At 52.1% G+C, this 57671-nt stretch carries 36 protein-coding genes and 1 pseudogene (1 of these 37 only partly in view); 3 read left to right on the top strand and 34 right to left on the bottom strand.

The features are described from left to right. From BLR08_RS10805 to BLR08_RS10790, 4 genes are all read right to left on the bottom strand, one after another. On the bottom strand, positions 1-248 hold the start of the coding sequence (locus BLR08_RS10805; RefSeq protein ID WP_072329189.1) for a stalk domain-containing protein. Its footprint begins 478 nt before the window's first position; 248 of the gene's 726 nt are visible here — the first part of the coding sequence; its start codon is at positions 246-248; its stop codon lies beyond the left edge, outside the window. A 142-nt stretch (positions 249-390) separates the two neighbouring features. Next, positions 391-1518 carry an NADH:flavin oxidoreductase gene (locus BLR08_RS10800; protein WP_072329188.1) on the bottom strand — a complete coding sequence of 376 codons (1128 nt, stop codon included), beginning with the start codon at positions 1516-1518 and terminating at the stop codon, positions 391-393. A gap of 239 nt (positions 1519-1757) precedes the next feature. Next, the gene (locus BLR08_RS10795; protein ID WP_072329187.1) at positions 1758-2534 is read right to left on the bottom strand and encodes a YheC/YheD family protein; all 777 of its coding nucleotides are present in this window, start codon (positions 2532-2534) and stop codon (positions 1758-1760) included. A gap of 129 nt (positions 2535-2663) precedes the next feature. Then, complete coding sequence (locus BLR08_RS10790) at positions 2664-3662, bottom strand: glycosyltransferase family 4 protein (RefSeq protein ID WP_143014360.1); 999 nt, start codon at positions 3660-3662, stop codon at positions 2664-2666. Positions 3663-4164: 502 nt separating this feature from the next. Here BLR08_RS10790 and BLR08_RS31085 point away from each other — a divergent pair. Beyond that, entirely contained in the window at positions 4165-4536 is a 372-nt protein-coding gene (locus BLR08_RS31085) for a protein kinase family protein (protein WP_143151537.1), read from the top strand. Positions 4537-4737: 201 nt separating this feature from the next. Here the strand turns inward: BLR08_RS31085 and BLR08_RS10780 are convergent, their stop codons facing one another. The 3 genes from BLR08_RS10780 to BLR08_RS10770 form a co-directional block, all read right to left on the bottom strand. Beyond that, positions 4738-6123: a copper amine oxidase N-terminal domain-containing protein gene (locus BLR08_RS10780; RefSeq protein ID WP_256257505.1), complete on the bottom strand. Its 1386-nt coding sequence runs from the start codon at positions 6121-6123 to the stop codon at positions 4738-4740. Between the two features lie 245 nt (positions 6124-6368). Beyond that, complete coding sequence (locus BLR08_RS10775) at positions 6369-10196, bottom strand: fibronectin type III domain-containing protein (RefSeq protein WP_072329184.1); 3828 nt, start codon at positions 10194-10196, stop codon at positions 6369-6371. 114 nt (positions 10197-10310) lie between these two features. Next, on the bottom strand, positions 10311-16211 hold the full coding sequence (locus tag BLR08_RS10770; RefSeq protein ID WP_072329183.1) for a DUF4962 domain-containing protein: 5901 nt from the start codon (positions 16209-16211) through the stop codon (positions 10311-10313). A gap of 486 nt (positions 16212-16697) precedes the next feature. On the opposite strand from BLR08_RS10770, the gene BLR08_RS10765 reads away from it, so the two are divergent. Together BLR08_RS10765 and BLR08_RS10760 are read left to right on the top strand one after the other, a co-directional pair. Beyond that, complete coding sequence (locus BLR08_RS10765) at positions 16698-18077, top strand: extracellular solute-binding protein (protein WP_072329182.1); 1380 nt, start codon at positions 16698-16700, stop codon at positions 18075-18077. A gap of 192 nt (positions 18078-18269) precedes the next feature. Further along, entirely contained in the window at positions 18270-18896 is a 627-nt protein-coding gene (locus BLR08_RS10760) for a LysE family transporter (protein WP_072329181.1), read from the top strand. Positions 18897-18907: 11 nt separating this feature from the next. Here BLR08_RS10760 and BLR08_RS10755 read toward each other — a convergent pair whose 3' ends face one another. The 27 genes and pseudogenes from BLR08_RS10755 to BLR08_RS10635 all read right to left on the bottom strand — a co-directional run bounded on the left by BLR08_RS10755 (position 18908) and on the right by BLR08_RS10635 (position 57474). After that, on the bottom strand, positions 18908-20308 hold the full coding sequence (locus BLR08_RS10755; protein ID WP_072329180.1) for an amino acid permease: 1401 nt from the start codon (positions 20306-20308) through the stop codon (positions 18908-18910). 116 nt (positions 20309-20424) lie between these two features. Then, a complete protein-coding gene (locus tag BLR08_RS10750; protein ID WP_072329179.1) occupies positions 20425-20613 on the bottom strand; it encodes a hypothetical protein in 189 nt (62 codons plus the stop codon). A 301-nt stretch (positions 20614-20914) separates the two neighbouring features. Beyond that, positions 20915-21211: a hypothetical protein gene (locus BLR08_RS10745; protein ID WP_371117220.1), complete on the bottom strand. Its 297-nt coding sequence runs from the start codon at positions 21209-21211 to the stop codon at positions 20915-20917. A 21-nt stretch (positions 21212-21232) separates the two neighbouring features. Then, positions 21233-21622: an NAD(P)-dependent oxidoreductase gene (locus BLR08_RS31665; RefSeq protein WP_256257504.1), complete on the bottom strand. Its 390-nt coding sequence runs from the start codon at positions 21620-21622 to the stop codon at positions 21233-21235. Further along, a complete protein-coding gene (locus BLR08_RS31660; protein WP_256257514.1) occupies positions 21585-21881 on the bottom strand; it encodes an NAD(P)H-binding protein in 297 nt (98 codons plus the stop codon). The genes BLR08_RS31665 and BLR08_RS31660 overlap by 38 nt, the downstream gene beginning before the upstream one ends. A 107-nt stretch (positions 21882-21988) precedes the next feature. After that, positions 21989-22321 carry a winged helix-turn-helix transcriptional regulator gene (locus BLR08_RS10735; RefSeq protein WP_072329178.1) on the bottom strand — a complete coding sequence of 111 codons (333 nt, stop codon included), beginning with the start codon at positions 22319-22321 and terminating at the stop codon, positions 21989-21991. A gap of 75 nt (positions 22322-22396) precedes the next feature. Continuing rightward, a complete protein-coding gene (locus tag BLR08_RS10730) occupies positions 22397-23377 on the bottom strand; it encodes a glycerophosphodiester phosphodiesterase family protein (RefSeq protein WP_072329177.1) in 981 nt (326 codons plus the stop codon). Next, positions 23370-23690 (bottom strand): hypothetical protein, encoded by a 321-nt coding sequence (locus BLR08_RS31655; protein ID WP_256257503.1) that lies wholly within the window; start codon positions 23688-23690, stop codon positions 23370-23372. Before BLR08_RS31655 ends, BLR08_RS10730 begins: the two co-directional genes overlap by 8 nt. Positions 23691-23825: 135 nt before the next feature. Beyond that, a pseudogene (locus BLR08_RS32100) lies at positions 23826-23954 on the bottom strand (TetR/AcrR family transcriptional regulator); the annotation flags it as partial. A 96-nt stretch (positions 23955-24050) separates the two neighbouring features. Beyond that, positions 24051-25457, bottom strand: a complete 1407-nt coding sequence (locus tag BLR08_RS10720) for a serine hydrolase domain-containing protein (protein ID WP_256257501.1) — start codon at positions 25455-25457, stop codon at positions 24051-24053. A gap of 127 nt (positions 25458-25584) precedes the next feature. Beyond that, positions 25585-26679: a HAMP domain-containing sensor histidine kinase gene (locus tag BLR08_RS10715; RefSeq protein ID WP_072329175.1), complete on the bottom strand. Its 1095-nt coding sequence runs from the start codon at positions 26677-26679 to the stop codon at positions 25585-25587. After that, positions 26664-27338 carry a response regulator transcription factor gene (locus BLR08_RS10710; protein WP_072329174.1) on the bottom strand — a complete coding sequence of 225 codons (675 nt, stop codon included), beginning with the start codon at positions 27336-27338 and terminating at the stop codon, positions 26664-26666. Before BLR08_RS10710 ends, BLR08_RS10715 begins: the two co-directional genes overlap by 16 nt. Positions 27339-27497: 159 nt before the next feature. Continuing rightward, a complete protein-coding gene (locus BLR08_RS10705; RefSeq protein WP_083536862.1) occupies positions 27498-33260 on the bottom strand; it encodes a heparinase II/III domain-containing protein in 5763 nt (1920 codons plus the stop codon). A gap of 284 nt (positions 33261-33544) precedes the next feature. Next, positions 33545-36625, bottom strand: a complete 3081-nt coding sequence (locus BLR08_RS10700; RefSeq protein WP_072329172.1) for an efflux RND transporter permease subunit — start codon at positions 36623-36625, stop codon at positions 33545-33547. After that, on the bottom strand, positions 36622-37929 hold the full coding sequence (locus BLR08_RS10695) for an efflux RND transporter periplasmic adaptor subunit (RefSeq protein WP_072329171.1): 1308 nt from the start codon (positions 37927-37929) through the stop codon (positions 36622-36624). The genes BLR08_RS10700 and BLR08_RS10695 overlap by 4 nt, the downstream gene beginning before the upstream one ends. An 80-nt stretch (positions 37930-38009) precedes the next feature. Beyond that, a complete protein-coding gene (locus tag BLR08_RS10690; RefSeq protein ID WP_072329170.1) occupies positions 38010-38612 on the bottom strand; it encodes a TetR/AcrR family transcriptional regulator in 603 nt (200 codons plus the stop codon). A 243-nt stretch (positions 38613-38855) separates the two neighbouring features. Continuing rightward, entirely contained in the window at positions 38856-41471 is a 2616-nt protein-coding gene (gene ppsA / locus BLR08_RS10685) for a phosphoenolpyruvate synthase (RefSeq protein WP_072329169.1), read from the bottom strand. A 327-nt stretch (positions 41472-41798) separates the two neighbouring features. Beyond that, positions 41799-42395 carry a spore coat protein gene (locus BLR08_RS10680; protein ID WP_072329168.1) on the bottom strand — a complete coding sequence of 199 codons (597 nt, stop codon included), beginning with the start codon at positions 42393-42395 and terminating at the stop codon, positions 41799-41801. Between the two features lie 144 nt (positions 42396-42539). Continuing rightward, a complete protein-coding gene (locus BLR08_RS10675) occupies positions 42540-42905 on the bottom strand; it encodes a heme-copper oxidase family protein (RefSeq protein WP_090586023.1) in 366 nt (121 codons plus the stop codon). 219 nt (positions 42906-43124) lie between these two features. Then, positions 43125-45170 carry a LuxR family transcriptional regulator gene (locus tag BLR08_RS31995; RefSeq protein ID WP_305367646.1) on the bottom strand — a complete coding sequence of 682 codons (2046 nt, stop codon included), beginning with the start codon at positions 45168-45170 and terminating at the stop codon, positions 43125-43127. 240 nt (positions 45171-45410) lie between these two features. Continuing rightward, entirely contained in the window at positions 45411-46163 is a 753-nt protein-coding gene (locus BLR08_RS10665; RefSeq protein WP_072329166.1) for an SDR family NAD(P)-dependent oxidoreductase, read from the bottom strand. Positions 46164-46211: 48 nt separating this feature from the next. Continuing rightward, positions 46212-46661: a DUF2269 family protein gene (locus BLR08_RS10660; protein ID WP_072329246.1), complete on the bottom strand. Its 450-nt coding sequence runs from the start codon at positions 46659-46661 to the stop codon at positions 46212-46214. Positions 46662-46852: 191 nt separating this feature from the next. Then, positions 46853-51523, bottom strand: coding sequence for a CBM96 family carbohydrate-binding protein (locus BLR08_RS10655; RefSeq protein ID WP_072329165.1), 4671 nt, complete (start codon positions 51521-51523; stop codon positions 46853-46855). Positions 51524-51555: 32 nt separating this feature from the next. Next, entirely contained in the window at positions 51556-52425 is an 870-nt protein-coding gene (locus BLR08_RS10650) for a carbohydrate ABC transporter permease (protein WP_072329164.1), read from the bottom strand. A gap of 14 nt (positions 52426-52439) precedes the next feature. Beyond that, positions 52440-53339: an ABC transporter permease gene (locus BLR08_RS10645; RefSeq protein WP_072329163.1), complete on the bottom strand. Its 900-nt coding sequence runs from the start codon at positions 53337-53339 to the stop codon at positions 52440-52442. 78 nt (positions 53340-53417) lie between these two features. Further along, positions 53418-55025: an extracellular solute-binding protein gene (locus BLR08_RS10640; RefSeq protein WP_143014358.1), complete on the bottom strand. Its 1608-nt coding sequence runs from the start codon at positions 55023-55025 to the stop codon at positions 53418-53420. A gap of 184 nt (positions 55026-55209) precedes the next feature. Further along, entirely contained in the window at positions 55210-57474 is a 2265-nt protein-coding gene (locus BLR08_RS10635; protein WP_176835477.1) for a helix-turn-helix domain-containing protein, read from the bottom strand. Between the last annotated feature and the right edge of the window lie 197 nt (positions 57475-57671).

Raw genomic sequence — 57671 nt, 5'->3', positions numbered from 1 at the left:
GCAACCGCCCTCATAGGCAAATATGTCGTCCCTCTGTAAGTGATCGGCACAAGCTTTGTTCCGTCGTCCGGATCTACCGGTTCAAACGTTTTGCCATTCAGCATAATCTTGATTCCGGTGTTCAAATACACCCTAACCTCAGTCAGTGAGTCCGCTCCAAGCACATTCAAGGAAAGACTCAGTAACAACAGGATGACAAGTAAGGCAGTTACGACCCTGCTCCCTCTCCGCTTCAATAGCTCTCTCATTTCTTGTATCCTCCTTGGATTGTTTCCTCTTAGCCAGTGTAGCATCGCGGATTTCATTCAGATAGTATACGAACGTATACTCTTGCAAACAAAAAAAGGGGCTCCCCCACTAACTCGGAGTGCCCGATCATTTTCAGCAAAATCAAGATAGCGAACGCAGTGCTTCAGGGGTGAAAGGCTTCAGTTCGTCAAGCCGGTCATCTCGTAACTTAGCCGCCCATGCAGGGTCAACCAGCAGCGCACGGCCGACTGCAACCAGATCAAACTCTTGATTGCCCAGCTTGTCGGTCAAAATATCCACGTTCGCCGTACCTGCGGCTTCCCCTCTAAACGAAGATATAAACTCATTATCCAGACCTACGGAGCCTACAGTGATTGTAGGCTTACCGGTTAATTTTTTAACCCAGCCTGCGAGATTCAGATCGGAACCGGCAAACTCCGGTTCCCAGAAGCGGCGAGTCGAGCAATGAAATGCATCGACACCCGCTTCTACAAGCGGCGCAAGGAATTTGGCCAATTCATCCGGATTGGCTGCCAATTTGGCCTCGTAATCCGTTGATTTCCATTGCGATATCCGCAGTAAGATTGGGAAATCGGGTCCTACGGCGCGACGGCAAGCCGCTATAATTTCAGCCGCAAAACGGGTCCTTTTCACAAGGTCTCCGCCATAGCTATCCGTACGCCGGTTCGTTCTCTCCCAGAAAAATTGATCGATCAAATAACCGTGGGCACCATGAAGCTCAATCCCGTCAAAGCCGATCCGTTTGGCATCCGCTGCCGCTTGTGCGTAAGCAGCAATAACGGAATCGATCCTTTCCTGGCTCATCGGCTCATTGACTTTTTCCCCGGTAGCGATATCCAAGCCTGAAGGTCCGATCGGCAGCTCCTCGGGGTTCGGAGCGGCTCCTATCTTACGGTCCGTGCCGATATGCCACAGCTGCGGCATAATCAACCCGCCGGCTTCATGTACTTCTGCGACGACGCGAGCCCAACCCTTAAGCGCTTCCTCCCCATAAAAGTTCGGGATATTCGGATTATTGGTCGCAGCAGGATCGTTGATCAGGGTACCCTCCGTAATAATAAGACCTACCCCGTTCTCAGCACGGCGACGGTAATAAGCGGCCACATCGGGACCCGGTACTCCTCCGGGAGAGAAGGCTCTAGTCATGGGCGCCATGACGACCCGGTTCTTTAGATTTAAAGTTCCAAGCTTGAAGGACTCAAATAAAGGTCTTAACTTGCTGGAAGGCCGGATTTCTTGATTATTCATCCTTTCATTACCTCCATTGGTAATAAATTCTGATTTCATAAGCCACGTCACTTTAACTGTTATAATTATAATAACAGATTTAAATTTACTATACCATACTTTTTCCAAAAGTGATACTTTTAACTTATTTTTTTGTACGTTGTACTGAAGGAATTCCTCCCATTTTAAATAAAGGAACGCATGTTCCCATAACAACATGATTAAGGATGATCCTTTAGAGATCATCCTATAACAACTGCTTATTTTGCGCTTTTCCTGCCATAGCTGCGGGCGTAACGCATCATCCGGGCATATGCTGCTCGGTCGAACTTTTTGAATGGATGGAATTGAGGATGGTTGCTGTTCACTTCCAGCACCCACAGCCGTCCGTTTCGATCGTAGGCGAAATCGACGCCCATCTCGCGCATGCCTGATCGTTTGGCGCTTAACGTATGTGCGACTTCCAGCGCTTTGCGGGTTAACTGACGGATGCGCGCCTTGCCTTGTTCGGCCGTCAGTCTTTTTCGACTATGCAGCGACTCCATCGACATTAATTCTCCGCCCTGATAATAATTGGTTACGATCTTGCCCCTCTGTCCGACCTTGGCCGCCATCCCGGTACACGTCCAGCTTCCTTTCGGCTTACGCTGCACCATAACGCGAATGTCGTATGGTCTTCCTCTCGCCTGATCAAGCCGCACCGTCTTCTGAATAATCATTCGTTCCCGGCGTTTGGCCCGTATATACCGGTAAACGGAAGTCGCTGAATGGAACCGCCTGCTCCGTTTCCCCGGCTGCGAGGAACGCAGCTTAAACCCGCCTCGCGTCCTAGTCAGCTTGAAGATGCCGATTCCGAGCGAACCGACATCCGGCTTGATATAAAGCGAGGAATGGCTAACCGTCATCATTTTCATATTGGGGAGCGAAAACAGCCTTGTGTACGGGATGTTTTTTTTCAGCGAACGATTCGCGCGCAAAAATCGGCAGACTCGCAGCTTGCCTCTGAGAGTGCGGCTTCGATAGTTCTTTTTAAACACTACAAATCAACCTCCCCGATACTTAGCTATTCTCATACCTCAAGTAGATGCCTGAAAGCTTAGTGGCTGTTAATTCCCAAATGAATTTTCGCTTCACAGTCCGTCTGCCGTTAATCCAAAGCCTATTCCTCAATCGACTGTTTTTAGCCATTTTGTAATGTAGTAAGCAAACGAACTGTCGTTTGTATAGTTATTAACAAGATAGCCATTATCACCATGGGCGACGATTTCTTTGATTCCTCCAATATTCGATGCGATTACAGGAACGCCAGAGGCCATGGCTTCCACGTTGACAAGGCCAAACGCTTCGTGCTTCTGTGAGGGACATACGAAGCAATCGGCTAGACGGTAGATCTGATGAATTTTAGTGTGAGGAATACTCCCTAAAAACATCATGGGGACTCGCAGCTTATTTGCTTGCAATCTTAGTTTAGCGATGTAAGATTTTCTTCCTTTGCCGGCAATGATCAATTTCGTGTTACTTATTTTCTCCCCAACCTTCTTCGCTGCTTTAATTAGCAAAGGCACGCCTTTACGCGGGATAACTCTTCCCACAAATAAAATAACGAAGGAGCGGCCAAGTCTATAAACTTGTTTCGTATTCATTCGTTCTGTCATTGAAGCAGGTTCAAAACGGGATAAATTGACGCCAAGATGAACACAGCGGATTTTCTGCCGCGTATCCGGAAAGCTTTTACTTAAACATTGTTTTAAAGAACTGCTGTTTGCAATGATCAAATCAGCTTTGCGCAAGCAGGCAGCAACAGATTTCGTTCTCGGGATAATGGTTAAGGAATGTAAGAATAAACTTATCGGAGTATGAGGAAATGCCGCCTTTATACGAGCCATATAATAAGGTCGATTATCGACTTGGATCAAATCAAAATGACGTTTTTTCATAAATCGGAGTACGGAGGAGATGTAACGGGTACTGCTTCCGGAAGGTACACGGACAATGGTTAAATTTTTTCCAAGACGGCTTATCTTTTTCGAATGGGTTTTATTCCGGCTGATTAACGTGACTTGATGCTTCCTTGAAAGCTTTTTGGCAATCTCGAGCATACAAATTTCAACTGAACCCCCGCCTGGAACGGGAAACTGCTCGGGAGCAATCATTAATAAACGCATACCAGCACCTGCTTCTCCGTGTTGTCGCTATTTAACAATATACTTATCGTCTTTCCTTCCATACCTCCGGCTGTGAAATAACCCATACTTACTTTATTCACGTCTGCAATCAAGGCGCCGGTAATTTGCCTATACGAAAGTCTTTTATCGAATTTATGGCTAAGGAAACCTATTTCTCGTTTGCGCTTATATCTACCCATATCACAACTACAAGAGCAGCATATGCTTAAAAGAATGTCACGCTGGATCAATCGAATCAAACTTGTAGAAAGGCTGGTTATCGATATGGGAAGAAACCGTTCTACTCATGTTTGGACCTTGACCACGGAATTCAGTCCGTTTATTGTTGGCGGCCTCGGAACAGTAGCCACGGAGCTTTCAAAGGAAATGACCACTAAAAATGTGAAGATAACAGTATGGAGCAAAAGCGCTTCGAAAAGAGGAGCGTTTGCGAGACAATCCTCTATGGCCATTATTCGAATTCCACAAACAAATGGATTTTATGACCATCAATTCGAAAGGGGTTCACCTCATTGACTTTGAAACCCTTCGGCTCGATTTGCGCGCATACGACTTGTACAGGGTCATCTATAATTCATGCAAGGACCACAAATGGAATTTTGCCATTGCCCGCTCCTTCCTTGACGGCTATCAATCCGTAAGCAAGCTTGATCGCAACGATTTTCATTTTCTCAAAGCGTGGCTGCGATTTCCCCAGACGATGTATCTCTTGCTTCGCACTTTCAAACATCCTCGTGCAAACGATAAAACGGCAGCTGAACGCGGGTTTCACCGGGCCCTTCTGGATGAGCGTAAAATCCTGCCGTTTCTCAAGCAGTTGGATCAGTACAGCAAGCGGCGCGGGGCCAATTAAGAATAGCAAGCCCCCACCTGCAGCGCGAAACCATTCAGCTTGCGACTTGCCGTGGTTCCCCCTTCAAGTGGAGCTTATCGAAAAAACGGGCTGTTCCGTTATGGAGCCGCCCTACTTTCATTAACCGCTGCCGCAATAATGTGGCCAACAACAAAAAGGCAGCGCCTTTCGGCGTCTGCCCCCTTCATCCGGAACGGCGTGTTACTTCACCTCACGCACTTTCGCATCCGTAATCAGAATTTCTCCATCGTTGTAAAACACCTTCATCTTCAATCCCTCGCTGACGAACCTCACCGGCACCAGCGTGAAGCCGTCCCGAATGATGGCCGGCGTATCCAGCATGACCAGCTCTCCGCCAACATAAGCTTCCTTCTGTTCGATGACGAGCTCGACCTTCGTATCTCCTTTGGTCAGCGTGACAAGCCTCTTAGCGCTATCCCAGTCCACCTTTGCGCCAAGCGCTTCGCCAATGAAGCGGATTGGCACCATCGTACGGCCCTCCAGCGTGAAGGGCGCCACGTCAAGCGTATGCGGCTCCTCATCGACGAGAGCTGCTGTCTTATCGAGTGTAAGCACAATGCTTCTGAACCCGAGCGGGCTGGTATCGACATAGTTTGATGCCGGATCGCCGAACTTGACCGGCTTAGAAATAACCGTGCCGTAAGTCGTCTCCACTTCTACGACGTAGTGTTGGCCGTTCTTGATCGAACCGTTGTTGTTTGCGTATAAGTCGAAGACTCCACTTCCCTGGAACGAGCCGACGGGCTCTTTTACATCCTTTTTGAACCCGGGTGTAATGACTTTATCTCCTTGCGCAATCCCGAGCAACCAGCCTACACCTGCCCGATTCGTACGCCAAATTCCAGGCGCTTCATTCCCCTTCTCGTCGGTTGCGCGAAGTATGACGGCCAGCACCTCCGTCTTCTGGGCAAAATGCAGCTTCAACCGAAAATGGCCGTCTGTCGACCCGTCCTCTCCGAATTCAGCTATACCTGTACGGTCGGAAGTCAGATCCAGCCAACTGAACTCGCGAATTGCGACAGGCGCATAGGACGTTTCGTTCTCGGCATAAGGCGCGATTGGCGTCCGTATCGTGCCGCTGCTTGTCATGATCTCCAAATAATAATACACACCCGGCTTCATCCCGTTATTATCGGATGCGTACAACTCGAACTCGACGATGCCCTGGAATTTACCCAGCTTCTCCTGGAACGTTTCATTTATCGTTTTTCCGTCCTGCACAACAGCCAGCAGCGTGCCGATATCGCCGGCTTCGGCTTTCCAGGTTTTCCAGATGCCTTGGCTCGTCTCATTACCCTTGCTGTCGGCGGTTCTAAGGGAGATCGATTGAATCTCCAGACCTTCCCCCGCATCCATCAGCAATCGAAGATGGCCGTCACGCATACCGTCCGGTGTTGACGCCGACACTTGGGAAATCCTGTCCAGTTCCTTGTCCAGATAGACGAATTCCTTGATCTGAACGCCTCCCTGACTAGCGCTGTCGGCTGCGAATGCACCGCCTCCCAAACTCATACTGTTCATCAATAGCGAACAAGTTATCGCAAGTTTCCATTTATTTCGCATCATCGTACTCTCTCCTAACATGAATCAAATGAGAATCGCAAGCCGCGGCTTTTTTCGCCACGTCTAACGATAGTATAATGTGATGCGTTTCCCAAAGCATAGGGACTCCCTCGGGAAATAAGCAGGAAACGAATCGGGAACAATGCAGAACAGCTGTCCATATTCAGCGCAGCGGATTCCCGCGCTTCCCGCGCGTATACGCTTCAGCCGCCATGTTAAGGAAGCAACCTGGGGATGCGTTAATCTGTTTATGGTGTAAACGGCGTGATGTGGATGATATGGCTGAAGGTTTCGTTGCCGGATGCATCTATGGCCCTAACTTTGAAATTATAACGGGTGCCTAGCGTTAGAGCAGACGGCGTGAATTGGGTTGCAGACGACGCCGTCATCACGACTGAGGAAGGTTCGGCCGTGCCTGTCGACATCAACACCTCATATTGAGGCGCCGCGGAAGTGTCGTTATCCGTGGATTTCGTCCACATCAGCTTAAACACCGTGTCCAACTGTTTGGAGTACGACAATTCAGGTTGCGTTGGAGGCCTCGAATCCACCGGCTTGAGCGCAGTACCGCCGAGGCCTGTCGGAACAGCCGTCTGGGTGGAAATGGCGATTTTATCCACATCCAATTCACTCCTGCTTTGCAGCAAACGCAGCGTGTGCGAGCCTGCCGGGATATAGAAGGTCGCGCCTGTGCGCTGCCAGCTCCACGTGCTGGAAGGCAGGGCAATATGCTGCTCCGAAGCGGCGTTGTTGTCGATCCGCAAGGTCATATGGTTCGGTGCTGCGCTGCCGCCCTTGCCCAGAAGGCTAATGTAATAATTGCCCGCTGTCGCCACATTTAGCTTATATTCCAGGAATACTTGATCGTTCGGGCTGGCGGCCATGGAGCGCATATAGATGCCCTCCGATCGCGCCGAATCGCTATTGATCAGATACCATTGTCCGCCAAATGCCCGGTATTTTTCGGCTTCAATATAGGAAACATTGTCGCTATTGATGGGGTACTCCGCGCTCGTGGTCCAGACATCGATCGAGCTGTCCTTCTGGCTGAAGGCTCCGCCTCCGAATGTCGTCCGTGCAGACGACTGATTCCCCGCAGCGTCCTTGGCGACGACCGTGAACCGGTAGAGCTGATCCGGATGGATCGCAAGCTGTTCGGTTGGATAAAGAATCCGACTTGTCCCCGTCACCCCGGAAACCACAAGAGTGTCCCCTTCATAAATATCGTAGCTCGTGACGTTAACATTATCGGTAGATGCACCCCACTTGAGCTCGATGAACTTTCCGCCCGCGTTGGCCTGAACGTTGACCGGCACGCTAGGACGCTCCGTATCGGCGGGAGTTGCTTTAACCTCCGAACTGAAGCCTGAGGCACGGTTTGCCAGATCGACCGCTTTGACCTTGAACGCGTATTCGACCCCTGACGTCAAACCCGTCACCGTCATCGAGGTATCCTCTGTGGTACCGACCGACACGTTGTCGCGGAACACTTCATAATGCTTGATGCCCAAGTTGTCCCTGGATTCCGTCCACTCGAGCGTCACCGAGTTCTCCGTTACGGATTTAGCTTTGAATTCATTCGGTGTAGACGGCGGAGTTATATCGGAGTTGAAACCGTAATTCGTAATCGTATAAGGACCCGGCGCACCTTCGAAATCGATGAATCCGCCTTCCTTCGTCGAACGGACCAGCGAACACGATCCGCCGTTCAACTGCACGCACCAAACGCCGGCCGCCATGTCGGTGATCAGAAACTTCAAGTTGCCGTAAGTATGGTTAGTCACGGTGAAATTCAGCGTATCCGAGTTTCGTTCCCCGCTTTGGGCAAAAAAGACCACCCTATCAAGAATCATCACGCCGTCATGCCGCTTCGAGTTCGTCGGGGTCCTCGTTTCCAAAGCTACGGGCGTTGCCGGGGTCGTCCCGACATCCATCACCTGCATCACGTTCATGAACCGGTCCGTCGCAGCTTCTGTCTTGGGCGATACCTCCACCCGGTAAGTACCTCCTTCAACCGTGTTGACCTCGTTCTTGTCAAAGATCTCATAGTTCGTTCCATCGACGAGATATTCATTGCCGGCTCCTCCCACGGGCGTAACGTCCGCAGAAGCAGCCGAAGGAAGCATAGTGTCGTTCACAAGCTTTCCGTTGTAGTCGCCCTCTTCCCGTTGGATGACGGTGCGATTCCCGTTCACAACAGGTGTCTCTTCGCTGTGGAAGAGCCATTTCTTCTCAAAAGATGGATCGGTAGCCGTAATTTTGTCATAGGTGATCAAAGCGGCCGGAATCGTTGCATGCTTCAAGTTAAGAAAAACAAACGACCTTTTCACATCAGAAACTTTATGGTTCGAATACGCAGCTGTAATATCGCCCTTTAAATAACTGAAATCAGGCGCAGCGAGAGTCTCCCCGTTACTGTCAGCTTGCATGCCGTGGGAAAGCACGGTACCTGTCCGATAACCCTTGGCCGGATTTAGCAGATCGGGCAGATTGGCCGGCTGGTAGCCGTTATTGGCGATCCGCTGGCCGCCGTCATTCGAGAGAGTCGTGCCGCGATATTCGAACTTTTCCGGCAACGAATCCTTATCCTCGATCAACAGGGTATTAGCTGCAATCGAGCGCTTATGGTAATTCAGATCGTGGGGACTTTCATAAGTTTGGCCCTTCCCCGCCGCGTCTTTGCCTTCATATACGCCGGACTTGATCGCCAATGCGCCTTTGTAATACAGCTGGAAGCTGCCCGCATCCCAGTGGGCATGATCGTTCAAGCTCCATTCCTGGATTTTCATCTCCGCAACAACATCTGTCGACGTATATTTCGGCGTCGTCGAAGCACTGGAAAAAGTACCCCACCCCGTCCTGGCGATCATCGATCCGATCGGACTTCCGAAATATCGTGTCAGCGGAAGGCTGGCAATATCCTCTACAGGCTTGGGCTTTAACGTCAAATCGCGAAGCAGCAGAGCAAACAGCTGAACATTGATAATGGTGTTATCGTTGGTGGAGAAGTTCGGCCTTATGCGATCCGCTTCCGTAAAAATTAAACCATCCTGGTACAAATATTCGGGATAAGCCGTATCACCTAAATTATCCCAGTACCTTCCAGGTAATTCATAGGTGGAAAAGTAATTGTCGCCGCTTCGCAACAGCTGTCCGTCCGGCCTTCTCTCGTACAGCCACCGGTAGGGGACGTCTTTCATAGTCTTATTCTGATATGGGTCGCTAAGTCCCATCTTCCGGTACAGCCAAGACGGCCACAAATCAAACATATATTTGCCGGGACCGTAAGCGACGCCATTGTACGGCATCCCCGACTTATACAAGAAATCACGCGCAGGGAAAACCTGTTCAAACAGAAAATCGGAAACGATGTTATACATTTCCGGCTTCTCGTCATAGATCGCAATGCCGGCGGCCAACAGATCGAGCAGCCATACCTCGGAGCTGCCCGGGCTGGTGACGGCGCTCTGCTTAAAGGCCGGGTATCCGATTTCGGTAAACTGTGAGGCCATTCGTTCGATCCGTTCGATGAAGAAGCTCTTGTCCTCGTCGCTCAGCAATGCGTAGCACCAATCGTAAACAAATGCGGCGCTCAATAGGTTTCTGCCGATGATATGGTGACTTCCCCCTGCTGCCGGTAAAACAAGCGATTCGTAGTAATCCTTTGCTCCCGCCACAGCGGCTTGACCCGAAGCCAGATTAGCGTCGGGATCCATCAAATACTTGAAAGCGAGCGCTTCCAGCTTGCGTCTTGCTTGTATGCTTTCGTTCGTCGTCGACTTACTCGCGCTGCTGTACGCTAGTTTGGGCAAAAGAAAGGAGGCCGAAGAATTGGCATCGGATTCAAGCCTATCCGCTGCGATCCTGGCCCAGCCCGAGACCGCATTCCATTTTGCCGCCAAATCCGTTCTGTCGTTTGCGGTAGCGAATACCCGCGGATGAGCTTCGATCGGTTCCGGTATCGCCGCCGCATAGACGGGTTCGGAAGCAATGGATGATAACGGAAATAACAGGAGCCAACCTAATACCATTACGTATGCTGGGATCGTGATGAATTTTCCATGGAAGAAGTTCATTTCGAATCACTCCTTGTTCTATTCGGTTCTCGATCAGCCATAACGCGCAACAAGGCCGGACTTCTTGTGCCGCGGCCTTGTTGGATTTTCGTATTCAGCTAAATCAATTCGGCGTCATTGAACAGTGACAGTCATTTCCTGGCTTTCAGTCGCACCTGCCGCATTGATTAGTTCAGCTTTATAGCGGTAAGTGCCGGCCGCCTTGCCCAAGACCGGCGTGATAGCCGATTGGGCCGAAGGCGTATTCGCGGTCAATTGCTGCGTATCGATCAGCACATCGTTCTCGTACAGCTTGTAAGTCGTCCCGTTAGTGCCCCACCACAGGTTCATCGTCACCGTGTATTCGCCGTTCTTATCCCAGTTGTTATTGGAGAGAACCGGCTTGCCGGGATTCGCGTCCTTGACAGTGACCGTCACGGGATCGCAGGCGGTAGCGCCGCGCCCGTTGCGAAGCTCGCATGTGTAAACGTACGTGCCGTTTGGCTTGCCCGTCACGGTCGTTTCCACATACTGCGCGCTTGGCGACCTGTCCGTCAACCGCTTCGTATCGATGGCGACTCCGTTCTCATACAGGGTGTAGCTCGTGCCGTTCTGGCCCCACCACAGGTTCATGGTGATCTTGTAATTGCTGTCATTCAACCCGCTCACATGACCGCTGTTGCTGGACAGCACTCCTTTTCCCGGTACAGCAGCAGCGCTTGGCACGAGCGCGTTCTGGGCGGCTTGCAGGTTAGCTGCAGCCGTGTCCGCCTGCGCTTGAGACGCATTGGCATCGTTATTCACTGCGATCGCTTGCGTCAATGCGGTTTGCAAATTTGTCCAGGATGCCGCGGTATAATCTTCTTCGTTCTTCGATTGGGCTACCGCGATGGCAGCAAGCAGCTCGCTCTTGTTCGCCGATGCTGCAGCGACCGTGAGTGTAATTGTCGGAAGCGCCGCCAATGTGTTCAGATTGGAAGCCGAAGTCCCATATTGAGCGTTACGGATGCCAATGGTGCTCATCCCCGGCACTTTTGCCCGGAAAAACACGCGATAGAGATCGCTTGATCCGGTAATCGGCGACGCGCTCGTCGATGTGAGGCTTACCAGCCCGCTTGCTGCATCGTTCGAGACATCGCCGAGCTTCAATCCTTCGACAGGGCCCTCGGCGGACACGTACTCGAACCGATTAGCGTCATATTTCAGTACTGCGTTATGGTAGACGGCATCCGTTACGCTGTCCAGCCCGACGGTAACCGGGAACACTTCTCCCGCGTTCAGGTCCGGTTTGGCCGAAATTCGAACGCTTGGCGCCGCTTCGGTCCGATAAGCCGTTAAGTAATCAAGTGTGTATTTCCCCGTATAAGATACCGCTCTGAACTGGAAATGATCCAGCTGCGTAACATTGACCGTGTTGACCATGAAGGGGACATCTTCCACGCGGTAAGTGCCCGTAGTCCGATCCAGTGTCCCCATGCTGTCCGGAATACCCGAGTACGTCTTCAGTCCGTCCGCCTGCACAGTCAGGTCGAAGGTCTTGGCTGCCAAATCGACATCGAAGCGGACAGTCATCCATTGGCCGGCTGGCTGCTGGTAAGTGCCATACGGCGTAATCCGGACATAGGCGTTCGCGCCGTTGACCGCCGCCTGGTAGCCGATGCCACCGTCGGAGAAGCCGATAAACTTGGCGATAATCGCGCCGCTGCCCAGCAGATTCGCTTCATAATTTCCGACACTGTGGTTCAATTTATCGAACGAGAGCTTCGTCTCGAGCGTCACCCTTCCCGTTAGCGGTGTATACTTGCGTAGCAGCCATGGCGCAACCGCCGAAGGATTGGACGAATCATGATAATTGTCCACCGCCTGCAAGCCTTGACCGCCGATATTCGCAAGCGGCGTGACGACCACGGACGTTCCATTATTTTTCGTAAAAGTCCAGCCTTTTCCGTCATTCGCGTCTCCAGGCTGCCAATCATCGAACGAATCGTAGAATCCAGCGCCGGTCATGGGCAGCGTCACGGCGACTTCAGGCCCGTCTACGGATCGGTTGCCATGCTCATCTACGGCCTCCACCTTGAAGCGGTAAGTTCCGCCCGGCTGCAGATTCGTCACATCATAGGTTACGCCCGTTACCGTCTGTTCGGGAAGGACAGGCGACCCGTCCTTACTCACGCTCAGCTTGTAGGAGGTGACCGGCCCAATGTCGGTCGCTTGGGTCCATAAGAGCCGAACCGCGTTCGGGAACGTCAGCATCGGACTAATGGAAGGCGTCTCTCCCCATGTCGGGGCGGAGGTATCCACTATCGTAATCGCAAGCTCGTTCGATGCCTTCGATAGATTGTCACTCGTATCGACCGCCTTTACGGTGAATGTGTAAGCATTCCCCATGGACAGCCCCCCGATCTTCGCGGTAAGGATTCCTGCCGGAACCACGGCTTTCCGTTCTCCGTTAGCGAATACGTGGTACTCCTTCACCGCTACGTTATCCGACGAAGCATCCCAGCTTACCTCCACCGATTCGGAAGTCTGGGAATCCAGACGCAGATTGCCTGGCGCTGTCGGGAGGATTTCGTCGTCCTTGACTTCAACGAGCGCGATCCAATCCAGATTCATTCCGCCGCGTTGGTGCCACATCGTCAGATCCACCGGGCCCGCCGGCAATTGCTGATCCGTCTTCACGCGAAGGCCTCTCCACTGGGAGGGGTCTGCGCCGAAGCTTATCGTTTTCGGTGCCTCGAAATAGTTCATCTTGTCGCCGATCTTGATGAAACGGATCGAGGTCGAATCCTCCACCGGTTCGCTTGGCAAATCCCAGCCCGCTACGTATTTGATAACTAGGTCATACTTGCCGGCCTTCGGAACGTTGAAGCGCCATTGGATCGATTGGCCGATTTGGTCCCAGGTGGTCACACCCGCTCCCCCGGACAGGAACGGACGGGTCGTATACCGGGTTGGCGCCTTGCCGCCGTAACCGATGAACGCTTCGGCTTCTTGGAAAAGCATATTCGTAACCTGTCTTGTCGCTTCCGGATCCACCCATGTTTGCGCGATTGCGGGATCGCCTGCACCGACGGACTTCAGCTTCAGGACGCCGGGTTCCCCGCGAACGATAACAGCCGCATTCGCATCCAGCAGAACGCTTCGCGAACGCCCGAATTTCTCGAAAGTAAAGCCGGCAGGCGCCTCCAGCACTTCATAGAATCCAGCTGCATTCGACAAGCTGCCCCAGGATACCTTAACCCCGTCTATGTCGCTGTAAGACTGAAGAGGCGTTTGCGCGCTCACACCGTCTATTTCCACCTGCATCGTCGATGGAGGCAGGGCGCCGGGGATTGACGCGTTGTTCAGCTTGAATGCCTTGTGGCCCTTCTCGACGTTCAGCGTCAGAGCGCCGTTCGCCAAGTCCCAATGAACACCGCGCGAATCGATGGCCGGCTGTACTGAGCCTCCGGAGGGAATCAGGTCACCGCTGGCATCGTCGCGCAACACGGTAATTCCCGGAGCGTTAATTGTGATTTGGGCGTCAGCCTGAGGGGACACGGAGAGCCGGTCATCGCCGAATACGATCGTCGCCTGCTGGCTGCTCTCGATAAGCGTAACACCGTTTTTCTGGACCCAAGTGCCGTCAACGAGAAGCACCGAGTCGCCCTTGACCGCGAGCGCAGCACCGTCGAATCGGAACCCGTCGCTGCCCGTATCGATGAGTCCGCCGGCCGTCATCCGGACATACACGATCGAGCCGTCTTCGAATACCAGCTTCATGAAATCCCCATGGTCGGTCGAAACCGCGCCATTCGGCTCATTTCCGCGCTTATAGGGCTCCATCGTCGACACCATCTTGACAGCACTGGTCTTGGGCGTCACGAATGCCGCATGCACCTGCTCATCGGTAATATCCTTAGGCTTCACCTCGATGCCTTTGATGCCTATAAATTTCGTACTGATCGTCGATTCCAGCTGTCCCGGGGTGTAGAACCGGAGCTTCAGCGCGGCTTCGCCTTTGTAGATCGTCGCGCCGGCTCCATCCTCGTCCCGCTCCATCTGATCCTCGGCGTGCAGGCGCCATTCGAATTTCGTACCGCCCGGAATCGTCGTTGCGAGGTCATCGATCACGACGAACATGTCCGGCCGCAAGTATATGACATGTCTCAGCGCTTTGCTCAGAGCACCGCTATAAGCAGCCGACGCATCTCCGCTGGTCGCGTCGAAGTCGGGACTGGTGACGAAACCGAGAATTCGGCCGTCCGCGTCGATGTTGTTGATCGGCTGACCCTTGCCGCCGTCGATTGTAATGGCGTTGGTTGCCAGGGTTTGCCTGGTGAAATCCCTATGGTGCGGGCTGTTGTAATAATCGTAGAATCCGGTCTCCACAGCCAGCGATTCTCCGTACGCTTGAATAATGAAGCCGTTCTGATCCGCATGGTTGTGGTTGTAGCTGCCGTACGGACTTGACCGGAAATAGAACGAAACACGGTCAGGATCGTACAGCTCGGAGTGCATAGCAACAAGTCCCGTTGTCGGAAACCATTTTCCTCTCGGCAGGTCCACAGGCGGACGGACGGGAAGATTGGCATCCCCGTAAAAATAATCGGACAACCCCATTGCCGGTATCGCGCCGATTGCCTGAGCTCCCCATTTCAACCGGGGATCGCCGTACATTTGAGCTAACCGGTTCAAAATGGATACGCTGGTTCCCCCGGGCACGTATTGGTTGTCGTCGCCGAATACGCCTTTCCTGGAGTTATGCGGGAACGAATAAAGCGGGTACAAACCCTCATTTCGCGAAAAAGCTTTGTCGTACAAATTGAAGCCGCTCGAGGTTAACAGGATATCCATGAATTCCTTGTTTGCCGCGGAAGACCATTGCCAATAGCCTGTGCCTTGCGACCAGGAACCGTCCTCTCCCCCCCAAGGAGGCAGAAGGTTGATATAGGAAGGGACAACTTTCCGATACCAATTCTCCGCTTCGGGCACGTCATGAAGCAGCGCCGTCGCAATGACGCCCACGAAGCCGAAGTTCGTCCAGCCGTGCGAATCGTACGGATATTGCTGGATCGGCTGGTCGTCCACAAGATCATCCATCATCCTTTCGGTCCGGTAGCGGATCATCTCCTGGACCTGCTCTCTCTCCTCTTGAGACAGCCGATCGTAGATCCAGTCGTAAACGTACGCGGAGCGATACGAGATGGCACGGTCCACCTGATCGTTGATCGAGTATTTGGTCGCCCCGTCCGGATCCCAGGAAGCGAGGTTCATCAATTGTCTCTTGGCGTCGTCTCCGATTGCGGGATCTCCGGTTATCAGGTAAACGAATGCAGCGTCCAGAATCCTCGTGATCGCCGGATCGACATAGCGTTTAAGCGCTCTAATCGCTTCGACATATTCTTCGGATTCCTTGTTATAGTCATCCGGGTAAGGGAAGGTCGGTTCGGTCAGCAGCGGGGCGTTTTTGGTTTTATTGTACGCGTCCAGCTTGGCGTCGAAGACAGCCTTTCCGCTTGTCTGGGCAAGCGCCCTGAATGCCGTCAAATCCTCGGGCCGCGTCAAGATCCGGGGATGCTGCGATGTAACGTTCCCGATCAGCGTGTCGATCGCGGGAACGGGGAACGGCACGGCATCCTCGGTGATCCGGAACTTCCGGACCGTGCTCCATGCCGACCAGCCCGTACTCGGCTTATGGTACTTGACACGCCAATACCAGGTTCCGGTTTCGAACGCGTCGGGAAAATTGTACAGGTTCGAGGCTAGCGCCTGCTGCTGATGGACGACCTCCGACATATCCGCCTTGCGGCTTACCTCCAACGCGTACTGGTCAGCGCCGGGAATATACGGCCATCCGAAATCCGGCGGGTTTTGCGTTGTCACCAGCGCATCCTCCGGTTTGAACTGGACGTTCACGCCTGTCCTGACTGAAGCCGGCCAATCCGAATCGGCTGCCTGAGCGGACGGAAGCTGAGAAGGCAGCAGCTGGAGCGAGCCTAGAAACAATATGAAAGACAATACGATTGCCATTTTTCCTTTAAATCCCTTGTACATGAAAATGGATCCTCCTTACTTATGATGGATAACGCTTACTAAACACTGCTCCTCTCCTGCTAATAATTAGATTCTAGTACGTGATGTCGGGCCGTCACCTTCCCGCCAGGTCGCAGCGGAATTGCAGCGGCCTTTCGAGCAAGAGATTACAACTAGAACTCGGATTATTGCATGACGTATCACCTCCTTTTCGACCAATGAAAGCGGTTACTAGTATTGCTTTGACTCTGATTCAATTTTAATAGATATCTAATACGTATTCACGAATCAAGAATATAGTTAAATATAAGTTGTAGTCAATCATAAATTTGTATTTGCAGATTAACTATCTGTTTTTGCTTAAATTTTTACTTAAAATATATATTTTTGATATTTATCTGATATGTATTTATGTTTTATATCCATTGATATGAACTACACAATTTGACAAATCACAAGTTTCTACCTATGATCAGAATAATATGACTGATAAGGGTGATGCTCTTAATGACACGAAGACCTAGCCGCAGAACGTTCCGCCCTCGCCTGGATGAGATGGTATCCTCCATTCGTAAAAATATCATTACCGGAACCATTGAACCGGATCAATTTTTGCCGTCCGAGAAGCAGCTTGCCGAGCAATACGGCTTAAGCGTCCAGTCTGTACGCAAAGGGCTCGAGCTGCTCGTCGCTGATGAACTCATCATCAAAATCCCAAAGATCGGCAGCAAGGTCGTTGACCCGGCTCACAAGAGCGCTGTTACGATTCGAATCGGGTACCTGCCCACCATACCGGATGACGCCGACATTCATAGGCTTATTGCCATGTTCCATCAAGAACATCCGAACATACATGTAGAGGCCGTTCCACTCGCCAGTTTCTCTTATGAGCTTATGAAGCCGTATCTCCAGAGCGGCATGCTCGATGTCACAACCTTGAACTACGATCATTTCATGCAATTTTCCAACAACGCCAGCTTACATGAGCTGGAGGCGCTTGATCGGCAGGAGGGCATCTATCCTTTCTTGTCCGATGCCTTCACAGAGGATGGTCAGCTCCGGATTCAGCCGTTTGTGTTTTCCCCGTTAGTCGTTTGCTACAACCGATCACACTTTATCCAGAGCGGCCTTCAAGAGCCAAACAGCAGCTGGAGCTGGCAGCGGCTATTTGATACCGCAGCCTCTCTAACCATTCCGAACGAGCGCGTCGGCTTTCATTGCTATTTCTCCACACACAATCGGGCAAGCATTATACTATTGCAGAGCGGAGGAGCCTTCGAACGCCAAGAGAACGGCCGATTGAAGCTATCCGGAACCCGTATGATGGAAGCAATCCGTGACATTCGGGATATCTATAAGAATTCCCCCAAGCTGCCCAACAGCTTGATGGACTGGGAGACGCAGAGGCTTGATATGTTCCGCCAAGGCAAGCTATCCATTGCCATTATGAGCTATTTTACCTTGAATCACCTGCGTAACACGGAACTGGATTACGATATCGCCCCTCTTCCTCATTCGGGAATCCCGCTTACGCTGCTGCTCAACATCGGCTTGGCCATTAACGCACGCTCCAAGAACAAGGAAGCTGCCAAGAAGCTGGTCGACTATGTGACGTCACCCAAAGCCCAGCTTGCGATAAGGCAAAATACATGCAGCCTGCCGGCCTTGGTAACCGCAGCCGAATGGAGAGGTCAAGAGACGCCCGGAATCAATCTACCTTCGCGGCACTCTTTGTTTCGCGAGATTATACCCAGCTACCGGCTTCCCAGTGAATTGAATATCACCTTTGGGGAATCGATAGAACTCTACAAAGAACTTCGGTTATATTGGGCTGGCTTGAAAGGCGAAGAAGATTTGTGTGAAGCGGTTGAAGGGATAGGCGTTTGATGCATACCTTGCACTTCGCAACAGCATCCTATTCTGAAGCTTATTCCGAGGTAGATCCCCGACAAGAAGTCCCAAGCTATCATTCCTTAACACATCTGTTTTAAGCTGATTCTCGTGTTTGGTTATACAAGCCTCTTCTCAAGAATAAGTTGGTTAAGTAAACCATACCTTCTAGTGAAGAGGTGTCCAAGCTTGAATACCATTCTCAGCTATTTTCTTTTGGGATTGTCGCTCGCTGCACCCATTGGACCTATTAATGCCGCCCAATTGGACAAGGGGATTAAAAAAGGCTTCATGCACGCTTGGATGATCGGAATTGGAGCTATTCTGGCCGACGCTATTTTGATGGCGCTTATTTATTTCGGCGTGGTTCATTTTCTGACCACGTCATTTATGAGAACGTTCTTGTGGATATTCGGCTGCTTCGTTCTCATCTATTCCGGAGTAGAGAGCTTGATGGGGGCCGGCAAGCTAAATGACAACCAACATCGAAGCTCAGATACGATTGCGAAATCGTTCTTCTCAGGATTTTTCATGTCGATCTCAAGCCCGTTATCCATCCTATTCTGGTTGGGCATTTACGGCTCCGTCCTAGCTGAGACGATTGCAGCATATGACAGAGATCACGTTCTGTTCTACACGGGAATTATGTTCACGGGGCTGCTTGTGTGGGATGTCACGATGGCGGGCTTGGCCAGCACGTTTCGGCGTTTTTTAACTCATCGCGCTTTAACCGTCATTTCCGTGCTCTCCGGTTTATCTCTCATTGGCTTCGGGCTCCATTTTGGCATAAAAGCCTGGCAAGCGCTATTTAGCTGAAGGACGCCAGCTTATCTGGCGCCTTCTCTGTCCCGATTTTTTTCGGAGTGACCGGCAGGCCGGAAAGCAGGAATACCGGTTTTGTTTTCTTTCTTCCATTTAAGCTTCATGCAGAGCGTTACCACACCGATTAGACCGATAAAAAGCAAGCTGATCCAAAAGCCCGGCCGACTTGTCGCGTGAAAAGCAGTCCCCACCACAGCCAGTAAGATCAGAACGATCCCTGCCGAACGTTTAATTTTTCCCCATGCAGTCAGCTCTAATAAACGTCCTGAAGTCAAAAGGATAAAAAACCAGTTATACAGAAGCATGATTCCGGCTGCTGTCGTAACATATTCATACAGGCTCTCAGGCAAAAGAAGCGCCAGCACAACAGCCATGGCAATCCCAATGGTTGTAAATCCGATGGCAGGAAGAGGCGTTTTTCGTTTGCCCTTCGTCGTCCTCGAGAATAGGGCCGGTGCGTCGCGGTCTTGCGCAAGAGAAACCAAAATGGTTGTAATGGCGAACATCGACGCTACCATCGTAGAGAACCCGGCCACGATCAAAATGGCGTTAAAAATATGCGGCACAAGCGGCAAATGGTAGCTTCCGAGCGCGGTTTGAAATGGACTTTCCTTCCCCTGCAAAGCATGCAAGGGCATTAAGGTCAAGGCCAGGACCAGGGAAGCCATGTAAATACAAGTCAACGTAATGATCATCACGTTCCCTGCTTTAGATACTTCTTCAGGCTGTCGCAGCCTCATGGCCATAAGACCCATAATTTCAATCCCACCGAATGCATAAAACACAAAAATGAAGGATGACCATGAGCCTAGGAAGCCGGACGGCAAAAAGGTGGCCATTGTGGTTGGAAACTTGGGCTGATACGCCCCTCCTTTTATAAAACCGAATAGCGCTAATGCAGCAATAACCAAAAACATCAGAATGGCTGATATTTTCACGACAGCAAACAAATGTTCAGTTCTTTCGAAAGCTTTAGTTCCCAGTAAAATGACGCCTAATGCCAACACGGCATAACATGTGGCAAATATCCACATCGGAACGGACGGAAACCAAAATCGTGTAAATAAAGATAGCGCCGTCAGCTGACTCCCCATGATCAACAGTTCCGAGCTCCAATACACCCATCCGCTGCTAAAGCCTGCCCAACGTCCAAACGCTTTCTTGGCATAGGAACGAAAAGAACCCTGCTGGGGGTCCTCCATTGTCATTTTGGCTAATACATCAAATACAACATAGGTACAAAAAGCTGCAAGCACAAACAGAAAAATAACGGAACCGCCGCCCATTTCCATGGCAATTCCAGACCCAAGAAAATAGCCTGTTCCTATTGTGCAAGCTACGCCAAATAAAGATAATTGCCACCACTTCATGGTGCCGGCTCTGTTTTTTTGCTCGGTTTCAGACATATAGCCTCCGATGCCTCGTAATGTCAGCATGAGTGGGATCGAGTTCTTGTTGTTCGCTTTTGACAAGAACTTGATCCTGTTAGTGAGAAGCTGCGCAGATTGCAGCGCAATGATAGTTATCCGCCAATTGCTGCCATGGTTGGTTTCTTGCGTATGGTTGTAAGTTCAAAAGCCTCTTTGGGAATTCCCATTTCTTGAGCCCTTTTCTTTTTGATGACCATGGCTTGCTGTAAGCTGGTGGCTTGAAATTCAATTGTGGTGCCATTCGGTTCCTCAAATGCGTAGTAGCTCTTTTTGTTGGACATAAACCTGGCTCCTCCTCATCATAGTTCTCGCATGATTTCAGGCATATATGGCAAATCACCCCAGTAGTGTGCGTCTCATCATGGAGAACTATGCGTGGACGCAACGTTCTCTTCATGTACAATATGGAAATAAACGATTGGAACGCCGATGAAGTGATTGAGGAGCAGCTTCGTTATTTTCGGCGGCTAGGAAAGAAACGTCTCGTCCGATACTGGAGCAAAAAGGCTTTAATTTCTTAGGTTATACCTTCCCCTGCATGTCTCCCCGGTAATGCCATATCGCACGCTGCTGCAACGTCGATTAGCGCAGCTCGATCCACCCGTCGATCATAACGATCATGAGCAGCGACAATAGAATGGATACATTCAGCCACATGTAGGAAAATCCCATCTTGGTTATGAGCATCAGCCAAATCCCGGATACAATAAGTACGGCTCCGCCGGTTTTAGGAATGACGGCAAGCTTGGTCGTTATACGAAAAACAAAATGCAGCTGCGAGGCGGTTCTGGCGGATCTTCGAATGAGCGGCATGACAACGGCAGGGCCAATTATGGCGATTGCAGCCCATATATGCAAAACGAGCAGTAATCCGAACAAAGCTATTGTTCCCCCTTCTCCTCAGCGCACCGCAATACGGCTTTGATAAGCTATTCCGACCCTTTTTCTTTTAAACCTTCCTTCAAGCTCAAGATGCTCCAGCATGCATCTTACGACATCGTCATATGCGACATTCAGCTCCTGAAAACGGCTGAACAAATGGCCAGCGATATCAGCTTCGGAATAATCCTTGATCTTCTCGGGAATCGGAACGGGCAAGGTATCCGTTGTTACATGCAGCTGAACCGAGTCCGAATGCTCGTTTGAATTAAGCATAGTTCCCGGACACATGATGGACCAATCGAGTCCGGACTGCTGCAGCCTTTCAAAATTCCGGTTATGATTTTTATACTCAGGCGGAAAGCCGGGCAAATTATTGCCGATAAGAGCTGTATATGGGATATCCAGCAAGCCGGCTCCTCCCATTATCCATACCCGCCCGGAGAAACCGGGTTGGCATTCGCATTGAATGATAATCGTATCGACGAGACGAACAAACTTCCCCCTGGCCCGCATGACCGGCCGCAATAATAGCGGCGTCTTGATGCGCGAGCGCCTCTCCGACGCTCACCGGGTCCATCATATCGCCCGCGATCACCTTCACCCGCTTGGCAGACCGCCCGCCCAGTTGCTCGTAAAGCTTCTCGGAATTTCGCACAAATGCGGTCATTTCATGCCCCATGCTGATCCCTTGTGAGTAAGCAAAAGCTGCCCGGAATCCCGCGGCAGCTTTTGTTTGGACTTGATTGAATTTGTGTACAAGTTTATGGAACCAGCTTATGACACTGACTCTTCGTATTTCCGTTTATTATGAACTTCTCCCCAAGCGCACATCACTTCGGCTACAGGAATCAATGTTCGGCCGTATTCGCTAAGCGAATATTCGACTTTGGGTGGAATAATAGGATAGACGGTTCTATCGACAATGCCTTCCCGTTCCAAATCCCGGAGATGCTGTGCCAGCATTTTTTGTGAAACCTCGGGTATAAGCTTTTCCAGATCGTTAAATCGCTTGGTGGATTCAATCAAATGCCATAATATCATGGGCTTCCATTTGCCGCCCAAAACATGAATGAGTGTCTCAACCGGACATTCGCGCTGATGAATGATGATAAATCACCCCTTACTTTGAAGTAAGTGCATTACCTAAAAACTCTACACCAGCCTTGCAAGCAAGTCAACGAGTCATTTGTACAGCGGCGCGATGCGATCGATTCGGTTAGTCCAGATACCACCCGAATAATTCGAAGGCAATCGTTCGATATCCTTCGGCGTATCGAATCCGCTTGAGAAGCTGCTTCCGTCGCCGCCGACAACAATCACTCGGGTACCCGCCCGATCCATCCGATTCAAAAATGTATCAGGCCAACCCCACAACCATTTTGCCATCTCCTCCGGGATATGCAGTTGGGTCTGTTTGCAGGCTTGTGGTCCATACCCTGTCCAGCCGACAGCAAGATACGGGAGCAGACAAGCTTTCATGGTTGCTTTCGACATCACGCGCATCTCAGGCATCTCTTCCTTCAAAGCAGCCACAGGCACATCCCCTCCGTAGACCGCGAGCAAATCCTGCTGTTTCTTCGGAAGCTTTGATAAATATTCTGCAAGCCGTTTTCCCTCTTCGAGATCATTGCTTTTGACGTCGATGAGAAGCTGCTTATCCGGGAAATGACCCAGTATCTCTGTCAAGGAAGGCATCATGCCAACTCCTTTACCGCGAAAAGGGTAAGTGGCGCCGCCGTCAGCCGTGTAGCCATATCCGATGTCCACCTTCCTCAATTCGGCCATCGTGTAGTCCCTCGTCACTCCTTCCACATTCGTACGGCAGTCGAGCGTCCAATCGTGGAAAATGGCGAACTGATTGTCCTTCGTGATATGCACATCAATTTCAACGATATCCGCCCCTGCTTCAAAGGCCGCTTCCATAGATGGAATCGTATTTTCGAGATAAGGATGTTCCGGCTCATAGATTCGTTCCGCGGTGCATGTATCGTTCTCGATTCCTTCAACGGCAAAGGTTTGTCCAAGTCCTCGATGCGCCAACAGCAGAGGATCATCATGGCGCTGCTTCCTTAACAAGGAGCTGTTATTGACGAAAATAAAGACAAGCAGAGCCGCAAACAACAGAAATAGCTTGCTTCTTGCCATTTTCTTAAATCTATTCATCGGCAATCCCCTCCCACACCGTACGAATTTTCCTCTGTAGCTCAGCGATCATCTCATCCTCCTGGGTATTTGGAGAACTGCTTATGAGCGTTTGATAAAAAATAGCAGCGAGCACGGAAGCACAATCGTTCAGGTCGTGGGTAGTGCGAAAAGCGTTGCTTTCTCTGGCTTCATCAAGCAGCCCGCGGATAGAATCCTGAAATACCGACAAGTTTGAAGAATTGGACGCCGATTTGATCGATTCGATTAAGACAAGCCGCAGCAGGCCGGAATGCTTCACATAAAGGTGCAAAAGATCGCGGAAAATGGCCATAAGCCGCTCTCTCGGATGCCCTTCGCTGTGACGACTCATAATCCCGCTGAGCAATTCCGTATAGGAGCTGCCCACATGGAGCAGTATATTTTCCTTTTTAGGAAAATAATTAAAAAATGTCCCTTTGGCTATCCCGCATAACAGCGTAATCTCCTCGACCGTTACGTTATCATATCCCTTTTCTTTGAATAGCTGGACGGCGGTATGCACGATCAATTCCTTTGTCTTTTGCTTTCGGGGTTCTCTTAGCAAGCTGATTATCATCCTCCACTATAAAAATGACCGCAGTCATAAATGACTACGGTCATTTTATCTGTTTTGCTCGCATTGTGCAACCTTAAAGCTTCAGTGATTGCGGCATCATCGGTGGCCGCTCTCCAAACGGCTCTTCTTTGAATGCTGCACGTAGACGGTATAATAACAAGCCATATGCACGAGATTGATAAGCGACCAGACAGCCAGCCATACGATCGGAGACGACAGCATAGTCCATATGCCGAATCCGGGCACCACACGGCCTCCGCCGATGAATGTCATCAATGGTGACAGGAATAAAAGGATCAGGAGAGGAATCAGCCTTCCGGCCGTAATCCGAATCAATTGGCCGATCGTCAAGCGTTTGTTCCTCCGACGAATGCGTAAATAGGCATACACACCCCATACAATTGTAACGAGAATCAGCGCAAGCATGATCATTTCCATATTTCGGCCGTTCACAAAAGACGATTCGGGCGTCTCTCCCCTCATAATATCCGCGATGCCATCGATAAACGCCGAATAATTCACAAAGGCATTGATGCCCGAATTAAACATCACCGCGATGCCCATCCGCTCATCCAAATAAATCCTCTCTTCCGACTTGTACGTCCAGAAAATGCCGCTGTGGGAGATCGACCTGCCGCCGCCGGATTCACTTTCCTTTGCAAGCCAGCCCATGCCATACGGACCGATGTCTCCTGCCGCATGATATTGTGTCATCAGCGCGGGTGAAAGCAGGCTGCCCTGATATTGGGCTTGCATCCAGATGGACATGTCCTCTGCCGTGGAAACGATGCCCGCGGGACCGTCAACAAACCACGCCGGCTCCGGTTGGCTTACGGCTCGCCCCAGACTTACGTAATGTCCCGGCGGAATCTTCTCATTCCCACTGATTTGCTGCGTATTGCTCATAGTGAAGGTATGATTCATGCCAAGCGGCTTGAAAATATGGCTGTTCAAGTATTCCGAAAAGCGTTCTCCGCTGACGCTTTCCACCAGGCTCGCCAGCAACACGTAATTGGGATTATGATAGCTGTAAGCTGTTCCCGGGTCATGGGCAAGCTGGACCTCGGTTAATATCCGGTTCGCCTCCTGCAAGGATTGCAGCTGCGGAGTCCTCGTCATATCGGGATTCACCTTATCATGGAGCCCGCTGGTCTGATTCAGTAAATGGCGGACCGTGATATCATGAACGCGGGGATCCCGTGGAGAAAGCGCGGGAAAATAGGAGGCGTAAGCCGCGTCCAGATCGATCCGGCCGCTGTCCGCCAACTGCAGAACGGCCAATGCGGTAAACGATTTGCTTAACGAAGCAATGGGAAATGGTGTGTTGCCCGTCACGCCTGGGCCATCGGCAAGGGTTCCGTAGCCATTGGCGTAGAAAACCTCATCTTTATAGGCAATCGCCAGCGACGCAGCCTGGATGTGATTGGCCTTCATGCTCCGGTTCATATAGTCGTCGATGTCCTTCAGGATATCTTGCTTGTCTCGGGCTGCCGTGGCAGACACGGGGGTCCCCCACACGGAACATACCAACATCAAGCAGCTGATCATGATACATATGCATTTTTTCAATTGTAACATCGTAGCACTCCTCACATTTCAAGATAAGGATATGCTATCAGAACATTTTCAACTATTTATCAACTCGGGTCCCCAAATTTGCCGTCACGCTCCCGCCGCCATTCGGTCCGTTTTGGATCTGCAGGCTCCCTTCGTGCTTTTCGCACAACATCTTGCAAACGTATAGGCCCAGCCCGCGATGCTCGGTTGCATCCCACATCTCGCCGCGGTAAAACGGAAGCGCAGCCTTCTGAAGAGCTTCATTCGAGAACCCAGGCCCGTCATCCGAGACGGTAATCTTCATGGAGCCTTCCTCCATATCATAACGGACATTCACTTGGCTGGCTGCATATCGAGCCCCATTGGCCACCATATTCTCGAAAATCTGCATGACCATATAGGGATCCACGTGGATGGCCGAATTATCATGTTCCATGGAAGGGACAAAGCGTTTGCCGAACTGCCTGGCGATTTGCCCGGCACTGTCGTTCAACAGCGCCGTCAACGAGAACGCGTCCATCGACTGGCGATGCACGGGGATATCCTCCAGCTTCTGAATCGAGCTCATGGCCTCCGCATAGCTCTCCAGACGTACGATGTGAAGGTTCATTGTATGAATCAGATCCAGCACCTTTTCTTCCGACAATTTTTTCTCGGGCAGATAGGTGGCGAGAAGCTCGGCGTTTCCTTTCAACACCGACAGCGGCGTTCTCAGGTCATGGGCAAAAATCGCATTAAGCTGCTTGCGCTCCTCAACCGAACGCCAAAGCGTCCTGACGTTTTTCTCCAATTGCGAGCGCATGTGTTCAAATGCCGTTACCAGCTCCCCCATCTCGTCCTGGCTGTCATAGGAAATGCGGAAGTCCAGATTATTCGCCGAAATGCTCTCAGATGCTTGCTTCAATAGCTCCAGCGGACGTTTTAATTTCCACCGGTAGAAGATAATAGCCATGGCGACAATTCCTGAGGCCACAGTTAGCAGCACCGCGGCGACGAGGGAAGGAAGCACCCACTCCAATTCTCCGAACCGCTGCCGGAGGCTCTCCGCCCAGGCAAACTCCATCGTTATGACGGCCAGAACGGCAATTAATGTGAGCATGCATACGAGAACAAAAGATTGCAGTAAGGAAAACCGCTTCAGCGGCAGCCGATTCATGAGCTTGACCATTTGTATCCTACTCCCCAGACTGTCTCGATCCGATTATCGCAGCCGTATTCCTTGAACTTGGAGCGAATTCTGCGGACATGCTCCGGAATTACGCTGCTGTCCCCTTCATCGTCCAACCCCCATATATTTTCGTACATGCGTTCCTTTGCGAACACCATGCCGGGATACGCCGACAGGAATTCGATAATGTCGAACTCTTTTTTGGCCAAAGGAATGCGCTGATTCCGGTAGTAGAGCTCCCGGGCTGTATAATCGATGACCAAATCATCGTTAAACTTGACCGAGGATTTGGTTTGAATGCGCTGTTCCCGGCGCAAATGCGCTTCGACCCTGGCCCCCAGCTCGCGCAGACTGAATGGCTTCAAAATATAGTCATCGCCTCCGGCCCGAAACCCGGCAATTTTATCGGCTTCCTCGATGCGAGCCGTTACAAAAAGAATAGGGCACGTGACAAAGTGCCGGATTTTCTCGCATAATTGCAGGCCGTTCTGCTCGGGCATGTTTATATCCAGCAGAACGAGATCGGGCTGCTGCTCTACTTTCCGCAGCGCTTCCCGGCTGTCCCTGGCCGTCAGGACGGAATACCCGTTGATTTCAAAATAATCGGTCAGCAGCTTTCGGACATCCGCCTCGTCGTCCACGATCAATATTTTTGGCATCCCCTGCTTCGTCTCCCATCCGAATGTTTGAATCCAGCATAACAAAAATGGTCTGCCCTACCAAACTTTTTTTAGTCACCGGACATGTAACCACAAAAAGACTGCTCGCCACAAAAGCAAGCAGCCCCGTTTATTATTCACATTTAAATTTTTGCTGCGCTATTCGCCAAAGTATATATCGTCATACCAGGCCGATCCGCTGTCTCCCGTCTTCGTCAATGTTCTAAGCTGAATGCGAGCCTTCACCGCTCCAGCTCCTTGCGGCGGGACAATGCCGACTGCCTCCTTCTCCACCCATCCTGAAGGAGTGGGCGAATTGTAGTTGACATTGTTATCGTATAATAACGCCCGAGGTCCGACCTCCTGATTGGCGGAGTTATACCAGATGACGTAGGCGGCTTGTTTGTACAGCTTGCCGCTATGCTGCTCCCTCCCTCTAAATCTGTAGATCGAGTTCGGATCAATGGTGAACGAATCACTGTTCACATACACAATCGTATTATCGACTGCCGTTCCGCTGAACGTATACTTCTGGCTGTAGTCCCCATCCGCCTTGGCGGTGTCGTCACTGGAGAAACTGACGCTGGCATAGGCGCCATTGGTATACAACCCGCTCCAGTTGTCGGCTACGCCATTATGGTCGGTATCCGTTTCGAAGCTGGTCGTGACCGGCAATCCTTGACCTGTGAAGGTGACTGCCATATCGTCCAGCCACAGGTCGAAGGCATTTTTCATATCCGTCCATAGAAACACGGTTAATTTGCCGCTCACCGCTCCCGCAGGAGCGACAACGGCAGCTTCGGCCGGGAGCCAGCCGGTCGATAGCGGGGCGTTGACATCTTGATCGATAAGGATATCGTTATGGCCGCTCATCCGGTATCCGTCCTTGTCATACCAGTACACTTTGCCCGTGAGCCTGTTTACATTAGTGGCATTGGACATGGTTTTGGCATCGAGCTTATACCAGAATTTCGCCTCATAAAGACCCTTTTCCCGCACATCGAACCTGCCGCTTGTCACATGCGTGTTCATGAAGGCTCCTCCAGACGAACTGGCGACCGATATCTTCAAGCTGCCTGTTCCTCCATGGTAGGTCCCGTTATCCACGGCAATCGCTGCGCCGTTAAAGTTCGAGATGTCCCAGTCGTTAGCAGTGGAGTCGAACCCGCCGTTCACGATCAGGTTCCCGCTTGCAGGAGGAATCACGGTGACCTTCACACGAGCTGACCGGGTAACGCCGGATAAAGATACTTCAGCGGTAATCTCGGCCGTTCCTGCCGCTACCCCTGTCACCACCCCGCTGCTGCTGACGGAAGCAATGCCGGAGTTGCTGCTCGAGAAGGATATTGCAGCAGCGCTGAGGTCCGCCGGAGTTCCGTCATACAGTCTTCCATGCAGGGATAATGGCCGCGTGAAGCCTATCTGCAGCGTTTCGCTTTTCTTGCCGGCGCTCACGGTTCTGAGCCCGTTGGAGATGATGTGTTCCCCCGCTTCCTGGAAGGTGAACTGGTATTGCGTTGTTCCGTCGTAAGGCGAAGTCAAGGTGACGGTCCCTGCCCCATCCGTCTTTATTTTGCCGTTCACCAAATGATCCGCATTCCATTCAACCGCTATATCGCCGGTAACATTGGCGGATATCAGTTGAACGCCGTCATACGTTAATTGCGTTCCTTTCATGAGGCCGACGGCGGATACTTGAGTTTCCGTATCCTTTTTATACAGGAGCGCAAATTTGGCATCCGTATTCACGCCGGTTGTAACCGTGTTGCCGTATGCTGTTATCCATGATCCGCCAGGCACGTTAATGACGCGCACATCTTCATCGATCTGACTCATAGACATCCCTTGTTCTCCGGATTTTTTCGGCCGGAACACAGTAAGAAATTTCTCGTTCGCTTTGGCTGTTGGCGTATACATCTGAAAATCGTACAGATTCGTACTGCCGGTGTCTCCCTTGATCTGCTGCTCCGGCATGAGCGCGTAGTTTCCGGCAGCCGGAAGCAAGATCCCCATTTCAAGGCTTGAATTCGTCGCAGGATCGGTGAATGTAACCATGCTGCCGTTCACCGAACGAGGCTGGCGCGTATGCAAATTATACTGAATCGTTGAAGCGGCGGCAGCTGCCACCTCATCCAGGACAAAGAAGATGTCCGGCCTGGCAAAGATGATATGGCGTTTGAAGGCGTTCATTTTCTGCACAGGCCCATTGTTGTAGGCATCCTTGGCTTCGCTCGTAAAGAAGTCGAAGAGCGGAGAAGTGAACTCCCTTTCGACCTGAGCGGCCGGCCCGGATTTTTTCCAGATTTGATCCTCGCCGTTCAGGGATATCGTGTTATGGCTGGCCGTTTTCACATAATCCGTATAGGTAGGATCGGAGAACAGCGTTCTCCCGCGATCCTGAATAAACTTGGCGCCATAGCCTTCCAGGATGAATGAATTTCTATCCAGATGATAATGACCGGCCGGCCATGACCCTCCGGCGAAGCCAAGCATCATATCCTCCCCTTGCTCCCAGCCGCTTCGCATAAACATGTAGCCCGTTCCGGCCTGCGCCGAATTGCCCGCAAAATTTTCATAGAGCGGCAATTGCGGGTAATCGGCGGCGGTTTGGGTGGAGAAAATCAGATTGAATACCGGATTGCCGGAGACCGAGACAAATAATTCATTCTCATTCGTTCCTGTTTGCCACACCCATTTGTCATAGGGATTCTGAAACTGCTGCGACGCATAATATTCAGCTATATGATTGGCGTTCATGTAGAAGGTGTTGCCGTCATTAAAATTCAGCATCTGCAGCGGTTTGGCCGAACCGATCGAACTATTATGAAGCACAAACTCCATCGACCGTTTTAATCCGTCGGTCTTTAAGTCAGTCGACCATACAGGATTGTAGCGGGACAACAGCTCTGCGCCAAACACCGCGGAAGAGGTGGAATAAATCCAGTAGTTCATGCCTTCATCGGTATCTCCGTCCGGCTTGTAATAGTTTTTGATCACGGTCTCCAGATTCGTCTTGGCCTTGGCAATTTTGGCGGTATCGTTAATGACGATCGCTCCGGCGGCGAGAGCTCCGTTGAAGTCAAGTCCTTGATTATTCGTCTGCCAGAATGTCTGCGTGTTCACGAATGCGTCCAGATATTTTACGCCTTTGTCCCGGATGGCGCTGCGGATGAGCGTTCTTTCATCCTCCGTCAGCGTATTGTAGATCCAGTCGTAGCCGAGACTGGCCGCGACGACGGCCTGCGCTTCATTGAACGGCGACCAACGCCCGTCGGGGGCCGGTTTTTCCGTTTTGCGGTACATGAAGGTTTGCGTCCATTCCGGCGTAGCGGCCATGGTCAGCAAAATCCGGCGGGCCATATCGGCATAGGCTAGATTTCCTGTCATGACATAAGCATAGGACAGCTTGATAATCTTATCCGGCCAGCCTAGCGGTATATCGTTGCCGTCACGGGAATAATTGCCTTTGGCGGCGTCCGCCGGCGGCAGGTAATGATCGATGTCGTTCTCCGGCACATAGCTGAGGTAGGCGTTGGCCTGCTTCAGCACCTGATCGAATATATCTTTGTCCGCCCCGGACTTGATTTTGTTTCTCAGGCTCCCAATATCCGAACGTGAGAAAAGCAGACCATGGGGCACGCCTGCCGTCAGTAAATCGTCGACGGGGCTTTTCATTGGGGTTTGACTGTGGGAAGGTTTAGACTCCGTTCCGGGTTTCTTGAGTAAAATCCAATGAAAATTAGCGCCGGCAATTTCGTCTTGGATTTCCGCAGCGCCTGCGCGATCCCGTATCCCCAGCTCCATGTTTGTCAATATTTTCGGATTGACCAAGTCCAGCGGCACTTCCTTATATCTGCCGTCCGTAATTTCGATAATGCTCTCGGCTGTCTGAGGAGTACCGCCCGTATCGATGTAATGGGCCCGCATGATGATTTCCTTGCCGCCCGCTCCGCTCGTGTCGATAATGACCCGATCGTAAATCCCCTGTACATCCAGGTTGAATTCCCGCTGGTAGACGACCTCGTTGTATGTGCCTGCTGTTTGTTTGTACCAGACCATTAGCTCGCTCGTCTCCCGGGATATCCCGAAGTTCCCGGCCGCGTTGTTGGCATTATGCTTCAGCTTCCAGTACTGTTCGCTGTTCATCGTCCTGATCCACATGAGATCGAGAATATCTTCGACGCTGTTGTTTGCGATAAGCGAGTAGGTGTCATTTGTGCCCAGGTAGGCATTATCTACGTACACCTCGCCTTCATTCGACAGACTCGATGGCGTATAGACGCGAATCACAAGCTGCGCTGCAGCCGCGTTAGCAGGCGGGATCGCCGTCAGCGATTTGTTGAACCAGCCGCTGAGCGCGGCAGAATCATACTGAATCATCTCGTCCCACATGTCCTTGGCCGCAATCTGCGTACCTGCGCTGTCAAAGAAAAGGAGTTGACTTTGGATGCGCTGAAGTTTACCCCTCAAATTGAAGGATAGCTTGGCGGACATCGTTTGGGAGCTGTCGATGGCCCGCTTCCCGCTTTGCAGCTCTGCATAAGCCTGATCTGTGGACGCAGAGCCGGCGGGGATGGTCAGCTTGCCGCTGGATTTGCCGTCTTTGGCATAGGTGGCATCAACCGTCAGCGAAGCCGCATTCTGATCCAGTCCGGTCAATGCCCACCCGTCGATTTTGCCGTCGGGCATGTTGGCCAGTGTCGCATTATCCACGACATCTCCGTATTCGAAAGAGGGATTCAACAGATTGTTTTTGCCGAAGTACATATTGTCCACATAGAACGTACCGGCCGCCGTTGTGCTTTTGGAGGTGACGGCTGCCTCAAAAATAGCCCTGTCAGCCGAAGCCGGAGGAGTCAGGTTGCTCTCAAACATTTTCCATCCGGCATGGTTGGCCGGGTCATTATAGACGAGCGTCTGCTGAACAATATGATCGACCCGAAGAGGATTAGCCAGATCTGACGGACTGTACCATAGCACCCGGATATCGACTTCGTTATTGATATTCGAGCCCGCGTAATTCAAAAAAGCGCGATACAAATAGGTCTCCGACTCCTGAATCGATTTGACGTAAGCCGATTTTATTTTTACGTAAGAATTTAATGCTTTTGTCCCGGAGGGAATGTGAAACTTCATGCTTTTATTGCCTTCCAGCACCTGTTCATCCGACAGCGTGGCGGAAGCGCTGCCGATCGTCTTCGTTACGGTCCAATTGTCCGGCACGGCATCCCCGGTTGCATCCCGTTCGAAGTCCGCGTTCGGCAATATATTCCCAAGCCTCTCCTCATTGCCCTCCACCAAATTCACATCATCCAGGTAGAGGGTTCCCTGCTCGGCTGCCGCAGGCTCGAAACGCAGCTGAATGCGCGCCGTTGCCGCATTCACAGGAGAGTTGGGAGTGCCCGCCGCTTTGTATTCCCAACCGCTGAAGGCGGAGCTGCTTTTATTCACGGTCTGATTCCATATGATCAAATCGCCGCCCGGTATGTAAGCTCCGTTTTCATCATACCAGACAACCCTTGCGTTGACGGCGGATAAAGACCCGCTGAATCCGGACTGGAAGGAAAACGAATATGCGGTATATTTTTTAACAGAAATCGGTTTGCTGAGCAATTGAACATAATGCGTTTCCGGCATAGAGCTTGCGGCATAAACAACTTTAGCGCTTTTGCTCCCTTCCACTTTGTAATAAGTATCGAATGTCACGCTAGCGTTCGTTAAGCCCCCGGCGGAGAATTCCCAGTCGTCCGGTTCTCCGTTCGCGTCGAGATCCTGCTCAAACCCGCTGTTCGCAACCAGATTCGACGGAAGACTGTCCGCATAAGCCGGGAGAATCCCCCCAAGCGGCAAGGAAAGCAAGGTGCACAGCATACACCCAACGAGGAATACTGTGAATGATTGACGGGTCCTTCTTCTCTTCATTAATTCGCGCCCTTTCACATGTGGTTTGGATAGGCCCGGCTCGGGAGGGCTTATCCTTCCTCAGTGTAAGCGCTTAACCTGACGGCAACAATTTCAATATCTGAATCTGACGTTTAAAATATGAATGCTTGCCGCGACCGGCCTATGAAGCAAACAAGTAGCTGTATCGGCCGACCTGAAAGAAAAGAGCAAGGCCGCCTTAATATCTCAGCAGCCTTGCTCTTCATTGTTCCAGCGGAATGCTCATGGAAGAGCATTGACGAAACGGTTATAGCTATCCACGCTTATACCTGAACGGTCTTCTCCTTGCGTTTTGCTTTAAGGTTTGCTTGCACCATGTAGAGGGATGGAACGACGAACAAGGTCAGAACGGTCGAAAACATCATACCGAAAATGATCGTCATGGCAAGCGGACGAAACAAAATGTCGCCAATTGTGGCAATCGGAATCATGCCCACGATCGCTGTCAGCGAAGTGAGGATGATGGGACGGAAACGGGCGGACGCTGCCTGCATGACAGCTTCTTTGAGCTCCATGCCATCATGCCGAGCTTCTTCGATGAACTCGATAAGAACGATACCGTTGCGCACGACGACGCCGGCAAGGGAAATGATCCCCATGAGGCTCATGAAGCCGATCGGCATACGCGTCAGGAACATGCCGATGATTCCCCCCGCCGCTGCCAGGTACACCGTTGTCATGATCAACAGCGGCAGCGTTAAGGAATAAAACTGCATCGTCATAAGAAGCACGATGAGGAATCCAACGATGATAGAGAGCTTGCCAAGACTCGCGAATATATCCGCCTGCTCCGATGTTTCGCCGCCGGCACTCCATGCATATCCGTCCGGAAATGAGAGGCCGGATAGCTTGGCCTGCACCTCCGCCATTACTTCGGTCGCTGTGCGGCCCGATATATCGGCCGTAATCGTTACCGTGCGCTCGAGATTATGATGGTTGATTTGCGGAATCGAAAACCCGGGAGTCATCGTCGTCAATTGCGATAAAGGGACTTGCCGGCCCTGCGCATTTGTCACCTGCACCTGTTGATACAATTCAACGGGTTCGGCCTCATTCCCCTGTATATATAAGTTCATATCGACCAAGTCTTTCCCGGTATCGAATTCGCTCACGGTGAGACCTTGCCCTACCAGGAGCAGTGTTCGCGTCAAGTCCTTGTAACTGACCATATAGCGATCCATCGCTTCCTGATTGGGCTGGAACGTGAGGTTATACCGTTCAAAGCCCATATCGTCCTTCACGCCCAGCGTGCCTTCGATGCCGGCAACCGCCACCTTCACTTTTTCGGCCAGCCCTTGAAGCTCCTCCAGATTCTCGCCCGTAAGACGAACGGATACCGGGGAACCTACCGGAATACCGAGCTGCGGGACTCGTATCGTAAGCGACGTCTCCGGATAAGCGGCAGCCAGGTGAGTCTGCCATGCAGCTACCGTCGCCTTGCGGTCGAATTGGCCTTCAACTCCTAGAACCTGGAGCTGGGCGGTTGCGGGACTCGCCGGAGGCGTCTCCGAGGCGATGTCGCTGAATAACGTCGGGGCGCCGCCGCCTGCGGCAAAGGTTACCCGGTCCGTTTCGGGCTGCGCCGAGATCCATTCCGCGATTTCGCGTATAACCCGATCGGTCTCGGTAACGGACGTGCCGATCGGCATTTGAACGTTAATCGTCGCTTCCGGCCGTTCCGAATCAGGAAACAGCTCAATAGGGGTAAACAGCGCAAGCGAGTACGCCGCTGTCCCGATCAGCAGACCGGCAAGTCCGGTGAGCAGCGGCCGATCCAGCACCTTGGACATTAAGCGTCCCGAATAAACGTTCGTCGCCGTTTGAATTTGCTTGCCGAGGAAGCCTGATGGCTTCTGCTTGGCTTCTCCCGTCTTCTGACGCTTGCCGTCATACCATGCCCGGAAGATCGGGATGATGGTAAGAGACATAAGCATGGACGCCAGCATGGTTAGCGAAACGATCGTGGGGATCGGCTTGATGAACGCCCCGATGTCGCCCTGCAGAAATAATAGCGGCGCAAACGCGGCGATGGTGGCAAGCGTTGCGGTAAGAATGGAAATGGCTACTTCCTTCGTTCCTTTAACAGCGGCTACGGATGGGCTTTCACCCAGGACCGACATCCGGCGTTCGATGTTGTCGTTCACTACAACCGCGTCGTCGACCAACAGTCCGAGAACAATAATGAGTCCGACGATGGAAATTTGGTTTAAGGTAATGCCAAGCGCCGGCAAGAAGATGAAGCCAAGTCCGATGGAGACGGGGATGGCTAGCGCTACGGTCGCCGAAGTAAGCAAATTAAGCCCGAGCGTACAAATCAAGACAACGGCTACGATGGCAATCAGCAGCTCTTTGGATAGATCGGCAAACAGCTCGTTTACCAAATCCTCCTGAGCAAACAGCGATTCCACCTTCAGATGTCCGGGCAGACTTGGAGCCAGCTCCTTCATCTTCTCGTTCACAAGCCGGTTCATGGTCGGAACGTCGCTGCCCGTTTCGCTTGTCAGGCTGATGGTCACAGCCGGCTTGCCATTGTAATAGGCAAAGTACTCCATTTTCTTGTACGTATAGGTTACATTCCCGATATCCCGGATATATACCGGGGTGCCCGCCTGCGTCTGAGTGACGACGACATGATTGAGAATTTCGGCGTCTTGTGCTTCAGGCACGGTCAATTGGTATTCGCGGTTCTGATATACGAGGCTTCCCGTCGGAACACGATTGTTGTAGTTCTGAAGGGCGTTCATCACTTGCTCCCATGGAATGTTGAGCTGCTGGAGCTTCTGAGCGTCGATCACGACTTTGACTTCCCGCTCCGGCAGCCCTTTAATATCCACCCCCGCGACACCGGGTACCGTACGGAGCTGATCCTTCCATGTCAGCATCAGGTCGCTGAGCTCATGGAGATCTTCTATGCGTTCGGAAGTAATGGCGAATTGCTCGACGAAAGACTTCGTGAGCTCGTCGTTAACGACCGGAGCTTCGGCGTCTGCCGGCAGCTGCGCCTGGGCATCCTGCACCTTTTTGCGCAGTTCATCCCACTTTTTCGCAGCATCCGCGTCGTCCTCTGTCTTGATTAATATGGATGAATACCCGTTATGAGAAGAAGAAGTAATCGTTTGAATGCCTTGAATTTCTTTAATTTTTTGTTCGATAACCTTGGTAACGGTCTGCTCGACTTTCGTTGGAGACGCTCCGGGATAAACCGTCGTCACGAGCGCTTGTTTAATGACGACATCCGGCATCACTTGGCGCGGCAGCTGTGAAAATCCGAAGAAGCCAACGACCAGCGCCATGAGGAGAAAGAGCAGCGTGATTTTCCGTTTTTTGATGACGTATTCGATCACTCGGCACGCTCCTTCGACGTCGCGATCGCATCGCCGTCAAAAAGCTTGGCCGCCCCCTTGGTGACGACTTGATCGCCCGGTTCAAGACCGGAGGTCAAATGGAGCTGATTGTTCGCAAGTTCGCCAAGCGTAACCGGCGTTTTTACGGCTTTGCCGTTCACATATTTGAAAACGTACGGTTCGCTGCCTGCGCTGACGACCGCTGCTACCGGAACAAAAATGCCTTTTTTACCGCTGGACGTACGTGCGGCCTTCACGACTTGCCCTGGCAGCCAATCCGCATTCGGATTCGGTACAAGCACTTCGACGTTCACGGAACCCGAACCCGCATTCGTCGTAGGGTTAATGTTTCTGACTGTGCCTGTCCGGGACTCGTTGTATAACGTAAGCGCCACTTCTTGTCCTATGCTCCATTCGCGGATATTCTGATCGGGCACGGGCAGTACGACCTTCAATTGGCTGATATTCCCTATCCGGTAGGCCGACTGTCCGCCGCCTGTCAGCTGACCCGCAGAGACATATTTCTCCAGGACGACTCCGTCAATCGGCGAAGCGAGCGATGTCTTCTCAAGGGCAAGCTTGGCCTGCTCCCGTCCCGCGAGCGCTTCCCGCTGCGCCGCCTGAGCTTGCTTGAGTCCCGCCCGCGCCTGCGCCAGCGTCGCTTCAGCAGATCTTAAGCCTGACGAGGATTGTTTGAGCTGCGCCTCCGCGTTCAGATAGTTGGTCTCGGCTTGCTTGAATGCCAGTCGCACGTTGTTCAAGTCTGACGAGGATAAGTCGCCGTCATCGTACATCAGCTCGGCTTTGTTGAGATCGTAGGTTGCTTTGCGGTAAGCTTCCTGTGTCAGCGTCACGGCGTTTTTGCCCAGCACGTCCTGCGACTCCTGCGCCGACGCTACGCCCGCCACGGCCGCCTCGACTGAAGCCTCGGCTTGACTGACCGCGGCGTCCGCTTGACCAAGTGAAGCTTCCGCCCTTTGAACCTGATACTCATAATTCGACGGATCGAGCGACGCAAGCGCGTCCCCTGTCTTGACGACATCGCCTTCCTTGACGAATGTCTTCATAATTTGGCCGTCCGCCTGAAATGAAACTACCGACTCCTCCAGCGCTTGCATGGTGCCCGCCAATGTATAGCGGTCCGGAATAGGCTCCAGCGCCACGGTCATCACTTCAACCGTCTGCGCCGCTTCGGCGGCCGGCTTCGCTTCGTTTGCCCCCACCGAGCAGCCGCTCGAAAGCGCCGCTGCAAGCACCAGGGTCCACACTGCAGACAGCTTTTTTTTGCCATGATGTACACTCATTCCGCTTCTCTACCTCTCTCTATCAACATATAGTTAGCCAAAATTTGCGAATTACAAATGTTTGGCGCAGCAACCTGCAATTAAAAGCCGTTACGCAAATAACCGAACGTCATGTCCAGATACTGCTGGAAAGAGGTCGTCTCAGGCGTTTGTTCAGCCGAATCGGCTGGCAGCAATATCTTCATACTGCCGTCAATGATAGGCAGAATCGAACCGAAAACTGCGCCTACGAGAAGATGGATATACCCTTGCGAGTAACGGTCTTGAAACAAGCGGCTGAGCTCTTCATGAGCAGCGGCTTGCAGTCGGTGATTAACGCTGAAAATAAACGGTTCCAGGGTTGGATATCGTTTGGAGAGTGATTTGAGCTCGCGCATTTTCCATAACAAATCAGCTGTAAGCTGCATGCTCAACCAGCATTGCAAGGCGTCAAGCGGGGTGTCGTCTTCCTTCAAATCCTCAGTCGGGCGAGGGTCTGTAAATGAAAAAACCGCCATCGCCACAGCCTCTTCCTTGCAGGAGAAATAGTTGGCGAACGTTCTTGGCGAATAATTGGCCCGCTGCGCCACCTCGTTAATGACAAAACCGTCCAAACCGCGCTCACGCGCAAGCTCGAAGGCGGCGTCCGCAAGCGCATGCATCGTGGCTTCCTTCTTCGTGTCACGCAAGCTTGGTTTACTCATTTTCTTTACACCACCTCTATTTAACGGAAATGAGCCTAAGCCTTGTATACGAAATTATCTTAACAAAATGATGCTCAAACTGCAATATTTCACTTTGAGCATTAATGCTAAATTTGCATGTCCGGAAAGGTTTCTCCACATATCCGACACAACCCCATATGTTGACCACCGCAATATGTTCAAAAAAAGAACAGGCCAGGCAATTTTCATGCCTGACCCGCCTTCATTTACTAAATTAGCTGCTTAAACTATTTCGACATACCCTTCAGTACCATACACGCGAATTCGCTGCCCGTCGCGGATCAGCTTGGTGGCATTCTCCACACCTACAACCGCCGGCAAGCCATATTCCCGGGCGATAACGGCTCCATGAGTCATCAGTCCGCCGACTTCGGTGACCAGGCCCTTAATGGATACAAATAAGGGCGTCCAGCTCGGATCAGTAAAGGAGGTGACCAGTATATCCCCATCTTCCAGATCCGCGTCCTCCATATTTAGAATGACGCGCGCCCGTCCTTCTATCACGCCGGAAGAAACCGCTAGACCGGCAATAGCTCCGGCTGGAAGATCTTCGCGTTTGTACTTGCCTGCGATAATTTCACCGTCGGAGGTGATGACGCGCGGCGGAGTCAGCTTTTCATATAAACGGTACTCGTCCTTTCGTACGCTGATAATCCGGGTATCCAGCGTATGGGTATGGACGGCTTCGCGAAGCTCCTCAAAGGTCAGATAGTAAATATCTTCTTTATCCGGAATAACGCCTGCCTGCACGAGCTGCTCGGCCTCTTTCAGCAGAGCCTGCTTATATATAAAGTAGCGATTGATCATGCCGTACTTCGGATATTCCCGGTAACCGATGAAGTTGCGAAGCAGGCTGATCTTTTTTTTGGTCTCTTCGGCTTTTCGTTCCCCATCGGGCAATAGCTTCAACCGCTCCAGCAGCTCTTGTTCTTTTTCCAACGCTTCCTGTCGCCCTTGCTCAAATTTACGCTTACCGGCATGGGGCTCAAAATTTTTGATGTTGCCCAGAATCATCGGGACCAATATGCTCGGTTTTTCGCTCCAACGCGTTTTCGTTATATCGATTTCACCGGCGCATCGCATGCCATACTTGTCCAGATAGGCGTAGATAGCGGCTTGAGCCTCGCGTCCCCCTTCAAGCTTCGCCAGTCCATCCAAAAAATCGTCGTCTTTTAGATGCTGCAAATAGGCAATGACCTCCGGATAAGGACGAATCGCATCTGCGACATCCAACAGCGCAAGCCCCATTTCCGAAGTAATATTCCCCGTTACGGATTGAGAAAGCGTGTCTGCCGCGTTTTTTTCGCCCAGCCATTTATACATATGTTCATTGATCCATGCGGAAGCATCTATAGCAGCCATAAACACAGCCGTGCTTTGCGGGTCAAATAAAATCTTCTTCAACTGCTGCTGCATATCTTCCAAAATAAATTCAAATAAATCGGAGCCTGATTTCGTCCGGATAGTTTGTTTGAGTTCTTTTATCGATGCTTGACTGCGCTGAATCAGCGCGTCCACAATTGCCGGGTCGTTTTCGATTTGCGGTTGAGCGCCGACGGATGATCTGCCTTTATTGCTTTGAGCGGGATTCGGTCCGGTTGGATCATCGGGCGACAATGGGATAAAATCTCGCTCTATGATAGTCACAAGCGCGTCTCTAATAAGCGGCTCGGATTGTCCCACATTATTTAATAACTTTTCTCTGCCGTCAGATGAAGCCAGCATACGTGTAATATCGACAAACAACCTTCCCCCTGCTTTACGCATCGGCGCAGGAGTCGTTAGCAGGTAAAAAGACAAGCCAAGCGGCCTTATCGGATCAGTCATCATTTGCTGATGGCCGACAGATATATAGACATGCTTGTCTGAATCATTCGATTCAGGGATCGGATATAGCGTCGTGATAGGCCGACTCTGAACGATATAAAACGTATCGTCAGCCAGACACCACTCGATGTCCTGAGGGCAGCCAAAATAAGCTTCGACCTGTCTGCCAATGCTTGCCAATTGCAAAATCTGCCGGTCCGTCAGCGTTTGAGCGTTTTGCTGACCGGGATCGAGCTGCGTGGTCTCTGTCCCGCCTTCTTTTCGTCCATACATAGCCAGCTTCTTGGCCGCTATCCTTTTGTCGACGATTTTCCCTTCCTGTACTTTATAACAATCGGCAGATACCAAGCCGGAGACCAGCGCTTCTCCAAGCCCGAAGCCCGCATCGATAGAAAGCAGCTTTCGGTTGGAAGTTATCGGATCCGCGGTAAATAAAATGCCCGAAGCCTGCGGGAAAACCATCCTTTGAACGATAACGGATAATTGAACTTGACGGTGGTCAAATCCGTTTTGCATGCGGTAAATGACGGCTCGGTCCGTAAAGAGAGAAGCCCAGCATTTGCTGATATGCTCCAAGATGGCATCGATGCCGCTAATATTTAAATAAGTGTCTTGTTGACCGGCAAAAGAAGCATGCGGCAAATCCTCGGCAGTCGCACTGGAGCGCACGGCATAAGCATGCTCGCCGCCGTACCGGGAGAGATAGCGAGTTACTGCTTCCGCCACATCGGAGGGAATTTCCGCTTCCCTGATCAGTTGTCGCAGCTCTCGGCTGATTTCGCCGATTTGCTTTCGGTCCTCTGCTTTCAGCGCGGCCAGCCGGTCCAGCAGAGCATCATACGTTTCATTTTGCTCGAGGGCTTTCTGAAAGCCCACGGTCGTCACACAAAATCCTTCCGGTACTTGTATACCTTCGATTTTGGATAACTCCCCCAGATTCAGCCCTTTTCCGCCTGCAAGCCAAAGCTGCGTTTTTTCCATTTCCTGAAAGCCGAGAACCAACGAACTCATTCTACATCTCCCCTAATCATTGAATTGAGAAAAACAGTTGACAAGAGCTCGCCGGCATGGTAAATTTAAATTATAACATGCACCATTTTTGTTCGGACAATAAAATGCAGGCGTGAACTGATTATATCATTGCGTCTGTTGGTATTGCAATATCAAAGAACCTGATAATTTTTCAGGTTCTTTTTTTGATGTCTGTGCATCTCGTGATTATCTGCTTATTAAGTGGCGGCTGGCGTGTTGAATGTATTCAGCTTCATCAGCTGAAAAACCTATGAAAAAAGCCGCCTAAGGGCGGCTTACAGCTTTTGTATTCACTATTTCACTGGCCTATTGGTAACCGTTTTGTAAGACATTCTGAGTTGCCGGTTGTTGATATGGCGCTTGATGGTACGGTACTTGCTGATAAGTTTGCTGCAAGGTTTGTATGGTAGAGCTCGGGGCTTGGATGACAGGATACCAACCTCTGCGCGCCATAAATTGCCATACCTCGAAGCTTTGATGGGAACACATGCGGAACGCGTCCTCCAGAAACGCCCTTAGCTGAGGAGTAGTCGTCTCAAAAGCCGACCATGCATATTCCCTGCCGGCACGTTTTAACGTCAATAAATACGAGGTGGCAATGGCCCGGTCGTCCAGCTTCATCAGTTTAACCTCGGGTTGAATCGGCTGTACATTTATCGGTTCAACGGCCATATTTGCATTGAGATTTAATTGTGGAACGTTCAGTTGATCCCGGGACATCGATCTGGAAACGAACTCCACTTTCATATTGTAATCTTGGACATGGACTGAAAAATGACTGGAGATCATATTTCTTAATTCCGGATCCTGTGCCTGCTCAAGAAACAAACCCATCGATTGAATGCTGTTCGTGCAGCTCAGCAGCAGCTCATTTAATTCGTGTGCTTCATGGGAACCCAACATGCTTGCTTCCTCCTTATGGTAGCCTTGAATTAGCTTTTCCATTGCTTACAATACCCCGATTTGGTTTTGCTATTCGTTCAAGGCTGCATTTAGGAAAATCGCGCCTGTTGGGACAATTTTGATTTCGGCTGCCGCCGGGTTTATTTACACCATGTGACGTACAGCATTAATGGAAAACAAGATGGTGCCGACAACTATACATACGCCTCCGACCGAAACCACAGGTATAAAAGCCATGCTGGCCGTCAGCAGCATACAGGCAAGCCCGGCCATCATCAGCGGTATGCCGAGCATGTGAAGCCAGAAGTGCCATTTTCCGAGTTTGGATTGAGCGGCAGCGGGATACAGATGATACAGCAAACCTCCGAGCGCCAATGACACCCATCCCAGCAAGTTAACGTGAGCGTGAACCGGGGACAGCGTGTAATTTTCCGTCATGGACATCGCCATGCCCATAATAACGCCGATAACGAAATAAAAGGTTGAACCAACAATCATTTTCCTAGCCAAAATATGTCTCCTCCTCGATACGTATAAATTCCGATCTGCAACGGCAGCTCGCATGCCTTTAACTGTATCACGGCACGTTTTTTCCCGGTATTATACGATCGTATAATCTATGCTTGCCCTACACAGCTCCAACGGTGCGGATTTGGCTGCCGCCTGGTCTGGATAAAGCGACAAAAAGCCCGCATCCCCAAACTGGGACGCGAGCTTGTATATACAAAATTAACCGATGCGCGGCTTTCCGGCAAACAGCTTGATCAATTGGCCCCGCCCTTTCACGGATAGCTTGCTGTAGATCGAGCTGACATGCTTTTTCACCGTAATTTCACTGACAAACAACGCCTTGGCGATCTCCCCGTTCGTCAGTCCGTCCAGCACGAGAGCCACGACTTCCCGCTCCCTCTCCGTAAGCTGGTTGTTCAATCCGCCGAATAAGTCCAATTCGTCCGGCAAGCCGCTCCGCTTCAACAAGAAACGGAGAAACATCTCCAGCTTGTCTCCGCGGGTATCGAGTACGAACGTCGGAGTTGGCGTCTTGTCGTCATAATGCTGATGAACGACACCCGCCGCCGGCTGGAAGCCGAGGTTTATATGTGACATTTGTAAAAATGCTATCGGCGGCGGGGAAGCAAAAAAGAGTCCGCCTGAGCACATATAGGAAAACATCAAAAACATCGCCTCAAGCACCATGTCCTGGTTTTTCCAATCGGCATAGTCGATAGTCCGGATAAACCATCCCGCCTGTCCGGGCGGGTCCACCTCAAGAAGCTCGCGCTCAATCGGCGTCAGCGAGAGCAAATACGGGCTTGCGAACGGATCGCGGCATAAGGAAGGCATCGTGCCTTTATGAATCGGAACGATAACCGCCAGCCCGATCGCTTCCCCATCCGCCGATCGAAGCAGCATAGCCGACTGCTGGTCGAGCTCGACCCAAGCGCGCAGCTCCAAATGCTTGATCGTCATCGTCATAGCTTCCTTGTCCACGAACTCGTCAAACCGCTCTTCCGTTTCCGGGTCTATGCCGGATAACTTTAACGGAGTGGCCGCTTCGAGCCGTCTGCGCAAGTAGGCTTCCCCCTCTCCCACATTGGCAGGCGTCAGCAGCTCCCACGTGTATCGGCCTCTGGAGTAGGATTGGAGCAACGAGCGAATAAGCGGAATACCAGTGTAATAAAACAGCTCGCCGACTTCCCATTCCGTGCTTCGGTAAGGAGCCGCGTCGCGGATGCGCGCTGCGTAATAGAGCGCCGCCCTGGCGCGAAGCCGTTCGTATAAGGCCGGCATCCGTTCCTCAAGCTGCTTGCGCGTCGCCATTCGCATTAAATCGTGCAGCATCCAGCCCCGTTCCGTTTTCCGCACAAATGACAAGGATAGGAGCTGCCCGAACGTATCGTCGTCAATCTCCCGGTCCATCACCGTCTGAAGCACTTCCCTGTTGACATGCAGCAAAATGGCTGCCGCCTCCACCGCTTTCCTCAGCAGCTCCTCTGGCACCTCCCTTAGCCACGCCTTGGCCAGATGCTCGAACCATTCCGTCCAATCCGCTGAGCGAACGTTCCAGTCCTCCTGCGGACCGATGACGGATGCAAGCGATAACGCGAGCGGATGCCCGCCCGTTTTGCGCCAAACGGCGGCAATCCGCTCTTCGTCCGCCAGACCGCATTGCTGCAAATAGAAAGCGCTCTCCGATTCGGTCAGATGCTCCAGCGGCATAAACAAAATGCGTTCCCGCAGCGCCGGGGAAAGAATCCATTTATCTTTCAGCCGATAGCGGCCTGCCACGATCAACAGAACGCCGTCCGGCAGCCATTTGATAAACCGCTCCCGTATCCAGCCGTCGAGGTCGCCCATCTCTTCGTAGGTGTCGAGCGCAATCACGACCTTTGTTTCCGCCGCCAATTGTTCCAACCGGTTGAAGCAAGCCTCCATCGGATCGGAAAGCGGCGCTTGGCCTCCGGGCATTTGCCGCAGCAGCTGCCGGCAGAGCAAATCTCCTTTATGGTTAAAATCGCGGCTGTCCACCTGCAGCATAACCGCGCCCGCTCTTGCGGCATGTCGGCGGAACGAATCGAGCAGAAAGCTTTTGCCGATACCGGCCGTCCCGTACAAGCTCCATATCGTTTTGCCGTCTGCCCCAGCGGACAAATAACGGAGAAACAGCCCAAGCTGCTCGCTGCGGCCCGCGATAAACTGGTCTTCCCTTTGATCGATGTTATGCATCGGTTCCCGCCCGTCCCATGCGGCGAATTTATCCATGTCATGTGACATCTTAATCATTCCCCTTAATCGTTTCAAAGCTCAGTCCGAGGCTGTTTCAGCCTATTGGGCATCGGTTTTCCCTGATTAAAGGATTTCGCCGCATCTTTCCATATTCCTTTATTTTGCGTAGGGACGGCCATGCCAGTCAAACGCAACATCAAAACGCCCCTCGCCTGACTCATTAAGTCAGAAGAAGGGCGTTTCGACTCTGAGGAAAAGCGCCTTATGCGCCGCTTATTCCCTCAAAATTTAATTCATATAGCTGCCGCCATTCACGCTCATCGACGTTCCGGTGACGAACCGGCTCTCCTCGCTTGCGAAAAACGCAATGGCGCCCGCAATGTCATCCGGCACAGCCACCCGCCGCAGCGGAGTCATGGCGGCAAGCTGCTGCTTGACGGCCGCTGGCGTTACCTCTGACGCCTCCGTCTCGACCAATCCAGGCGAGACGACGTTGGCCGTCACGCCATAAGGGCCGCTCTCCAGCGCCACATATTTGGCAAACGTATCGAGCGCCGCTTTGGCCGAGCCATGCGCGGCCATATAAGGCAAGGGGACAACGGACGCATCGCTGGAGATGTATATGATTCTCCCGTTTTTCCTTTCGATCATGGCAGGCAGCACGGCTTTCGTCAAAGTAAAGGCCGCTTTCATTTCGTCGTTCATCTTTTGGGCAAGCTCTTCCCACTGCATCTCGACCAGCGGCTTCATGACGAAGGACATATGCGCGTTATTGACCAGAATGTCGATGTCGCCCCATGCTTCCCGAATAGAAGCCAGCGCTTCCTTCACCTGTTCGGGATCGCGGACATCCGCTTTGGCCAGCATAGCCTCTCCGCCGGCTTCGCGAATCTGGTCTACGACGGCTTGCGCCGAATCCGCCTGACGCACATAATTCACGGCCACCTTGGCCCCGAGCTGAGCCAGCGCCACTGCCGAAGCTGCTCCGATGCCGCGGCCTCCTCCCGATACGAAAGCAACTTTTCCCTGTAAATGATTCATTTTAATTCCTCCAATTGACTAGTATAGGTTCCTTCTCCACTCAATTCCTTACATTGGTTTTACGATCATTAACAGGATCAGAATCGTTCCCATAGTAGAAGCCGTATTATACAGCCGGTTGGCTCTGGCAAGAAGCGCCGAGCTGTCCGCTGACAAATCGCGTTCCTGTTCCTTCGCCCCGTTCAGCGTCTGAATAAGCCGGTTCAATACCGGACCCAGCATACCTACCGCGACCACCTGAACGAGTACGTACAAAATCAGCGACCCGAGAATCCACAGATCCGAAAACTTCCAGCCCGTCAGCGCAACGAGCAGAATACCCGAAACGACGGCAAGCGAACCGCCGATTTTGGGAAAGTAGTTCAGCTGCCCGAACAACGACAACGACTGAAGCAGCTGATCCCGGCGCTGCTTCTTCCGCAGTAAAATATGGCCGAAATACGTCGGTCCGATGCCAAGCACCGCTGCCAGCACATGAATTGTTACAAGCCATTCCATTGCAATGTCCGCCTCATTTCTCATCTGTCCTTTCATCCTTGATCTGTCATTCAATTTAACACAGGCGGTTAGGGGCGGATATTATACGATGGTATACTTTATCGATATCCCTTTGTATCAGCCAACAACGCCAAAAACCATCCGGAGAAAACCTCCGGATGGTTCTATACCAATATGAAGCTTAACTAAACTCAGTTATCCGTAAAGCTCAAGTACGGAGCCATCGCCCCTTCCTTGCTCGTAAAGATAGACCCATATCCGTCCAGATCCTTCAGCCCGATCGTCGCCGTCTTATTGCCGGTAAGCTGGCTTAGGACATAAGCGGTGACATCGAATTCCCGCCACTCGTTGGCTGCGCTGCCTATACTCGTAGTCGATTGCAACGAGCTTAGCGCAGGCTTGTTGTTCCAGGTGATGCCGCTCTCCGTCCAGCTGTCGTCATCGACGCCATGCGCTTCGACGCTGGAGGTCGTCCCGGTGCCGTCTACCACTTTGCCGTATACGTGGAGCTTTGCGGAGCCAACGTTCGCTGCACGAATTTTACTAAGGTCGAATTTCAGATAAGCTTGCCGGGCAAAGCCGACGGACCCGACTTTCTTGACGACAAGCGACGAATCAGCCCCATAATTAAGGTCTGCATAAGCGCCGTCCCGCACATAAGCATCAGCTGAAGGCGGCAGTGTCTTCGCCATCGTCACTCTCAAATACGGCTTGGCGCTTCCCTCTTTACTGGAGAAGATAGACCCGTATCCGCCCAGATCCTTCAGCGCGATCGTGGCCGTCCCGTCCCCGGCGAATTGCGCCTGCAGGTAGGCGGTCACATCGAACTCCCTCCACCCGTTCGCCACGCTGTCTATACTCACGGTGGATTGCAGCGAGCTTAGCGCGGGCTTGTTGTTCCAGGTAATCCCAGTCTCCGTCCAGCTGTCGTCATCGACGCCATGCGCTTCGATGCTGGAAGTCGTCCCGGTTCCATCCACGACTTTGCCGTGCACATACAGCCGGGCTGAATCAATCCTTGCGCCCTGCAAGGAGCCCAGGTCGAACTTGAGATAAGAAAGTCTCCCGTAGTCGGCCACCTGCTGCCGCTTCACGACTAGCGAAACATCGTTCCCGTAATTGAAACTTGCATAGCTTCCGTCCCGCACATAAGCATCCGCCGCAGTAGGGAGTTCCATCCCCCGGTTCACCTTGATTTCCAGGTACGGCTTGACGCCGCCTTCCCGGCTGTCATAGTTGGTGCCCGCTCCCGTAGGCGTCTTCAATCCGAGGCTGATAACCTTGTCCCCTGCGAACTGGCTTTGGGCGTATGAGGTGACATCGAAAATCCGCCAGTCGTTAGCCGCTTTATCGACGGGAACCGTCGTTTGCAGGCTGTTCATCGCCGGCTTCGTGTTCCAGGTCATCAGATTCTCCTGCCAGCTGTCGTCATCGACCCCGTAGGCGCTCATCTGGATGGAGTTCCCGTCAATCACTCTGCCGTTCAGATGCAGCTTGGCGGATACGATGCTACTGGCCTGAATGCCGGAAAGGTCGAATTTGAGATACGTATGCCTGCTGTAGCCCGGCGAAGTGGCGCTTGCCTGCTTGACGACCAGGAGAGGCGCTGTGCCGAAATTATTCGCGGCATCCGCTCCATCCCGCACATAGGTGTCCGCCACTGGAGCTAGTCGCAGCGTGATGTCGGAATCGATCCGCAATTCCTCGCTATAAGCGCTCTCCCCATAGGCGTTCGAAGCGGTCACTTTGTAATAATAAGGCGGGTTGTCCGCTGAAACGTCCGTGTAAGCCGGAGAGGTTAGTCCGGAGGCAATCGCCGAATACGGTCCGCCGCTATTCGTGCTCCGGTAAACCGCGTAGCTGGCCGCTCCCGGCATCGCATGCCAGTTCAAGCTTGCGGCTCCCGCGCTATGATCATAGACTCCCTCTAGTCCGGTTGGCGCATTGGAAGGAAGCCCGGGATTCGACGTATCGTACGAGATCGAAGCATGGAACGACCTGCCGGGATCGCCGCTGACGTCGACCTCAAGAATGATCGTTGGTGCGAGGCGGACGACGGTCACCTCCGGATCTTTATCGATCACGCCCGTACCCTTCCTATTCAGCTCCACGACCACCTTGGACTGGCGGCGGGTAGGATCGGAGATCGCAGCATGCAGCACCGTACCTGCATTCCGCACCATAACGGAGCTGGCGTCTCGGCTTGACACATAATCCGCCGTTCCGCCGCCAGGCTGCCAGAATACGGCGCCCAGCAGTTGAAGCGTATTTTCCTTGACAGCATGGATAGACTCAGTCTGAGCCAGCACTTCAATCTCCGGACTGGCTGCATATCCGGCCACTTGACCGCTTGTCATGGTCGGCAGCAGGACGTAGCTGTAGGTTTGATCCGCCGGATTTACGTCATGGTCCTGCCACAGTGTTAAAAAATGATTCGTCAGCAGCGTGTCGATCCGATCGAATCTGGCTTCGATCTCTGCTGCGCCGGACGCAGCGCCATTCTGCGCGAACAAACCGCTCGCCAGCTTCCTCCCGATTGGAACGTCGAAAGTACGGCTGTACGTATAGATCGGTGCGCCCCAACTCACTCCGTCGCCGCTGGCATAGGCCGAGTATTGATCGCCCTGCTTCTCCAGCTTCAGATGTACGGTGCTGCCGAACGTATCTGCTACGCTATGCGCCGTCGTCACTCCGTCTACTTCATTTGTCGCCAGCAACATGTTCCCTGCCGCTGTCCGCGCTCTGGATACCGAGACGTAATTATCGTCATCCAGGTAAAGAATTAGCCCAGCCTCCTGCTGAACCTCTGTCGGAGCGAAGCTCAGCTTTGTCGTCGTATAATAGTCCCCGCTTGCCGCATCGAATGTCAGGATGTTCTTGGTGGAATTGGCCGATCCCGCCAGCGATCCGGCGTGAGTCGTTAAGACGAGCTCATTTACCGGCGTCCCCGTCCCGGTCAGCTTCCAATGCGTCGCATCCTCCCGAATCCATCTCCAGGCCAGGTTCAGATAAGCGGAATCGAACTCGCTATTTCTCGGAAAGCTGGCTGTGTTGATCTCCCGAGCCGCTCTTGCTCTCTGCTCCCTCAACCCGTGCAGTGTCGTCCCTCCGGGGAAATAATAGCCCCCGACGCCTTCCAGATGCGCCCACTGCGTGCCAGTCATCGTCTCCGACCAGCCTGAACTGACAGGCTTGGCGATATGGTTCACCGTGAGCGCATTGCCGCCGCCGCTGTCAATCGCCCGGTTGTCGATAATCGTCTCGATCCCTCTTCCGGAAGTGCTCGATATGCCCGAGCCTACGGCCACAACTTCATCGTCGAACATAAACCATGATTTTTTCGCTTCTACATCCATATTGCCGTAGTTATGCTGCTTAAAGTCCATGCTCGTCACGCCGTACGCGCCTTCCAGCTCGACTCCTCCGACAAAGTCCTGCTCGCTTCGGAAGCCGCCCAGCTCGGACCGCGGACTGACATTAACCCGGGAACGGTCCACATCCACAGTAATGCCGGGCAGACGATGATTATCTACGGTGGTGAAATAATTGTCCGTGAAATCGCGGGGAGCGGTGTATAAATAAGTGACGCCATCCCCTTGATACCAAGGCTCCCTATTAGCCCCGCCGAAGCTTTCGAAGTTCGCCATACGCGTCGAATGATTCCGGACGGCCAGCGACCAGCCGGGCGCGTGATGCACGGCAACATCCTCGTTATATAGCTGATAATTGCCGGGCGGCACAGGTCTCGGCGTAACCGCCGCATCGTCCATAAGTTGCCTGATTCCCGAATAAGCGTACAGCGAGAGGCTTTCATACATCAGCTTCTCGTCGCTGTTCTGAATATGATATTTGATCAAGCGCTTCATCTCATGGCTGTGCGGGTTGCCGGACATCCGGGAAATGTTGTAAATAGCGGACATGATATTGCCCGTGTTGGCAAATCTGGCATGCGAACGCCCCATAAAAGCCTGCATCATGGAACCCCGGTTCAGCGCGGTTTCGAATGTATCGAACACCCAGTTGTATACATTTCCCTTTTGCGGACTGGTTTGGTCCCAGGTAGAACCGCTTAGCAGATCCAGCGTTACGCTCAGGCTGGCAAGCAGCGCATCGCCGTATCCTCCCGCATACGGATACACCTCATGCTGCACGAACGAGCCGTCTTTATAAAAGCCATCGAGTGCCGTCACATAAGGAAATACTTGGCTCATGGCATCGGAAGCAGCCTGAATCCTGGTCCCGTTCTTCGTGATGACGCCGCTTAAAGCGACAATTTTGCAGGCGTCAGTCAAATTGGCCCCCGTTCTGATCGGAGCGGGAACAAACTGCTGCACCGCATTCATATATTTCGTCCGTTGTGAGGCGGTAAGCTGGTCATACAAGATAACGGTGACGTCGATCACCTCGAACGGCGTTCCGATTTCCCACCACCACCAGCCTCCATACCTGGATGTCGTTTCGTTATAGCGGTGCGTGTAGAGCCATTCCAGCCCCTGAAGGATATCGCCAAGCAGCGCGCTGTTCTGGTAATGGACGGAGCCTTGAAGCGACCAGCTCAGCGCCATCGACTTCAGCCGTCTGTACGAGTAAGCGGTATAAGCCGGATCGGCGGCGCTAAGACTCTCGTAGTCAGCCCACACCTTATTCGCATTTTGCGTGGACCAATAGACGGCTGCATCCGCTTCGATCACTTGTATTTTGGCGGCGATGTACGGGTCGTTCTGATCCATCGCGCCCCCGGTTAACGTATCCCGGTACTTCAGTCGGAGCGCGTCAAATTCATCCGATGCATGAACAGAAGGCAAGGCAAATACGCTAAGCCATACGGCTGCTGCCAGCAATGCGAAAATAACCTTCTTCATTTTTCATCCTCCTTGGGATAGACGCCGGCTGCTTACTCCTTCAAGGAACCGAGCATGGCGCCTTTGACGAAAAACTTTTGGAGAAACGGATACACGAGCAAAATGGGAGCTGTAGCGAATAAAATAATGCCGGCCTTCATCATTTCGGGCGTGGACGTGATAACTTCCCCGGCCCCGCCCTGCCTGAAGCTGGCGTTTTCTTCGACAACCAGACTGCGCAATAAAATTTGCAGCGGATACAGCTCTTTGTTCTGAATATACAGCAGCGCGGAGAAATACGAATTCCATATCCCTACGGAGTGAAATAGAGCCAGCGTCGCAATGCCCGCCAAAGATAATGGCAGTGCAATGCGGGTGAATATCCCCAGCTCGCTGCAGCCGTCAATTTTGGCGGCGTCGAACAGCTCGGAAGACAATCCTTGGAAGAATGTTTTCATAATAATGACGCCGAAGGCGTTGACCGCTCCGGGCAGCATCAAGGCGATCAGCTTATTTTCCAGTCCCAGTCCGCTGATGACCAGATACGTGGGGATAAGCGGCGCGGAGAAAATAAACGTGACCAGCACCAGCCGGAGAATGATCTTTTTGCCTGGAGCAAATGGCCTCGACAGCCCGTATGCCATCGTCGAGGTAAAGAACAGATGCAGCAGCGTCCCGCCGACCGTGATGAAAATGGTGACCCCCATGGAACGCCACAACGGCTCCATGCCGATAATTGTTTTGTATACGTTCAGATGGAAGCCTTTGGGCCACAAATAAACGAGCTTGGCGTTGGCATACACGGGATCGCTGAGCGAAACGGCCAACAAATGAATAAGGGGAACCACCATGGATAGCGCGATAAGCGTCAAGACGATGCCGATCAGCGCAGTGGCGGCCCGACCCGATTTTGAAGTTACCATTCGTCTGGCCTCCCTTAATAGATGCTTTCGCCGGATGTTTTCTTGGCTAACGCGTTCAGCGATATGACCAGCACAAGTCCTACGATGGACTGGAACAGCCCGATCGCCGTCGTATAACTGAATTGGGCATTCAACAGCCCCACGCGATACACATACGTATCGACGACTTCCCCGACATCCCGTACAAGCGGATTGAGGAAGATCAGGATTTGTTCCACATTGGACTCGAGCACGCTCCCGATCTGCAGCAGAAACAGCACGACGATGGTCGGCATGAGCGCCGGCAGCGTGACATGCCACATCTGCTTCCACCGTCCGGCGCCGTCCACCACGGCCGCCTCGTACAAGTTGGGGTTAACCCCTGCCAGCGCCGCCAAATATATGATGGTCCCCCATCCGATTCCTTTCCAGATGCCGATGGAAATGATCATACCGCGGAAATATTCCGTGCTGGTCAGGAAATCGATCGGCTCCATTCCAAGCAGAGACAGCAGGGAGTTCATCACGCCTTCGGTGGATAGCAGATTGATGAAGATGCCGCCCACGATGACCCATGACAGGAAATGCGGCAAATACAGCAGCGTCTGAATCGAGCGCTTGAACCACATCTTGGTCAGCTCGTTCAGCAGCAGCGCCAATATTAACGGAGCCGGGAAGCCGAAAACAATCGACATCAGGCTGAAGAGCATCGTATTGCGCACCACCTGGAAAAACTCTTCATAGGTGAAGATCGTGACAAAATGCTTGAACCCGACCCACGGGCTGTTCCATATCCCCTTGAACATGCTGTAATCCTGGAAGGCAATCATATTTCCCGCAAGCGGCACATATTTGAAAATTATAAAATGCAAAATGCCGGGGAGCATCAGCAGAAATACGAGCAGCTTGTCATTTCCCATTACTTTCTTCAGCATAATCTCCCTCTTCTCCATCGCCGATAGTAGGCGAGCAGCCCGCAAAAAAAATCATTCGTGTTTTGCGGGCTCTCTCCATTATTTCCCTTTGTTTTTGTTGTACCAGTCCGTCGCTTGCTTGATCGCTTCTTCGCCTCCGCGACGCTTCCATTCCTTGACGAAGGCGTCGAAGGCCGGGTCCAGCTCTTCCTTGCCTGTCACAACCTTGGCGAACATGTCCAGGAACAAGCCGCCGACCGAGTAGCCATTGCCCGGCGCAAGCTCAGGATTCGTCTCGAACGCTTTGGGCGCAGGCATATTCAGGCCGTCATGCTTGATCAGCGCATTTTTGGCAACCTCTATGCCCTTGGTCAGCATGGCGGCGTCGGGAGAGAACTTCAATACATCCGGATTCATCAGGCCGTCGCCGCGCGGGTTGATAATTCTTTGGTAATACGAGGGATTGGTCGCTACGCCGTTGACGGATACTTGCTGATTCCATTTCACCTCGTTGTTCTCCACCGTATAGTTCAGACCTTCGACGCCATAGGCGAAAAACCGGTCTGCCTGCTCCGACCATATCCAATCGAGGAATTTGATCGCTTCCACCGCATTCTTCGAAGTCGTCGGAATGACCCACACGTAATACACGCCATCATATTGCAAGCTTAAGGCGCCTTTGCCCTTCGGGCCGGTGGGCGGATCGATGATATCGACTTTGGCGTTCGGCTGATTGACGAAAGCTTTGGGCGCCCAGCCTAAGCTGTAGTTCTGAATATCATGTACCCACACGCCGCCTTTGCCTTGCAGTATGCCCGCGCTCCAGTCCGCGCCCTTGTTCGTAAACAAATTCGGATTCACATAACCTTTGTCATACAGCATCTTCCAAAACTTAATCGCGTCCTTCATCTCCGGCCGGATCATGTCGGGAATCAGCTCGCCGTTGCTTATATTCCAGGCATGAGGGGAAACGCCGAATTCCTTGAAAAACAAATCCGCGTACCCCAAGTTCTCACGGACATAAAGGCCGTATTCATCGTTCGGGTTGCCGTTGCCGTTCATATCCTTCGTTTTGACCGCCTCGAAGAAAGCCAAGTATTCGTCAACCGTCTTCGGCTGCTTCATCCCCAGCTGATCGAGCCAATCTTGGCGGATGTACACCACCTTGGAAGCCGGCAGCGCCCCGATCGCCGGAATGGCGTAAATCTTCCCGTTCTTGCTGACCGATGGACTGTCCCATGCCTCTTTGGGGACATTTTTTTTAATATTTGGCCCGTACTTATCCAATAAAGGGCCCAGTTCCGTGAAAACGCCTTCATCAATAGCGCCGGGATGGCTCTTATATTCGATGTTTGGCGTTCGAACGAGGTCCGCCAAATTTCTCGATGCGAACCGGACTGTCAATTGCTGATCATAGTCGGCCGCATGGCCCAGAAACTCGAAGCTCAGATCGTATCCTGATAATTTCGAAAGCTCCTTGATGTAAGGATCATCGGCCGTTTTCACCTGCTTGGCGTATTCCGAATTGAGATGCGTCGTCAGAACGCTCAGCTTGACCGGCGCCTTCGCCTCCTCCTTGACCGGATTCCGGGTAGCCGACCCGGCAGACCCGGAGCCTCCCGACGAGCATGCGGCCAGCATGGAAGTCGATGCGAGCACCGTCATCAAGCATACGGAGGTCCATGTTTTGCGTTTGAGTAATTTCATGTTTCTGCCCCTTTCAGTTTTTGTTTGGATTGTCTCTTTGGACTGAGGCCATCGTATCGGGAATCCGGCATGAAGCGCAATAATCACGTTTTCGCTTCCTTGCAAGCGATGATTATCGGATGAAATGAAGGATAAAACAACAGCGGAAACCGCTTGAATAGCGCATTTCCGCTGCTTGTCCCGCTTATTGTTCTTCCGTTCGGTTCCGGTAGGCGCCGGGCGTCATCCCCGTATGCTGCTTGAAGATCCGGTTGAAATTTTGCACGTTGGAATAGTTCAGCCGTTCGGCGATTTCCGCTATCGGCATTCGAGTATGGGCCAGCCATTCCTTGGCTTTTGTCATCCGCGAACGGATCAAGTAGTCCGAGAAATTCTCGCCGAGCTTCTCCTTGAACGCCCGGCTCAAATTTGGAACCGAAATCCGGTGCAGTCCGGCAATGTGCATGAGATCCGCATCCCAGTTCTCCTCGACGCTTTGCAGTACAGCTCGAACCGCTTTCTCCTGCTCGGAGACGGCGCTTTCCTTCAGCGAGGCTGCAATGACCGGAAACACGTCCTCGGACAACCAGTTGCGAATCTCGGCCACGGTATCAAACCGGTACAGCTTCGTGTGCAGATTGTCCGGAAACATGTCTGCAAGCTCATGCCCCAGCTCGAGCAAGCAGGCATCCAGCTCGACGAGAAAGTGGGCATACATGCCGAGCGCCGCCTCCGGGTAAATCACCGTACGTTCGATCTGTTCCGTCAGACGCAGCAAGTAGTCATTCGTATGATCCAAGTCGCCGGCTATAAGGCTTGACAGCATTTTTTTGTGAAGACTGACGATCTCCTTGGAATTTTGCTTCATCGCCGGCTCCAGCAGGTTATCCGTAATGGTCGTATTCGGCCCCAGCAGCATGCGGAATGACGACAGCTCGAGCGCCTCGCTGTAACATTGACGGATGCCGGCCAGTCCCGCCTGGCTGCCGCTGATGCATACGCTGACCGTAAATTTGCAATAGGCATTCACCGCTTGGCGAATTTCCATCGCCGTCTCAAGCAAAGCCTGCTGACTCTCCGCCGCCGGCATAGCCTTTGCCTCCCCCACAATAACCGCCACTTGCCCGGGCTGCGGCGTAAATGCCGTACATGAGGAATATCTGGCTTCGCCTATCTCCTCCATCATTTTCCGCAGCGCGTAATGAATCAACGACTGATCTTTCCCTTGGTACTTGGCTGCAAAGTTTGAGAAGTTGTCGACGACGGCCAGCAGCACGCGGAACTGCGAACCCTTGAACGAAATTCCCAGCTGATCGGCTTTATGTAGAATTTCCGCCTCGGACATATCGCCCCACAACAAGTGATGCGACATGTTCTCCTGCAAGGAAGGCAGATGCGAATGAAACTGCTGCCGGAGCGTTTTGTTGTCATGCAGGGTATCGGTTAAAAGCGCTTCCAATAGGGACAGCCCATCACCCGTCTGCCTGTTTTGGCTATATTCCGGCGGCACTCGTTTCAACAGCCTCTCGATCGGAGCATGCAATTGTCGTGTGCCCGTGAAGGAAATGACAAGCCAGAACAACGTTAGAAGCAAAATCATGGCCCATGTGATCTGCTGAATTCGCTGGACCTTGCCATTCAGCTCGCTGACCGGCGTCATGGCCAGAATCGTCCAGTCATAACCGGTCAATTTCAAAGCCGTAAGCTTCATTTTGGCGCCGTTTTGGACAAATTCTCCGCTCTCTTCCTGCGGACTTTTCCAAAACTTGTATAGCTCGGAGGAAGTCATAAGCTGCGAGCCTACCGAATGTTCGCTGCTGCTGACGATAATTTTGCCGTCGGCATCGACCACTAATACGTCGCTATGGTAATTCGGCTCCGTACCGCTGTCCTCGAGCAGCTTGTTCATCTCGTCCGCAGCCACGTTAAGCGCAATAATGCCTTCGGTATAATAGGAATGATACGGAACGGGCCTCATCAGGATTAATCCTGGATTCCCGTGCATGCTGGGGGGGACGATAAGCGGGGCGTTCCGTTTAGTAGCCATTTTGTTCAGTATGGTTTCATACTGCGAATTTTTGAAGGGGATCGACCGCCGGACTGTCGAATACACATGATCATATTTGCGGTAAATTAATGAGATATCATAGCGGATCGTCGAATAATTGGATTGCTTCTTCAGCGTCTCCTGAAAGGCCATCGCTTCATCCACCGAGCTGCCTTGAGCAGGACCGCTCTCCACCGCTTTCTCCACCAAGGCATTGGTAGCAATCATAACAGCCTGGGTGTTCAGATTGTTCAGCAACTGATCAATCCGGTACTCGATTTGTTTCAGCAGCAGCTGATGATTTAATTGCACTTCTTCCTGAATGCTATTGGAAGAGATGACCGTAGCGAACCAGCCCACCAGCAAAACGGGAATTGTACTGATCAGAATCGAATATACGACTAACCTCCGTTTGAAATTCACGACCGCCATCACACCTTTTCTCGTTGTCCGCCAAGCGCCTTTATCGGTTATTCTAACAGTTTACTCCGAATCTAGCTGAATGGGCAACGATAAGTGGGCTTTTGGTTGAGGGTCATAAAAAGCGCCTCTTTCATAATGGAGTATTGTTCCTGTAGGAACGTTTCCCCATATGCTAGAGGCGTCTTCTTATGCCAGGC

It is taken from the genome of Paenibacillus sp. cl123 (genome assembly GCF_900101595.1).
GTDB lineage: Bacteria > Bacillota > Bacilli > Paenibacillales > NBRC-103111 > Paenibacillus_G.
The sequence above is the reverse complement of the archived record's forward strand: the minus strand, read 5'-3'. Positions and strand labels throughout refer to the sequence as shown.

Excerpts from the sequence above, each read along its gene's own strand:
- ppsA (WP_072329169.1), bottom strand. The coding sequence starts at position 41,471 with ATGAGTTCGTTGGTTCTCGGCTTTCAGGAAATGGAAAAAACGCAGCTT.
- BLR08_RS31660 (WP_256257514.1), bottom strand. The coding sequence starts at position 21,881 with ATGACCGCATTTGTGCGAAATTCCGAGAAGCTTTACGAGCAACTGGGC.
- BLR08_RS31655 (WP_256257503.1), bottom strand. The coding sequence starts at position 23,690 with ATGGCCATTTTCCGCGATCTTTTGCACCTTTATGTGAAGCATTCCGGC.
- BLR08_RS10705 (WP_083536862.1), bottom strand. The coding sequence starts at position 33,260 with ATGAAGAGAAGAAGGACCCGTCAATCATTCACAGTATTCCTCGTTGGG.
- BLR08_RS10640 (WP_143014358.1), bottom strand. The coding sequence starts at position 55,025 with ATGAAATTACTCAAACGCAAAACATGGACCTCCGTATGCTTGATGACG.
- BLR08_RS10650 (WP_072329164.1), bottom strand. The coding sequence starts at position 52,425 with ATGGTAACTTCAAAATCGGGTCGGGCCGCCACTGCGCTGATCGGCATC.
- BLR08_RS10755 (WP_072329180.1), bottom strand. The coding sequence starts at position 20,308 with ATGTCTGAAACCGAGCAAAAAAACAGAGCCGGCACCATGAAGTGGTGG.
- BLR08_RS10695 (WP_072329171.1), bottom strand. The coding sequence starts at position 37,929 with ATGAGTGTACATCATGGCAAAAAAAAGCTGTCTGCAGTGTGGACCCTG.
- BLR08_RS10765 (WP_072329182.1), top strand. The coding sequence starts at position 16,698 with ATGACACGAAGACCTAGCCGCAGAACGTTCCGCCCTCGCCTGGATGAG.
- BLR08_RS31995 (WP_305367646.1), bottom strand. The coding sequence starts at position 45,170 with ATGTCACATGACATGGATAAATTCGCCGCATGGGACGGGCGGGAACCG.
- BLR08_RS10660 (WP_072329246.1), bottom strand. The coding sequence starts at position 46,661 with ATGGAATGGCTTGTAACAATTCATGTGCTGGCAGCGGTGCTTGGCATC.
- BLR08_RS10690 (WP_072329170.1), bottom strand. The coding sequence starts at position 38,612 with ATGAGTAAACCAAGCTTGCGTGACACGAAGAAGGAAGCCACGATGCAT.
- BLR08_RS10775 (WP_072329184.1), bottom strand. The coding sequence starts at position 10,196 with ATGAACTTCTTCCATGGAAAATTCATCACGATCCCAGCATACGTAATG.
- BLR08_RS10730 (WP_072329177.1), bottom strand. The coding sequence starts at position 23,377 with ATGAATAGATTTAAGAAAATGGCAAGAAGCAAGCTATTTCTGTTGTTT.
- BLR08_RS10680 (WP_072329168.1), bottom strand. The coding sequence starts at position 42,395 with ATGTTGGGTTCCCATGAAGCACACGAATTAAATGAGCTGCTGCTGAGC.
- BLR08_RS10655 (WP_072329165.1), bottom strand. The coding sequence starts at position 51,523 with ATGAAGAAGGTTATTTTCGCATTGCTGGCAGCAGCCGTATGGCTTAGC.
- BLR08_RS10770 (WP_072329183.1), bottom strand. The coding sequence starts at position 16,211 with ATGTACAAGGGATTTAAAGGAAAAATGGCAATCGTATTGTCTTTCATA.
- BLR08_RS31085 (WP_143151537.1), top strand. The coding sequence starts at position 4,165 with ATGACCATCAATTCGAAAGGGGTTCACCTCATTGACTTTGAAACCCTT.
- BLR08_RS10750 (WP_072329179.1), bottom strand. The coding sequence starts at position 20,613 with ATGTCCAACAAAAAGAGCTACTACGCATTTGAGGAACCGAATGGCACC.
- BLR08_RS10665 (WP_072329166.1), bottom strand. The coding sequence starts at position 46,163 with ATGAATCATTTACAGGGAAAAGTTGCTTTCGTATCGGGAGGAGGCCGC.
- BLR08_RS10790 (WP_143014360.1), bottom strand. The coding sequence starts at position 3,662 with ATGCGTTTATTAATGATTGCTCCCGAGCAGTTTCCCGTTCCAGGCGGG.
- BLR08_RS10645 (WP_072329163.1), bottom strand. The coding sequence starts at position 53,339 with ATGCTGAAGAAAGTAATGGGAAATGACAAGCTGCTCGTATTTCTGCTG.
- BLR08_RS10800 (WP_072329188.1), bottom strand. The coding sequence starts at position 1,518 with ATGAATAATCAAGAAATCCGGCCTTCCAGCAAGTTAAGACCTTTATTT.
- BLR08_RS10710 (WP_072329174.1), bottom strand. The coding sequence starts at position 27,338 with ATGCCAAAAATATTGATCGTGGACGACGAGGCGGATGTCCGAAAGCTG.
- BLR08_RS10715 (WP_072329175.1), bottom strand. The coding sequence starts at position 26,679 with ATGGTCAAGCTCATGAATCGGCTGCCGCTGAAGCGGTTTTCCTTACTG.
- BLR08_RS10780 (WP_256257505.1), bottom strand. The coding sequence starts at position 6,123 with ATGATGCGAAATAAATGGAAACTTGCGATAACTTGTTCGCTATTGATG.